Source organism: Nonomuraea sp. NPDC052129 (assembly GCF_040680095.1).
GTDB lineage: Bacteria > Actinomycetota > Actinomycetes > Streptosporangiales > Streptosporangiaceae > Nonomuraea.
Genome location: NZ_JBFAVX010000012.1, coordinates 228,501 through 284,267, shown reverse-complemented (window position 1 = coordinate 284,267; position 55,767 = coordinate 228,501). Strand labels below are relative to the sequence as shown.

The 55,767-nt window shown below is 70.2% G+C and carries 54 protein-coding genes, 1 tRNA gene and 1 riboswitch (1 of these 56 cut by a window edge); of the genes, 27 read left to right on the top strand and 28 right to left on the bottom strand.

All coding sequences use genetic code 11. The features are described 5' to 3' along the window. Positions 1-642: TetR/AcrR family transcriptional regulator (locus AB0L53_RS27050; protein WP_363999170.1), on the top strand; the 642-nt coding region annotated here is incomplete at its 5' end. Between the two features lie 69 nt (positions 643-711). Here the strand turns inward: AB0L53_RS27050 and AB0L53_RS27045 are convergent. The 8 genes from AB0L53_RS27045 to AB0L53_RS27010 all read right to left on the bottom strand — a co-directional run bounded on the left by AB0L53_RS27045 (position 712) and on the right by AB0L53_RS27010 (position 9,765). Continuing rightward, on the bottom strand, positions 712-1,464 hold the full coding sequence (locus AB0L53_RS27045; protein ID WP_363999167.1) for a hypothetical protein: 753 nt from the start codon (positions 1,462-1,464) through the stop codon (positions 712-714). Positions 1,465-1,472: 8 nt separating this feature from the next. Continuing rightward, positions 1,473-2,051, bottom strand: a complete 579-nt coding sequence (locus AB0L53_RS27040) for an ATP/GTP-binding protein (RefSeq protein ID WP_358537479.1) — start codon at positions 2,049-2,051, stop codon at positions 1,473-1,475. Then, positions 2,032-2,394 carry a DUF742 domain-containing protein gene (locus AB0L53_RS27035; protein ID WP_357942881.1) on the bottom strand — a complete coding sequence of 121 codons (363 nt, stop codon included), beginning with the start codon at positions 2,392-2,394 and terminating at the stop codon, positions 2,032-2,034. Before AB0L53_RS27035 ends, AB0L53_RS27040 begins: the two co-directional genes overlap by 20 nt. Positions 2,395-2,420: 26 nt before the next feature. Continuing rightward, positions 2,421-2,843, bottom strand: a complete 423-nt coding sequence (locus AB0L53_RS27030; RefSeq protein WP_214641598.1) for a roadblock/LC7 domain-containing protein — start codon at positions 2,841-2,843, stop codon at positions 2,421-2,423. 25 nt (positions 2,844-2,868) lie between these two features. Next, the gene (locus AB0L53_RS27025) at positions 2,869-5,766 is read right to left on the bottom strand and encodes a nitrate- and nitrite sensing domain-containing protein (protein ID WP_363999163.1); all 2,898 of its coding nucleotides are present in this window, start codon (positions 5,764-5,766) and stop codon (positions 2,869-2,871) included. A 131-nt stretch (positions 5,767-5,897) separates the two neighbouring features. Then, positions 5,898-8,123, bottom strand: coding sequence for a [protein-PII] uridylyltransferase (locus tag AB0L53_RS27020; protein ID WP_363999160.1), 2,226 nt, complete (start codon positions 8,121-8,123; stop codon positions 5,898-5,900). Then, positions 8,120-8,458 (bottom strand): P-II family nitrogen regulator, encoded by a 339-nt coding sequence (locus AB0L53_RS27015; protein ID WP_184756141.1) that lies wholly within the window; start codon positions 8,456-8,458, stop codon positions 8,120-8,122. Before AB0L53_RS27015 ends, AB0L53_RS27020 begins: the two co-directional genes overlap by 4 nt. Further along, the gene (locus tag AB0L53_RS27010; protein WP_363999157.1) at positions 8,455-9,765 is read right to left on the bottom strand and encodes an ammonium transporter; all 1,311 of its coding nucleotides are present in this window, start codon (positions 9,763-9,765) and stop codon (positions 8,455-8,457) included. Before AB0L53_RS27010 ends, AB0L53_RS27015 begins: the two co-directional genes overlap by 4 nt. 189 nt (positions 9,766-9,954) lie before the next feature. Here AB0L53_RS27010 and AB0L53_RS27005 point away from each other — a divergent pair, with 189 nt between their 5' ends. Continuing rightward, positions 9,955-10,869, top strand: a complete 915-nt coding sequence (locus AB0L53_RS27005; RefSeq protein ID WP_363999154.1) for an iron-siderophore ABC transporter substrate-binding protein — start codon at positions 9,955-9,957, stop codon at positions 10,867-10,869. On the opposite strand, the gene AB0L53_RS27000 is transcribed toward AB0L53_RS27005, so the two are convergent. Next, entirely contained in the window at positions 10,870-11,667 is a 798-nt protein-coding gene (locus AB0L53_RS27000; protein ID WP_363999151.1) for an alpha/beta hydrolase, read from the bottom strand. Between the two features lie 113 nt (positions 11,668-11,780). Between AB0L53_RS27000 and AB0L53_RS26995 the strand changes: the two genes are divergently transcribed. Beyond that, entirely contained in the window at positions 11,781-12,350 is a 570-nt protein-coding gene (locus AB0L53_RS26995; RefSeq protein WP_363999148.1) for a TetR/AcrR family transcriptional regulator, read from the top strand. Between the two features lie 146 nt (positions 12,351-12,496). Here the strand turns inward: AB0L53_RS26995 and AB0L53_RS26990 are convergent, their stop codons facing one another. The 5 genes from AB0L53_RS26990 to AB0L53_RS26970 form a co-directional block, all read right to left on the bottom strand. Then, positions 12,497-13,438 carry a sigma-70 family RNA polymerase sigma factor gene (locus AB0L53_RS26990; RefSeq protein WP_357942866.1) on the bottom strand — a complete coding sequence of 314 codons (942 nt, stop codon included), beginning with the start codon at positions 13,436-13,438 and terminating at the stop codon, positions 12,497-12,499. A 105-nt stretch (positions 13,439-13,543) separates the two neighbouring features. Next, positions 13,544-14,707, bottom strand: coding sequence for an imidazolonepropionase (gene hutI, locus AB0L53_RS26985; RefSeq protein ID WP_363999144.1), 1,164 nt, complete (start codon positions 14,705-14,707; stop codon positions 13,544-13,546). Continuing rightward, positions 14,704-16,050 carry a formimidoylglutamate deiminase gene (locus AB0L53_RS26980; RefSeq protein WP_363999141.1) on the bottom strand — a complete coding sequence of 449 codons (1,347 nt, stop codon included), beginning with the start codon at positions 16,048-16,050 and terminating at the stop codon, positions 14,704-14,706. Before AB0L53_RS26980 ends, hutI begins: the two co-directional genes overlap by 4 nt. Beyond that, positions 16,041-16,190 (bottom strand): hypothetical protein, encoded by a 150-nt coding sequence (locus tag AB0L53_RS26975; RefSeq protein ID WP_363999180.1) that lies wholly within the window; start codon positions 16,188-16,190, stop codon positions 16,041-16,043. Before AB0L53_RS26975 ends, AB0L53_RS26980 begins: the two co-directional genes overlap by 10 nt. Beyond that, positions 16,191-16,877 (bottom strand): SDR family oxidoreductase, encoded by a 687-nt coding sequence (locus tag AB0L53_RS26970; protein ID WP_363999138.1) that lies wholly within the window; start codon positions 16,875-16,877, stop codon positions 16,191-16,193. It lies immediately after the preceding gene. 53 nt (positions 16,878-16,930) lie between these two features. Here AB0L53_RS26970 and AB0L53_RS26965 point away from each other — a divergent pair, with 53 nt between their 5' ends. From AB0L53_RS26965 to AB0L53_RS26955, 3 genes are read left to right on the top strand one after another with little or no spacing between them, the layout of a single operon-like run. After that, positions 16,931-17,464, top strand: coding sequence for a PadR family transcriptional regulator (locus AB0L53_RS26965; RefSeq protein ID WP_363999135.1), 534 nt, complete (start codon positions 16,931-16,933; stop codon positions 17,462-17,464). A 10-nt stretch (positions 17,465-17,474) separates the two neighbouring features. Beyond that, complete coding sequence (locus tag AB0L53_RS26960) at positions 17,475-18,428, top strand: ATP-binding cassette domain-containing protein (RefSeq protein ID WP_363999132.1); 954 nt, start codon at positions 17,475-17,477, stop codon at positions 18,426-18,428. Next, a complete protein-coding gene (locus AB0L53_RS26955; RefSeq protein ID WP_363999129.1) occupies positions 18,425-19,171 on the top strand; it encodes an ABC transporter permease in 747 nt (248 codons plus the stop codon). Before AB0L53_RS26960 ends, AB0L53_RS26955 begins: the two co-directional genes overlap by 4 nt. A 6-nt stretch (positions 19,172-19,177) precedes the next feature. On the opposite strand, the gene AB0L53_RS26950 is transcribed toward AB0L53_RS26955, so the two are convergent. Together AB0L53_RS26950 and AB0L53_RS26945 are read right to left on the bottom strand one after the other, a co-directional pair. Further along, a complete protein-coding gene (locus tag AB0L53_RS26950) occupies positions 19,178-20,002 on the bottom strand; it encodes a MurR/RpiR family transcriptional regulator (RefSeq protein ID WP_363999126.1) in 825 nt (274 codons plus the stop codon). 184 nt (positions 20,003-20,186) lie between these two features. Continuing rightward, entirely contained in the window at positions 20,187-21,899 is a 1,713-nt protein-coding gene (locus AB0L53_RS26945; protein ID WP_363999123.1) for an ABC transporter ATP-binding protein, read from the bottom strand. A 220-nt stretch (positions 21,900-22,119) separates the two neighbouring features. Between AB0L53_RS26945 and AB0L53_RS26940 the strand changes: the two genes are divergently transcribed. The 3 genes from AB0L53_RS26940 (at position 22,120) to AB0L53_RS26930 (ending at position 26,321) form a co-directional block, all read left to right on the top strand. After that, positions 22,120-23,496 carry a DUF4331 domain-containing protein gene (locus AB0L53_RS26940; RefSeq protein WP_363999120.1) on the top strand — a complete coding sequence of 459 codons (1,377 nt, stop codon included), beginning with the start codon at positions 22,120-22,122 and terminating at the stop codon, positions 23,494-23,496. Between the two features lie 162 nt (positions 23,497-23,658). Then, positions 23,659-24,864, top strand: a complete 1,206-nt coding sequence (locus tag AB0L53_RS26935) for a tetratricopeptide repeat protein (RefSeq protein WP_363999117.1) — start codon at positions 23,659-23,661, stop codon at positions 24,862-24,864. Continuing rightward, positions 24,861-26,321, top strand: a complete 1,461-nt coding sequence (locus AB0L53_RS26930) for a High-affinity nickel-transporter (RefSeq protein WP_363999114.1) — start codon at positions 24,861-24,863, stop codon at positions 26,319-26,321. The genes AB0L53_RS26935 and AB0L53_RS26930 overlap by 4 nt, the downstream gene beginning before the upstream one ends. On the opposite strand, the gene AB0L53_RS26925 is transcribed toward AB0L53_RS26930, so the two are convergent. After that, complete coding sequence (locus AB0L53_RS26925; RefSeq protein WP_363999111.1) at positions 26,318-26,707, bottom strand: hypothetical protein; 390 nt, start codon at positions 26,705-26,707, stop codon at positions 26,318-26,320. The genes AB0L53_RS26930 and AB0L53_RS26925 overlap by 4 nt on opposite strands. A gap of 239 nt (positions 26,708-26,946) precedes the next feature. Between AB0L53_RS26925 and AB0L53_RS26920 the strand changes: the two genes are divergently transcribed. Next, on the top strand, positions 26,947-30,843 hold the full coding sequence (locus AB0L53_RS26920; RefSeq protein ID WP_363999108.1) for a helix-turn-helix domain-containing protein: 3,897 nt from the start codon (positions 26,947-26,949) through the stop codon (positions 30,841-30,843). Between the two features lie 43 nt (positions 30,844-30,886). Here AB0L53_RS26920 and AB0L53_RS26915 read toward each other — a convergent pair whose 3' ends face one another. Then, entirely contained in the window at positions 30,887-31,411 is a 525-nt protein-coding gene (locus AB0L53_RS26915) for a hypothetical protein (protein ID WP_363999105.1), read from the bottom strand. A 219-nt stretch (positions 31,412-31,630) separates the two neighbouring features. Continuing rightward, positions 31,631-32,476 carry an aminoglycoside phosphotransferase family protein gene (locus tag AB0L53_RS26910; protein WP_363999102.1) on the bottom strand — a complete coding sequence of 282 codons (846 nt, stop codon included), beginning with the start codon at positions 32,474-32,476 and terminating at the stop codon, positions 31,631-31,633. A gap of 324 nt (positions 32,477-32,800) precedes the next feature. Here AB0L53_RS26910 and AB0L53_RS26905 point away from each other — a divergent pair, with 324 nt between their 5' ends. Together AB0L53_RS26905 and AB0L53_RS26900 are read left to right on the top strand one after the other, a co-directional pair. Beyond that, positions 32,801-33,616 (top strand): thiopeptide-type bacteriocin biosynthesis protein, encoded by an 816-nt coding sequence (locus AB0L53_RS26905; protein ID WP_363999099.1) that lies wholly within the window; start codon positions 32,801-32,803, stop codon positions 33,614-33,616. Positions 33,617-33,879: 263 nt separating this feature from the next. Beyond that, the gene (locus tag AB0L53_RS26900; protein ID WP_363999096.1) at positions 33,880-34,776 is read left to right on the top strand and encodes a hypothetical protein; all 897 of its coding nucleotides are present in this window, start codon (positions 33,880-33,882) and stop codon (positions 34,774-34,776) included. Positions 34,777-34,941: 165 nt separating this feature from the next. Here AB0L53_RS26900 and AB0L53_RS26895 read toward each other — a convergent pair whose 3' ends face one another. Then, the gene (locus tag AB0L53_RS26895) at positions 34,942-35,682 is read right to left on the bottom strand and encodes a TetR/AcrR family transcriptional regulator (protein WP_363999093.1); all 741 of its coding nucleotides are present in this window, start codon (positions 35,680-35,682) and stop codon (positions 34,942-34,944) included. A gap of 114 nt (positions 35,683-35,796) precedes the next feature. Between AB0L53_RS26895 and AB0L53_RS26890 the strand changes: the two genes are divergently transcribed. Together AB0L53_RS26890 and AB0L53_RS26885 are read left to right on the top strand one after the other, a co-directional pair. Continuing rightward, positions 35,797-37,005 (top strand): FAD-dependent monooxygenase, encoded by a 1,209-nt coding sequence (locus tag AB0L53_RS26890; RefSeq protein WP_363999090.1) that lies wholly within the window; start codon positions 35,797-35,799, stop codon positions 37,003-37,005. Between the two features lie 14 nt (positions 37,006-37,019). Further along, complete coding sequence (locus AB0L53_RS26885; protein ID WP_363999087.1) at positions 37,020-37,295, top strand: hypothetical protein; 276 nt, start codon at positions 37,020-37,022, stop codon at positions 37,293-37,295. On the opposite strand, the gene AB0L53_RS26880 is transcribed toward AB0L53_RS26885, so the two are convergent. Then, positions 37,264-37,878, bottom strand: coding sequence for a DUF4232 domain-containing protein (locus AB0L53_RS26880; RefSeq protein WP_363999084.1), 615 nt, complete (start codon positions 37,876-37,878; stop codon positions 37,264-37,266). The two genes, AB0L53_RS26885 and AB0L53_RS26880, sit on opposite strands and share 32 nt — an antisense overlap. A gap of 439 nt (positions 37,879-38,317) precedes the next feature. Here AB0L53_RS26880 and AB0L53_RS26875 point away from each other — a divergent pair, with 439 nt between their 5' ends. Beyond that, entirely contained in the window at positions 38,318-39,748 is a 1,431-nt protein-coding gene (locus AB0L53_RS26875; RefSeq protein WP_363999081.1) for a WD40 repeat domain-containing protein, read from the top strand. A 9-nt stretch (positions 39,749-39,757) separates the two neighbouring features. Here the strand turns inward: AB0L53_RS26875 and AB0L53_RS26870 are convergent, their stop codons facing one another. From AB0L53_RS26870 to AB0L53_RS26860, 3 genes are all read right to left on the bottom strand, one after another. After that, a complete protein-coding gene (locus AB0L53_RS26870) occupies positions 39,758-40,066 on the bottom strand; it encodes a hypothetical protein (protein ID WP_363999078.1) in 309 nt (102 codons plus the stop codon). Positions 40,067-40,165: 99 nt separating this feature from the next. After that, positions 40,166-40,921 (bottom strand): hypothetical protein, encoded by a 756-nt coding sequence (locus AB0L53_RS26865; RefSeq protein ID WP_363999075.1) that lies wholly within the window; start codon positions 40,919-40,921, stop codon positions 40,166-40,168. Between the two features lie 64 nt (positions 40,922-40,985). Further along, positions 40,986-41,690: an FCD domain-containing protein gene (locus tag AB0L53_RS26860; protein ID WP_363999177.1), complete on the bottom strand. Its 705-nt coding sequence runs from the start codon at positions 41,688-41,690 to the stop codon at positions 40,986-40,988. Positions 41,691-41,798: 108 nt separating this feature from the next. On the opposite strand from AB0L53_RS26860, the gene AB0L53_RS26855 reads away from it, so the two are divergent. From AB0L53_RS26855 to AB0L53_RS26815, 9 genes are all read left to right on the top strand, one after another. Beyond that, a complete protein-coding gene (locus AB0L53_RS26855; protein WP_363999072.1) occupies positions 41,799-43,175 on the top strand; it encodes a glutamine synthetase family protein in 1,377 nt (458 codons plus the stop codon). 5 nt (positions 43,176-43,180) lie between these two features. Then, entirely contained in the window at positions 43,181-44,524 is a 1,344-nt protein-coding gene (locus AB0L53_RS26850) for an aldehyde dehydrogenase family protein (RefSeq protein ID WP_363999069.1), read from the top strand. Positions 44,525-44,529: 5 nt separating this feature from the next. Beyond that, the gene (locus tag AB0L53_RS26845; protein ID WP_363999066.1) at positions 44,530-45,294 is read left to right on the top strand and encodes a 3-oxoacyl-ACP reductase; all 765 of its coding nucleotides are present in this window, start codon (positions 44,530-44,532) and stop codon (positions 45,292-45,294) included. 11 nt (positions 45,295-45,305) lie between these two features. After that, on the top strand, positions 45,306-45,995 hold the full coding sequence (locus AB0L53_RS26840) for a gamma-glutamyl-gamma-aminobutyrate hydrolase family protein (RefSeq protein WP_363999063.1): 690 nt from the start codon (positions 45,306-45,308) through the stop codon (positions 45,993-45,995). Positions 45,996-46,088: 93 nt separating this feature from the next. Then, positions 46,089-46,186, top strand: a riboswitch (glycine riboswitch). A gap of 130 nt (positions 46,187-46,316) precedes the next feature. Continuing rightward, positions 46,317-47,402: a glycine cleavage system aminomethyltransferase GcvT gene (gcvT, locus tag AB0L53_RS26835; RefSeq protein WP_363999060.1), complete on the top strand. Its 1,086-nt coding sequence runs from the start codon at positions 46,317-46,319 to the stop codon at positions 47,400-47,402. Further along, positions 47,399-47,788: a glycine cleavage system protein GcvH gene (gene gcvH, locus AB0L53_RS26830; RefSeq protein ID WP_358537349.1), complete on the top strand. Its 390-nt coding sequence runs from the start codon at positions 47,399-47,401 to the stop codon at positions 47,786-47,788. The genes gcvT and gcvH overlap by 4 nt, the downstream gene beginning before the upstream one ends. A 52-nt stretch (positions 47,789-47,840) precedes the next feature. Next, entirely contained in the window at positions 47,841-49,217 is a 1,377-nt protein-coding gene (locus tag AB0L53_RS26825) for an L-serine ammonia-lyase (protein WP_363999057.1), read from the top strand. Between the two features lie 97 nt (positions 49,218-49,314). Beyond that, positions 49,315-50,181 (top strand): SDR family NAD(P)-dependent oxidoreductase, encoded by an 867-nt coding sequence (locus tag AB0L53_RS26820; protein ID WP_363999054.1) that lies wholly within the window; start codon positions 49,315-49,317, stop codon positions 50,179-50,181. A 10-nt stretch (positions 50,182-50,191) separates the two neighbouring features. Next, a complete protein-coding gene (locus AB0L53_RS26815; RefSeq protein ID WP_363999051.1) occupies positions 50,192-50,740 on the top strand; it encodes a MerR family transcriptional regulator in 549 nt (182 codons plus the stop codon). 42 nt (positions 50,741-50,782) lie between these two features. Here AB0L53_RS26815 and AB0L53_RS26810 read toward each other — a convergent pair whose 3' ends face one another. Next, positions 50,783-51,283 (bottom strand): hypothetical protein, encoded by a 501-nt coding sequence (locus AB0L53_RS26810; RefSeq protein WP_363999048.1) that lies wholly within the window; start codon positions 51,281-51,283, stop codon positions 50,783-50,785. Beyond that, on the bottom strand, positions 51,283-51,948 hold the full coding sequence (locus tag AB0L53_RS26805) for a DUF6286 domain-containing protein (protein WP_363999045.1): 666 nt from the start codon (positions 51,946-51,948) through the stop codon (positions 51,283-51,285). Before AB0L53_RS26805 ends, AB0L53_RS26810 begins: the two co-directional genes overlap by 1 nt. 68 nt (positions 51,949-52,016) lie before the next feature. Here AB0L53_RS26805 and AB0L53_RS26800 point away from each other — a divergent pair, with 68 nt between their 5' ends. Beyond that, positions 52,017-53,210, top strand: coding sequence for an amino acid deaminase/aldolase (locus AB0L53_RS26800; RefSeq protein ID WP_363999043.1), 1,194 nt, complete (start codon positions 52,017-52,019; stop codon positions 53,208-53,210). Between the two features lie 7 nt (positions 53,211-53,217). Here AB0L53_RS26800 and AB0L53_RS26795 read toward each other — a convergent pair whose 3' ends face one another. Beyond that, a complete protein-coding gene (locus AB0L53_RS26795) occupies positions 53,218-53,550 on the bottom strand; it encodes a DUF3618 domain-containing protein (protein ID WP_363999040.1) in 333 nt (110 codons plus the stop codon). A 143-nt stretch (positions 53,551-53,693) separates the two neighbouring features. Here AB0L53_RS26795 and bcp point away from each other — a divergent pair, with 143 nt between their 5' ends. Next, complete coding sequence (bcp, locus tag AB0L53_RS26790) at positions 53,694-54,167, top strand: thioredoxin-dependent thiol peroxidase (protein WP_363999037.1); 474 nt, start codon at positions 53,694-53,696, stop codon at positions 54,165-54,167. A gap of 90 nt (positions 54,168-54,257) precedes the next feature. Further along, a tRNA-Leu gene (locus tag AB0L53_RS26785) sits at positions 54,258-54,340 on the top strand. A 31-nt stretch (positions 54,341-54,371) separates the two neighbouring features. Here the strand turns inward: AB0L53_RS26785 and AB0L53_RS26780 are convergent. Continuing rightward, positions 54,372-55,767, bottom strand: the 3' end of a protein-coding gene (locus tag AB0L53_RS26780) for a S8 family serine peptidase (protein WP_363999034.1). Its footprint extends 2,402 nt past the window's final position; 1,396 of the gene's 3,798 nt are visible here — the last part of the coding sequence; its start codon lies off the right edge, out of view; it ends in the stop codon at positions 54,372-54,374.

The window sequence follows — 55,767 nt, the reverse complement described above, 5'->3', positions numbered from 1 at the left end:
GAGGGCCTCCAGGCGCTGTCGATGCGCCGCGTCGCCGAGCGGCTGGGCGTCGGCACGATGTCGCTCTACACGTACGTGCCAGGCAAGCCGGAACTGCTCGACGTCATGCTCGACACCGTGTACGGCGAGACGGGTTACGGCGAGACGGCCGGGCCGGAGGAATCGCCGGGCGACTGGCGGGCCAGGCTGACACTCATCGCCAAGGAGAACTGGGCGCTCTACCAGCGCCACCCCTGGCTCCTGCAGGTGGCGACCAACCGCCCGGTGCTGGGACCGAACACCACGGCCAAATACGACTACGAGCTGCGCGCCGTCGACGGCATCGGGCTGACGGACGTGGAGATGGACTCCGTGATCACCCTGGTGACCGGGTTCGTGCACGGCACGGCCCGGGGGGCGGTGGAGGCCGCGCAGGCGGAGAGCCAGACCGGGCTGACGGACGAGCAGTGGTGGGCGGCGCACGCCCCGTTCCTCAGCCGAATCACTGACGCGTCGCGCTGGCCCACGGCCTCCCGAGTCGGACAGGCCGCGGCGGAGGCCCTGGGCGGCGCCTACAGCGCGGAACACGCCTTCGAGTTCGGCCTCGAACGCGTCCTGGACGGCATCGACGCCCTGATCACCCGCCGGGCCGGATCGGCCTAGTCGGCCCCGCTCCGGAATGGTCGCCCCGCGGGTCGGATCGGCCTGACGAGCCCCGCTCGGCTGGTTCCGCTAGTGGTCGGCCGCTTCCTTGACCGTGGGTGCGGGCCGGCGATCAGGCAGCGCCGCGGTGGCGAGCGCGTTGCCGAGTTGCCGGTCCGTAGGCGGCATGGTCCAGGTCAGGCCAGGGCCGCCGTTGGCGATCGCGCTCGTCAGCACGCTCCGGAGCACCACCTCATCGGGCGCTCCCGGCTGCCGGGCCCGCGACTCTTCGTACTGGTCACGGATTCGGGCCAGGTCGAGCAGCAGCGTGGTGCCAGACCGCCCGTCGTCATCCGGCACGGCGACTCCCAGCACGCCCAGAGCGCTCCCACCCGGTACGGCGGCCTCGGAGCGGACGATCGCGCGTACCCTGGCGGCGAAGCCCTCGCCATCCGTCCAGCCTGGGCGCAGGTGCAGCACCCCCGGCTCCTCGGTGGCCAGGAAGCCGGCCAGCAACGCGCCGACCGTGGTCTGCGGGTCGTGCATGGCCTCCTGCCCCCGGGCGGCGAAGCGGCCGGCCAGCAGGTCGAGCGAGATGAGCCGCGGTGGCTCGAACACCGTCAGGACGCCGCACTCCCCGCCGATGTCCACCGCGTTCCCCGCGTCGGCATAGGCCCTCAGACCTTCCAGCAGCGCGGTCGCGGCCTCTTCGTCCAGCCGCGCCTCCCACCCCGCCCTGTTCCCAGCCGTAACCGAGCCGGATGAGCCAGGTATGTAGACACGACGGGCCCACCAGACGGCCACGCCGAGCACCACCGCAGCGGCGGCGAGCGCGATCCACATGATGCCCGCTAGGAGACGGGCGCCGCACGCAGGCGAACGACGTGCTCGACGAGCGAGATCAGCGTCCCCTTCACCGACTCGCGGTGCCGCGCGTCCGTACGCACGATCGGCACGTTCGACGACAGCGCCAGCGCCTCGCGCACCTCTTCTTCCGAGTGCGGGAACTGACCCTCCCAGCCGTTGACGCCGACCACGAACGGCAGCTTGGCCTCTTCGAAGTAGTCGATCGCCGGGAAGCTGTCGGCCAGACGCCGCGTGTCGAGCAGCACCACGGCGCCGATCGCGCCGCGCACGAGGTCGTCCCACATGAACCAGAACCGGTGCTGGCCGGGCGTGCCGAACAGGTAAAGGATCAGGTCACGGTCCAACGACACGCGCCCGAAGTCCATGGCGACGGTCGTCGTCTGCTTGTTCGGCGTCATGCCGAGGTCGTCGATGCCCGCGGACGCGTCGGTCATCACCGCTTCCGTGGTGAGCGGCAGGATCTCGGACACCGCCCCCACGAACGTCGTCTTGCCGACGCCGAACCCGCCCGCGACGACGATCTTCGTCGACGTCAGGCCGGGGCTAGAGCCTGCGTAGTCCACTGAGCACCCTTTCGAGCATGTTGAGGTCTGGCTGTCCCTCGCTGAGACGTGGCTGGTGCAGGCGGACAAGTCCTTCGTCGGACATGTCCGCCACGAGCACTCGAGCCACGCCCAGCGGGACGCGGAGCAGGGCCGAGATCTCGGCGACCGACCGGAACGAGCGGCAGAGCTGCATGATGGCCTCCTGCTCGGGAGTGAGCATGGACATCTCGTCATCCGGTATGGACATCGACGAGATCAGCGTCTCCATCGCCAGGTGGTAGCGCGGCTCTGAGCGGCCGCCGGTCACCGCGTACGGACGGAACAGGGGCTCATCGTCCCCGGTTCCGTCAATGCCGTACACGGCCCTCCCCCATCAGTTCCATTGCATCACCGCGTCCTGGCCGCCTGAAGCTCCGCGCGCAGGGCCGGCGTCAGCGCCTGGCCCGCCCTGTCGACGAGCAGCGTCATCTGGTACGCCACCAGTCCCATGTCGCAGTCGATCCCCGCCAACACGGTGAGGACGGAGCCGTCGCTGATCGCCATCACGACGAGCAGCCCGCGCTGCATCTCGACGACGGTCTGCGACACGGAGCCGCCCTCGAACACCCGGGACGCGCCCACGGTCAGGCTCAGCAGGCCCGCGGACACCGCGGCGAGCTGGTCGGCGCGGTCCGGCGGGAAGCCCTCGGAGCTGGCCAGGCAGAGGCCGTCGGCCGAGACGACGACGGCATGCGCGACTCCGGGCGTGTTCCGCACGAAGTCGGTGATCAGCCAGTCGAACCTGTGGGCCTCATGGCTAAGGGTGGTCACTCGCCCTCCCCGGCAGGACGCTCAATCACTGTTGTTCCTCCTGTCCACGTACTTCCGCACGACCCCGGCGTACTCCCTGCTGGAAGCTCGCCAACCTGCTGCGCGATCGCTCGGCGGAGACTGGTGGCATCGGGGCCTGCCGCTGCGACTGCTGCGGTTGGCCGGCCGTACCAGGAACCAGGTTCGCCTTGGGAGTGCGCTTGGGTAGCCCCGAGGACGTGGTGCCCCCAAGGCTGGGATCGCTCGCGGCGGCCGCCGCCTGCCAACCGGCGTCAGCGGGGTTTCGCCACGAATCCTCCACAGAGAGTATGGCTTGTGTGGGGGTCGACTCATCCCGGCTCGGCGAATCCGGTGCCCGCTCTTCCGACGGCCGGCGGAACCAGGCGGATTCCACGGCGGCGAAGATCGGCAGGAACTCCTCCTGACCGGGCTCCATGGGCGAGACGTCCACCGACGGCGGGGCGTCCTGCCTACGCGGCTCACCGGTGCTGTAGGGCGTCTGGAACGCACCATCAGAGCCGGGACCGGGGTAGGAGGGGAAGGCACCGGTACGTTCCTGGCTGGGGTACGACGGGGGCTGGGCCGGATACTGCGGCCCGGACGCCGGCGGCTGCACCGGATACGCGCGGCCGGGCGACCGCGACCCCTGGTCCGGAGTGGGATACGACGGCGACTGGCTCGGGTTGGGGTACGACGGGGACTGGCTCGGGTACGACGGGTAGTTGCCCGAGTCGAAGGACGGCCGGTGAGCCCCGCCGTCGGTGTCGGCCGTGAAGGGGGTACGCGATGCCCCGGAGCCGGTGTCGAAGGAGTCGAAGCTGGCGAACGACCGGAACGTGCCGTTGGGCGCGGGCACCCCGTTGGACGGCGTGGCCGGAGGCGCGCCGTTCGCGGGCGTAGCGGCGCCGAACGCGGGCCGCTGGGGCAGCGACGGCCGGGAGCCGTCGGGGATCAGCGACGGCGGCAGCAGCACCATGGCGATCAGCCCGGTGCCTTCGCCCTTGCGCAGCTGGACCCGGATGCCGTGGCGCAGCGCCAGCCGGCCGACCACGAACAGGCCCATGCGCCGCGACACCGACACGTCCACGACCGGCGGCTCGGCCAGGCGCCGGTTGGCCTCGGCGAGCTCGTCGTCGGTCATGCTGATGCCGACGTCGTTCACCGACAGCAGCGCGCCGCCGCCTTCGATGAGGCTGCTCGACACCACGACGTTGGAGTTGTTCGGGGAGAACTGGATGGCGTTCTCGACCAGCTCGGCCACCAGGTGGACGAGGTCGTTGGCCGCGCTGCCGAGCACCGAGGTGGCTCGGTGCACCTTGACCTGGACGCGCTCGTAGCCCTCGACCTCCGACAGCGCCGCGCGGACCACGTCGACCAGCTTGGCCGGCTGGCTGCGCCGGCGGGTGGCCTCGTGCCCGGCCAGGACCAGGAGGTTCTCCGAGTTGCGCCGCATGCGGGTGGCCAGGTGGTCGAGCTTGAACAGGTCGGCCAGGCGGGCGCCGTCCTGCTCGCCCTTCTCCAGGCCGTCGATCAGTGAGATCTGCCGCTCGACCAGCGTCTGGGTGCGGCGCGAAAGGTTGACGAACATCGAGCTGATGTTGCTGCGGAGGTCGGCCTCCTCGCCCGCCAGCCGTACGGCCTGGCGGTGCACCTGGTCGAAGGCCCTGGCCACGTCGCCGATCTCGTCGTCGCCCTCGATCTCGATCGGGCGGACGTCGGCGGGGGCGTCACCGGTGACGCGGAGCTTGCGCACCACGTCGGGTAGCCGGAACCCGGCGATCTCCAGGGCCTCGGTGCGCAGGCGGCGCAGCGGCGTGACCATCGAGCGGGCGATCGCGACGGTGAACAGCAGGACGAGCAGCAGCAGCGCCACGATGAGCACACCGGCGATGATCGCGTTGCGGGTCTCGGAGTCGCGTAGCTCCTGGCTGCGCAGCGCCACCTTCTGGCTCAGGTCGCCCTCGACGGAGTGCAGGATGTCGATGGCGGTGGCGTTGTCGTCGAACCACTGGTCCGGCGCCGGCTTCTTGCGGTCGGTCTGGGCGAGCAGGTCGTCCCTGATCCTGACGCCGGGCGCCTTTCCTGCGGCGAGCGTGATGGCGCGGGCCTTGGTCAGCTCGGTGTTGTAGTACTCGGGCGCCGTCAGCGCCTTCGACAGCGCGAGGCCGACGACCGGTCCGGCCTCCTGGCCGACGGAGGCGATCTCCGCGCGCTGCCTGGCGTTGGAGGCGATGAACCGCTCGACCTCCTTGGCGTCCACGCTCGCGGAGTTGTAGTAGCCCTTGAGCAGCTGGACGCGCTGCTTGGAGACCTCCTCCTTCGCGCGCGCCAGCGCGCTCAGCGCGCGGAACTGGCCGATGATCTGCGAGTCGTCGCTGAGCAGGCTCAGCTCGTCGTGCAGCTTGAGCAGCGTGTCGAGCAGCGAGTCGTAGCGGGTGGTGTCCTTCTGGCCCTCGCTGCGGGTCCTGTTCAGGACGTTGAAGTCGTAGCGGGCCCGCTTGACCGCGTTGAGCACGCGGTCGCCGTAGGACTCGTCCATGACCGCCATGTCGGCCTGCACGGTCTTGACCAGCGCGTCGACCTTCGCCTTGCGCTCTTTGTACGGCTCGGTGAGCTTCTTGCGCACCTTGCTGGAGGCGGCCAGCCAGCCGCCGGTGTCACGCTCCAGCCCGAGCGCTTGTACCAGGTCGCGGATGTGACCGGCCTGCTCCGCGGCGAGCGCCGTGCGGTCGTAATCGCCGATGCTCTGAACCGAGCCCACCACGCGCGCTCCCCCGAGCACGACTCCCGCCATGGTGGGAACGAGGACCAGCGCGGTGAGACGCCATCTCACGCGCCAGTTACGCAGCCCCAGCCGGGGCAGCAGCCGCTTTCCGCGGGCCTGCCTGGCGGTTTGGCCGCCTTCGGAGTTCCCCGTAGTCACTGCTTCCGCTACCCCTCAATCATCCCGTTCTGTCGGCGGGTTGAGCCCGTCCACTAGATAAAGCACCCGACTTTCCCGGCAAAACGGGCACGTCGCTGCAAAACATACCCGTAACTCGTGCGTGCTGTTGGTTATCGAAGTGCCGCAAGCACCTGATCGCGGACTTGGGTCCGCTGGGCGCCGTCGCTGAGGGGCCGTCCGGCACGATCGACCACGTAGAAGACGTCCACCGCCTCCGCGCCGAGAGTCTCCACGCGAGCGGCCCTCACGTCAAGACCACATTCGCCGAAAGCCCGTCCAATGCGCCACAGGAGTCCCGGTCTGTCATGGGCTCTGACTTCGACCACAGTGGCGGTCGCGGAGGCATCGTCTACCAAGGTGACACGGGGCGGTGCGACAGGAACACGAGGGGGTCTCATAGACCTCGTACGACGGGCAAGACGCTGCTCGATGTCAAGACGCCCAGCAAGGACCAGACGGAGATCGGCCTCCAGAGTGGCGGGGTCCGGCGGCGTGCCGTATTCGGGGACGACGGAGAACTCGATCACCGCGGTGGAGCCGGCGGCAGCGGACGAGGCGGAGCGGACGATCAAGCGATGCGCGGCCAGCACGCCGGCGGCGCTCCACAGGAGCCCGGCCCGGTCGGGGGCGACGACAGTGACGGCTCCCCCATGGACGCGGATGGCGGCGCCGCCGTGCCGGGCCAGCGCGGCCTGCTCGGCCGACAGGCTGGGCGCCTTGGGCGGCGGCGCGCCGGACAGCACGGAACGGACGCGGCGTACGAGGTCAGCGACGAGCCCGGCCTTCCAGGCGTTCCAGGCGGCCGGGCCGGTGGCGTGCCCGTCGGAGACGGCCAGCGCGGCGAGCAGGTCCAGCACCTCGCGCGAGCCGACCGTGCCGGCGACCTTCTCGATCGTGACGGGGTCGTCGAGGTCCCTGCGGGTGGCGGTCTCGGGCAGCAGCAGATGGTGGCGTACGACGGTGGCCAGCGTCTCGACGTCGGCGGCGGGCAGGCCGATGCGGGCCCCGATGTCGCGGACCACGACCTCGCCGGTCACCGAGTGGTCGCCGGGCCAGCCCTTGCCGATGTCGTGCAGCAGCGCCGAGATCAGCAGCAGGTCGGGGCGGGAGACCTCGCGCGTGTGGCTGGCGGCGTTGGCGGCGGCCTCGATCAGGTGCCGGTCGACGGTGAAACGGTGGATCGGGTGGCGCTGCGGGCGGTGTCGTACGCGCTCCCAGTCAGGAAGCAGCCTGACCAAAATGCCAGCTTGGTCAAGTTCCTCCCAGACCGGAACGGCGGCACGGCCCGCGCCCAGGATGGACACCAGCGCGTCACGGGCCTCCTCGGGCCACGGCACGGGCATGGGGGGCGACTGAGCGGCCAGAACGGACATGGTGGCGGGGGCGAGCGGCAGCCCCGAGTCGGCCGCCGCGGCGGCGGCACGCAGCACCAGGACCGGGTCCTTGCGCGGGTCGACGCCACGAGCGAGCACCACTTCACCACCGTGCTCGACCACGCCGTCGGCCAGCGGCCGGCGTCCCCGTGGAGCCGGTCCCGACACCAGCCTGTCAACCGTGCGCCAGGTGGTGTCGAAGGCGTGGGAGATCGTCCGGCCGGCCTCGGCGAGCCTGCGCATCAGCGCTTCGGCGTCGAGCAGCCCAAGTAGCCCGGCGACGGCTTCCTGCTCCTGGAGCACGAGCCTGTCGGCGCCCCGCGCGGTGACGATGTGCAGGGCGTGGCGTACGTCGAGGATGAACTCATAGGCCTCACGCGCCCGGGGACCGGGCGCGGAGGCGACCCAGGCCGCTGCCACGGCCTGCATGGCTTGGACGTCGCGAAGGCCGCCGCGGCCGTCCTTGAGGTCGGGTTCGAGAAGGAAGGCCAGCTCGCCGCTGACCTGTGCGCGCCGGTCCGCCGCCTCACGCAGCTCGCCGAGCCGGCGGCGGGAGTCGGCGCGCCATTCGGCGAGCACGGACTCCCTGGCCTTCTTCGTCAGCTCGGGATCGCCCGCTATGTGCCTGGCCTGGATGAGGCCCAGCACGGCTTTGAGATCGTCGCGGGCGACCGCCACGGCCTCGTCCACGGTTCGCACCGAGTGGTCGAGGCCGACGGCGGAGTCCCAGATCGGATACCAGACGCGGTCGGCGATCCGCGCCACGTCGTCCCTGCCGTTGTGCAGGAGGACGAGGTCGAGGTCGCTGCCGGGGGCCAGCTCGCCGCGCCCCAGGCTCCCTACGGCGACCAGTGCGACGTGCTCGCCGTCACTCGCCGTACGGAAGAGGTCTTTGAGCCAGCGGTCAGTGTCCGCGGCCCGCTCCTTGCGGGCCGCGGCGTAGGTACGAGCCTCACCCCTCACAGGGCCTCTGGACCCCGCTCTCCGGTGCGGACCCGGATCACCGTGTCGACCGGGACGGACCACACCTTGCCGTCACCGATCTTGCCTGTCTGGGCTGCCTTGACGATGACGTCGATCACGTCCTCGGCGTCTTCCTCTTCGGTCAGCACCTCGAGGCGCACCTTGGGGACAAGGTCCACCTGGTATTCGGCGCCGCGGTAGACCTCGGTGTGGCCGCGCTGGCGGCCGTAGCCGCTGGCCTCGCTGACCGTCATGCCCTTGACGCCGAACTGTTCGAGGGCGGCCTTCACGTCGTCCAGCTTGAACGGCTTGATGACGGCGGTGATGAGCCTCATGCTTCCACCTTCTTGGTTACCGGGGCCAGAGGGCCGTTCGGGGAGCTCACGCCCGAGGCGTGGACCGTGCCGAGGTCGTATCCCGTCTCGGCGTGGGTGGTGACGTCGATGCCGGTGACCTCGTCCTCGACCGGGATGCGGAAGCCCATCGTCTTGTCGATGATCTTACCGATGACCCAGGTCACGATGAAGGAGTAACCGCCGATCGCGATCGGGCCGAGCACCTGGAGGCCGAGCTGGGTGAAGCCGCCGCCGTAGAAGAGGCCCTTGTTCTGCTGGTCCAGGAAGGGGTACACGGCCAGGAAGCCGAGCGAGACGGCGCCGATCACGCCGCCGACCAGGTGCACGCCGACCACGTCGAGCGAGTCGTCGAAGTTGAAGCGGTACTTCAGGCCGACCGCGTAGGCGCACACCGCGCCGGCGATCAGGCCGAGCAGCATCGCGGCCCAGGGGTCGATGAACCCACAGGCGGGGGTGATGGCGACCAGACCGGCGACTGCGCCGGAGGCGACACCGAGGCTGGTGGCGTGGCCGTCACGCAGCTTCTCCACCACGATCCAGGCGCCGGCCGCGACGGCGGTGGCGATCTGGGTGTTCATGAACGCCAGGCCGGCCGTCCCGTCGACCGCCAGCTCGGAGCCCGCGTTGAAGCCGAACCAGCCGAACCACAGGAGGCCCACACCGAGCAGCACCAGTGTCAGGTTGTGCGGCCGCATCGGCTCCTTGCGCCAGCCCTTGCGCTTGCCCAGCACCAGGGCCAGCGCCAGCGCCGCGGCACCGGCGTTGATGTGGACGACCGTGCCGCCGGCGAAGTCCTCGATGCCCAGGGCGTTCAGCCAGCCGGTGCCCCACACCCAGTGGGCCACGGGGAAGTAGACGATGCTCGCCCAGACGAAGCTGAACAGCACCCAGGCGCCGAACTTGGCCCGGTCGGCGATGGCGCCGCTGATCAGCGCGACGGTGATGATGGCGAACGTCAGCTGGAAGGCCGAGAAGACCAGGCTGGGCATGCCGGTGCCGTCGGTCTTGGTAGCGGTCTCGACCAGGCTCTGCAGCCCGAGCGCGTCGAGACCACCGACGAAGTTGTTCAGCCACGACATGCTGTTGTCGGTGAACGCCAGCGAGTGTCCGTAGAGCACCCAGGCGATGGTGACGGTGATGATGCTGACGAACGACATCATCATCATGTTCAGGACACTCTTGGCCCTGGTCATGCCCCCGTAGAAAAACGCGAGCCCTGGTGTCATGAGCAGCACCAGCGCGGTGGCCGCTAGCATCCAGGCCGTCGTGCCGCTGTCGATCTTCACGACGCGACCCTCCTTACATGTGACGTGTGGCCACAGCGTGTTCGCCCGGCGTTTCGTGGCTCGACCGGGTGTGTTTCACATTCGTGAATCTCGTCCCACTGGTGTTTCGTCCATGTTTCGGACAGCGCGTGCCGAATATTCGGGCATAGACTTAGGCTTGCCTAACCTAATCGATCAAGGGATCCCCCAATGCGTCTGGCGTTCCTGCTGCCCCTTCTCGCGCTCGCCGCCTGCGGCACCTCCACCACCGCCCAGCAGGCGGGGCCGACCAGGACGGTCACCCACGCCATGGGCCAGACGAAGGTGCCACTGGAGCCTAAGCGGGTCGTGGTGCTCGACACCGACAAACTCGACACGATGGTCTCGCTGGGCCTGGCCCCCGTGGGCGCGGCCCAGGCCACCGAGAGCCAGGCGTGGCCGAAGTACCTCGGCTCGGCGCTGTCGGCGACCAAAGCGGTCGGCACCCTCCAGCAGCCGAACATCGAGGCCATCATGGCGCTCAAGCCGGACCTCATCCTCGGCACCAAGTTCCGGCAGGCGGCCTTCTACGACAAGCTCAGCAAGATCGCCCCGACCGTGTTCACGGAGAAGGTCGGCGTCACCTGGAAGCAGAACTTCCTGCTCGACGCCGAGGCCCTGGGCAAGAAGGACCAGGCGGCCGGGCTGCTGTCGGCCTACGAGACGCGGGCCAAGCAGGTCGGCGCCAAGTACGCGAAGCTGAAGGTGAGCATCGTCCGCTTCATGCCGACGGAGATCCGGATGTACGGCCCCGAGTCCTTCAGCGGCATCGTCGTCGGCGACGCCGGCATCCCCCGCCCGGAGACGCAGCAACTGGCCACGCAGCAGGACAAGCGCTTCGGCAAGCTGAGCCAGGAGAACATCGCCCAGGCCGACGCCGACGCCGTCTTCTACACCGCCTACGGCCAGGCGGCGGCCAAGAGCCAGGCGTCGGTGACCGGCGGTCCGCTCTGGAAGAACCTCGGAGCGGTCAAGTCGGGCAACGCCCACAACGTGGACGACGAGGTCTGGATGCTCGGCATCGGCGTCACGGCCGCCGGCGGGATCCTCGACGACCTGGACAAGTACCTGGCCCCGCTCGCCTGATCAGCCCCAGAACCGGCGCAGGTGCGGCACCAGCTCGCCGGCCCGCTCGTCAGGGAAGAACAACCGCCCGCCCTCGATCTCCACGATCTCCTTGACGCCCGGGATCGTGTCGCGCAGCCAGCGGGCCCAGCTCACGTCGAAGAAGACGTCGCCGGTCCCCCACACCACCAGCGTCGGCACGGCCAGCACGGTGAGCAGCGGCTCGATCGCGACCATGTCCTTGGCGTCGATCGAGGTCAGCAGCCGCTCGAAGGCGCGCGGGCCGTCGGGCTTGTCGAGGATCGGCCGCAGGTAGTGGTCGACCAGGTCCGCCGGATCGTCGATGTGCTCGTAGCCGTCGCCGAACGCCGTCTGGGCCAGCAGCTCCGGCTGGTCCAGCAGGGCTGCGGTCAGCGGCGCGAGCTCGCCCCGGGCGGCCAGGTCGACCGTGGGCTGGAACGACTCCGGCGGCGTGTTGGTGTGGACGTCGCAGTTGGTGAGCGTGAGTGAGCGCAGCCGCTCCGGGTGGCGTACGGCGAAGACCTGCGCCACCGCGCCGCCCGTGTCGTTGGCGACCAGGTCGACCTGGTCCAGCCCGAGCTCGGCGCAGAGCTCCTCCACCGCCTCGGCCATCGCGGGGATCGACAGGTCCGCGCGTGGCGCGCTGCCGCCGTGCAGGGGCAGGTCGATCGCCACGCACCGGCGCTCGTCGCGCAGCTCGGCGATGACGTTGCGCCACAGGTACGAGCTGGTGGCGACGCCGTGCACGAACAGGGCGACCGGTCCGTCGCCGACGTCCACGTAGTTGATGTCGTTCATGGTCTTGCTCTCCTCTGCCTGGATTACAAACCGACTGTCGGTATACGAAATTACAGACCGACTGTCGGTTTGTCCATGGCCGGTCGGCGGAGGTCCGCTCCTACAGTGGTTCCATGAACCTCAAGGCGGAACGCGGCGCGGCCACCCGCGACCAGCTCCTCACGATCGCCACGCGGCTGTTCGCCGAGCACGGCTACGAGGGCACCTCGATCGAGGCGGTCCTCCAGGAGTCAGGCCTGAGCCGAGGCGCCCTCTACCACCACTACGCGGGCAAGGACGCGCTGTTCGAGGCGGTGCTGGAGGCGACGGAGGCGGGGATCGGCGTCAAGATCGTCGAGGCGGTCGCGGGCATCACCGACCCCGCTGAGGCGCTGCGGGCCGGCGTTCTGGCCTGGATCAGGCTCGCGGGCGATCCGGTGATCCAGCGCATCGTGCTGATCGACGCGCCGTCGGTGCTGGGGTGGGAGCGGTGGCGGGCGATGGAGGAGCGCTACTCCTTCGGCATGCTGAAGGGCGCGCTACGCGCCACGGACGCCGTCCCCGACGGCTTCCTGGATCTGCACGCCCACATGCTGCTGGCCGCCATCAACGAGAGCGCCCTGCTGGTCGCCAGGGGCGGCGACCGCGAAACGGCGGAGGCGGCGGTGGAGGAATTCCTCCGGCGCATCCTGCAGCGCCCCTGAGGGGGGCTGGGATCCACGGACCGGGGCCAAGAATGCGCACGTCACGGCGCCCAGCCCGCTCCACCGGAGGAGCGTGCCCCTGGACAGAGGCCAGCAGAGCACGCTGGGAGGGGCCCACCGTGCTCTGCCGTAAAAGAAACTGGTTGTTAAGCCGCCGCAGTCGCCATCTTGCGGAGGCGGGCAAGCGCGTCGCGCTCGATGCGGCGGGCGCGGTCGCGACCGATGCCGTAGCGCTCGCCCACCTCGGTCAGGGTGTGCTCGCGACCGTCCACCAGCCCGTAGCGCCAGCGCAGCATGTCGCGGGTGTCGCCTTCAAGGTCGGTGAGCCACTGGTCGAGCCGCTCGCGCTCCAGGATGTCGATCGCCTGCTGCTCCGGATCGGCCCAGGTCTCGTCGGCGATCATGTCGCCCAGCTCGGTCTCGTCCTCGTCGCCCACGCCGAGCTGCAGCGACACCGGGTCCGACGCCCAGCGGCGCAGCTCCCGGACCCGCTCGATCGGCAGCTCCAGGATCCCGGCGAGGTCCTCGTCGGTCGGCTCGACGTCGAACTCCGCCAGCATGTCCCGGCGCACCCGCATCAGCCTGGTCATCTGCTCACCCGCGTGGGTGGGCAGCCGCACCGGCCGCGCCTGCTCGTGGATGGCCCGGCCCACGGACTGCCTGATCCACCACGTGGCGTACGTCGAGAACTTGTACCCCCGCTTGTAGTCGAACTTCTCCACTGCCCGGACCAGCCCCAGGTTCCCTTCCTGGACCAGGTCGATCAGCGGCATCCCGCGGCCCGAGTATTTGCGGGCCACCGCCACCACCAGGCGAAGGTTCGCCTGGATGAACTCGTCTTTCGCCCGCCGGCCGGAGACCGCGACGCGCTCCAGCTCCTCATCGGCCGCGTCACCGATGCGCGGCTCCGCACCCCCGCTGTCGAGCAGCTGCTCGGCGAAGAGGCCCGCCTCGATGCGCTTGGCGAGCTCCACCTCTTCCTCCGCCGTGAGCAGCGGGACCCGCCCGATCTCCGCCAGGTAGGTCCCCAGCAGATCGCGATCAGCGACGTGCTGCTCCTGCGTGCGACTCCCCGTAGGCCTTGCCATCCCCAGGCACCTCGTTCCGCAGCTACGTTCTTATCCGGCCAACGTCCGGCCAGATGCAAAGATTCCCTAAAGGGCTACGACCAGGGGACGGTTCTGGATGTCCTCCTAAAGGAGGAGACCACCGAGAAACACCTGGTGAACGAGGGGAACACCCGGCCGATAGGCGAGATGGACGTAGGAAGGAGCGTCGAGCACGACGAGGTCCGCGCGGGCTCCCGGTAGCAACCAGCCTACGTCCGTACGCCGCAGCGCGCGGGCCCCGCCACGGGTCGCGGCCCTGATCGCCTCCAGCGGCGTCATGCCCATCTCCCGTACGGCCAGCGCCACGCAGAACGCCATCGACGAGGTGTAGGAGGAGCCGGGATTGCAGTCGGTGGCCAGCGCGACGACCGCCCCCGCGTCGAGCAGCCTCCTGGCGTCGGGGTAGGGCGAGCGGGTGGAGAACTCGGCGCCGGGCAGCAGTGTCGCCACGGTGCCAGGGGCGTCCTTCGGGGCGCAGGCGGCCAGCGCGTCGACGTCGGCGGCGCTCAGGTGGGTGCAGTGGTCGGCCGAGGCGGCGCCCAACTCGCAGGCAATCTGCACGCCGGGCCCCTCGCCGAGCTGGTTGGCGTGCACTCTGGCCTGCAGCCCCGCCTTGATCCCGGCCTCCAGCACCGCTCTGGTCTGGTCACCGTCGAAGGCGCCGCGCTCGCAGAAGGCGTCCACCCACTTGGCGTACGGCGCGCACGCCCGCAGCATCTCGCCGGTGACCAGCCGCACGTAGTCGTCGGCCGCGATGCCCGAGGGCACCACGTGCGCCCCGAGGTAGGTGGTCTCGTCGGTCAGCCCGGTGGCGATCTCCAGCGAGCGCCGTTCGTCCTCGACGGTCAGCCCGTAACCGCTCTTGATCTCCACGGTCGTGGTGCCCTGCGCCCGCATCTCGCCGACCAGGGCGGCGGCTCTCGTCGCCAGCTCCGCGTCGGAGGCCGCGCGCGTGGCGGCGACCGTGGTCCTGATGCCGCCACCGGTGTAGGGCACGCCGGACATGCGCGCCTGGAACTCGTGCGTCCGGTCACCGGCGAACACCAGGTGCGCGTGGCTGTCCACGAACCCCGGGATGACGGCGCGGCCCCCGGCGTCCACCCGCTCGTCGGCGTCCGGCGCCCGCTCCGCCGGGCCCACCCAGGTGACCAGGCCGTCCTCGGCGACCAGCGCCGCGTCCTCGATCTCCTCCCGCTCCGGGTCCCCGGTGTAGAGCAGCTTGATCCCGTCGAACAGCACAGAGGTCATCGAACCCATCCAATCGCCTCGGTCAGCATGGCGCCCACGTTCCCCAGCGTGTGCCGCCCGTCCGACACGACGTGCCGGCCACCTGAGATCACCGAGTGCACGTCGGCCGCCGTCGCCGCGAACACCACCGCCTCCACCCCGCCGGCACCCGCCGTACGGACCGAGTCGAGGCGTACGGAGACCAGGTCCGCCCACGCGCCCGGCACCAGCAGCCCGGCGTCGGGGAAGCCCAGCGAGGTGTGGCCCGCGGCCGTGGCGGCGGTCAGGAGCTCCTCGGCGCGCCAGTGGCCGCGCTCGCCGGTGGCCAGCCGTTCGTCCAGCTCGACCGCCCTGGCCTCCTCGAACAGGTCGACGACGGCATGGCTGTCGGAGCCGAGCGTGATGGGCGCGCCCCGGTCGAACAGCGTCCTGGCGGGCCCGATGCCGTCGGCCAGGTCGCGTTCGGTGGTGGGGCACATGCAGATGTGCGTGCCCGACTGGGCGAGCAGCTCGATGTCGACGTCGCTCAGGTGGGTGGCGTGGACGGCGGTGGAGCGCGGTCCGAGCACGCCCCGCTCGTGCAGCACCTGCACCGGGCTGGCCGCGTACATCTCCACGCACGCGGCGTTCTCGGCCCGCTGCTCGGAGACGTGCGCGTGCAGCGGCGCCGCGTGGTGGCGGGAGAACTCGGCGACCACCGGCATCTGCTCCGCCGGTACGGCCCGCACCGAGTGGACGGCCGCGCCGATCTCCACGTCGGGCTGCCCCTTGTAGACGGCGGCCAGCTCGTCGGCCCGGCTCGCCCACCGGTCGGCGTCCCCGTCCCCGAAGCGCACCTGCGCCCCCACCAGTCCCGTGCCGCCACCGGCCGCCGCGCCCGTGCCGATGCCGCCCGTCAGGTAGCAGGTGTCGAGCAGCGCGATGCGCAGGCCCGCGTCCCGGGCGGCCTGGATGAGCGCGTGACCCATCGCGTTCGCGTCGTCGTACGGCCGGCCGTCCGGCGTGTGGTGCAGGTAGTGGAACTCGCCCACGCAGGTCACCCCCGCCAGCGCCATCTCCGCGTAGGCGGCCCTGGCCAGCGCGAGATAACGGTCCGGGTCGAGCGCCGCGGCCACCTCGTACATCCGCTCACGCCACGTCCAGAAGTCGCCCGCGCCCGCCTGCGTGATGCCGCGCAGCGCCCGGTGGAAGGCGTGGGAGTGGGCGTTGGCCAGGCCGGGCATCGTCAGGCCCGCCAGGCGTTCGGCGCCGTCAGGGTCGCCCTGCGTCACGTCGGCGATTCGGGTCCCGTCGACCCTGATGAGCACGCTTTCGTGGACGCCGTCGGGCAGCCAGGCGTGCTCGCACCAGTAGGTCACCGACACAGGTCCTCCAGAACGTTCGCGAGAGCGACGACCCCCGCCTCGCAGTCTGCCTGCTCGGCATGCTCGTCCGGGGAGTGGGACACGCCGGTGGGACCGCGTACGCCCCAGCGGGTCGAGGACGCGGTAGTGAATGAATCCATTCAGTTGACCGGGCCCGCGCTGGGCCGCAGCGTGAGCTCGGTCAGGTGCGCGTCGGGCCCGGCGTTGACGGCGGCCAGCACCGCGCGGGCCACGGACTCGGGCTTGAGGTATTTGTCGGGCTGGTAGTCGCCGCCCTCCTGCTCACGGACACCGCGCTGCATGTCGGTGTCCACCCGGCCCGGGAAAATGGTGGTCACCCTGAGCTCGGCCTCCTCCTGGCGCAGCGCGTCGGCGAAGGCCCGCAGCGCGAACTTGCTCGCCGCGTAGGCGCCCCAGCCGGGGTTCGCCCGGAGCCCGGCGCCGGAGTTGACGCAGATCACGTGACCGCCGGCGCCTCTGAGCGCGGGCAGCAGCAGCCGGGTGAGCTCGGCGACGGCGATCACGTTGAGCTCCATCGTCCTGCGCCACACGTCGGTCTTCAGTTCCGCGACCTTGCCGAGCAGGCCGATCCCGGCGCTGTGCACCAGCAGGTCGAGCCGCTCGACGCCGACCACGTCGGCCTCGGCGACCTCGGTCAGCTCGACCGGCCACGCCCTGGCGTCGGGCAGTTCGGCCGCCAGGGCGGCCAGCGCGTCGCGGTCGCGGCCGCCGAGGATGACGTGGTGCGTGGGCCCCAGTGCCCTGGCAATCGCTTCGCCGACACCACGGGAGGCGCCGGTGACCAGCGCGATCGGTCGTTCAGTCATGCGGCTCAGTTTATGACCTTGACAGGGGTTCAAATTTGACTACAAACTTGAATATGTCTTCTTCGACCCGTGTGCTCATCCTCGGTTGCCTCCTCGACAAGCCGCTCAACGGATATCAGGTCCGCCGGCACCTGGAGGTGATGGGCGCGGAGCACTGGGCCAACGTGGCGTTCGGCTCGATCTATCACGGGCTGAGCAAGATGGCCGAAGAGGGCCTGCTTGAGGTGGTCGAGAGCGGCAAGGGCGGCAAGACGGTCTACGAGATCACCGAGGCGGGCCGCAGGGAGTTCCACCGCCAACTGCTCGAGACCTGGTACGACGTCAGGCCGATCATCGACCCCTTCCAGGTGGCGCTCACGTTCATGGACCGCCTGCCCAAGCAGGAGATCCTCGACGCGCTCGACGGCAGGATCCGGCAGCTCAGGATGTCGATCGAGACGATGGAGAGCATCTACGGCGTCAAGCAGCGCTACGGCGCACCCCGGCATGTCGACGAGAACCTTCGCCTGACCGTCGCCATGCTCACCGCGCACCTCGACTGGGCGGAGAAGGCGGTCATCAGAGTCGAGAACGACGAACTACCGTAAGGAACCGCAAATGATCATTGACGCGCACGGCTTACGCAAGACATTCACCACCAGGGGCAGAAAGGGCACCCAGACCGTGGAAGCGGTCCGTGGTGTCGACCTCGAAGTGGGCAAGGGCGAGATCTTCGGCGTCCTCGGCCCGAACGGCGCCGGCAAGACGACCACGATCAGAATGCTCGCCACGCTGATCGCACCCGACGCCGGCACCGCCACCGTCGCCGGGCACGACCTGCTCAAGGCACCCAGCGCCGTCCGGCGCAACCTGGGCTACATCAGCCAGGCCGGCGGGGTCGAGGAGAGCACCACGCCACGGGCACAGATCATCATGGCCGCGAAGATCCACAGTGTGCCCGACCCGGCCGGGGCCACGGCCGACGTGCTCGCCAGGTTCGACCTGACGGAGATCGCCGACCGGCCCGGCCGTACACTCTCCGGCGGCCAGAAGCGGCGGGTGGCCATCGCGCTCGGGCTGGTGCACAGCCCGCCGCTGCTCTTCCTCGACGAGCCCACCACCGGGCTCGACCCCCAGAACCGGGCCAACCTCTGGGACCGCATCAGGCAACTGCGCGAGGTCGGCACCAGTGTGCTGCTCAGCACCCACTACCTCGACGAGGCCGACGCGCTGTGCGACCGGCTGGTGATCGTCGACCACGGCCTGGTGGTGGCCGAGGGCACACCGGGCGGGCTCAAGCGCGAGGTCGCCGACGACGTCGTCACGCTCAGGCTGGACGAGCCGGACCGGGCCGCCGAGACGCTCAAGCCGTACGCCCGCGAGACGCGCGTCGACGACGACGTGCTGCGCGTGTACGTCGACGACGGCGAGCACACCCTGCCCACACTGCTGCGGGCGCTGCAGGAGCAGCGCCTCGCCCTGTCCTCGATCGCGCTCGACCGCGCCACCCTCGACGACGTCTTCCTGGCCAAGACCGGCCGATCCCTGCGCGACACCGGAGCCGCCGCATGATCCGCCACACGCTGCTTTTTCTGGTGTACGAGCTGCGCAACACGTTCAGGAACCCGATCTGGCCGCTGTTCGGCATCGTCCAGCCGGTGGTGTACCTGCTGCTGTTCGGCCCGCTGGTGGCGGGTGCCGCCGGACAGCCCATCTCCGCGCAGCTCACGAGCTTCGCGCCGGGCATGCTGGTGATCACCGCGCTGTTCGGGGCGATCGGCGTCGGCTACGGCATGATCTACGAGCTGCGCAGCGGCGTCCTGGAGCGCATCGCGGTCAGCCCCGCCTGGCGCCCGTCGATCGTGCTCGGCCGCACACTCCGCGACGGGGTCGTGCTCATGCTCCAGTCGGTCGTGGTGATCGTGATCGCGCTGGTCATGGGCATGCGCGCCAGCCTGCCCGGACTCGCCGTCATGGTGCTGCTCATCGCGGTGACCGGCCTGTTCTCCTCCGGCATCGCGTACGGCCTGGCGCTGTCGCTGCGGGACGAGAACGGCATGGCGCAGATCATGCAGTTCTTCGCCCTGCCCGTCATGCTGCTGTCGGGGGCGCTGCTGCCGATGACGCTGGCGCCGGAGTGGATGCAGAAGGTGGCCGTGTTCAATCCGATGTACCACCCGGTGGTGGCGGGCCGGGCGCTGTTCGCGGGAAATCTGACCGACGGGTCGATCCCGATCGCGTTCGCGGTCATGCTGGTGCTGGCCGCGCTGACCGTGACCTGGTCGGTGCGCTCACTGCGCCGGATCGCCGGTTAGCCCCGGTCAGGGGAGATCGCCGGTCACGAATGCGCCGGTCTCGTCGGTCATCCGCTCGTACTCCTCCAGCCGGGCCTGGGTACGCAGCGGCGCGGCGTCGGCCATGGCATCGATCAGGGCCATGGCCAGCGTGAGCGGCGCCGCGTGGGAGTCGAACACCAGCCGGTCCCCCACCGGCGCGTCAAGCACCACCTCGGCGGGGAAGTCAGCTTTGTCGCAGATGACGGCGATCCGCAGCCCCAGCTTCTCGGCGTACTCCAGGGCGTGGATCACCTCGGCCGGATAGCGCGGCAGCACCACGGCGAGCAGCCATTCGGCGCCCGCGCGCCGCGCGGCGTGCAGCCCCTCGATCAGCTCGGAGCCGCCGTGGGTCAACAGCCGCACTTCCGGATGGATCCGCCGCGCGTAGTAGGCGAAGGTGGTGGCCAGCCCGCAGGAGACCCGCAGCCCCAGCACCGGGAGCGGCTCGGTGGCGGCCAGCGACTCCCCCAACTCCTTCAGGGGCAGGCCCGCCAGCCGCTCCCTGACGGCGGCCAGGTTACGGATCTCATTGTCGATGGCGCCCTGGAGCAGGCTCTCCTCCGGCGGCCCGCCCAGTACCAGCGGACGCAGCGCCTGCCGCAGCTCCGGATAGCCGGCGAAGCCGAGCACCATGGCGAACCTCGTCACGGACGGCTGGCTCACCCCTGACCGCTCGGCCAGCTCGACGCTGGACAGGAAGATCGCCTCGTCGAGATGCTCGGACAGGTAGTGGGCGATCCGCCGCTGCACCGGAGAGAGCCGTCGCCCGTCGAGAAGCCCGGCCAGACCACTGTGGTATCCACCTGTCACAGCAGCTCCAACACCATCTGTCCGACTTCTCATCCCTCCCGCGCCAGACGGATCCACCTGGTCGGCGGCTCGTTGTCGGGGAACAGCTCCAGGACGGCCCGGTCGTCGCGCCTTGTGGCGCGCGCACGGTGCGGTTCGTGCGACCTACTGAATGAACAGATTCACCACTGTCACTGTCAGAGCACTAGCTCACCAGGAACTGGGTCGCGGCCAGTTCGCGGTAGAGGTCGTCCTGGCCCACGAGCTCGTCATGGGTGCCGACCGCGCGTACCCCGCCCGCCTCCATGACCACGATCCGGTCCGCGTTGGTCACCGTGGACAGGCGGTGCGCGATGACGAGGACGGTCGTCTCGGCGGCCACCTCGGCGATGACCTCGCGCAGCCGGAGTTCGTTGACCGCGTCGAGCTGCGAGGTGGCCTCGTCGAGCAGGAGCAGCCTGGGCTTGCGCAGCAGCGCCCTGGCGATCGCCACCCGCTGCCGCTCGCCGCCCGACAACAGCACGCCCCGATGTCCGACGGCCGTGTCGAGTCCCTCCGGCAGCCTGGCGACCAGGTCGTCCAGGCGGGTGCGAGTGATCGCGCGCCGCAGCTCCTCCTCGGTGGCGTTCTGGGCGGCGAAGAGCAGGTTCTCCTTGAGAGTGCCCGCCAGTACGGGCGCGTCCTGCTCGACATAGCCCAGCGTGGCCCGCAGCTCGGCGAGCGGCCAGTCGCGGATGTCCCGGCCGTCGACCGTGATCAATCCGTCCTGGTGCTCGTAGAACCGCTCCAGCAGGGCGAACACCGTCGACTTGCCCGCGCCCGACGGCCCGACGAGCGCGGTCAGCCCGCCGGGCGGCACCTCGAAGCTGACCCCGTCGTGCACGATCGGCCGGTCGTCCCCGTAGCGGAACACCACGTCCTCGAACCGCACCCCCGCCGGCCGCGCCGCGAGGAGTGCCGGAATCGTGGCGCCGACGGGCTCGGCGGGCAGGTCCTCGATCTCCTTGATCCGCTTCATCGCCGCCAGGCCCTGCTGCAACTGCACCATGCCCTCGACGATCTGCCCGATGGGCGCCACCAGGTAGAACAGGTACAGCAGGAACGCGATCAGCGACGAGACCTCCAGCACGCCCGAGGCGACCCGCGCCCCGCCGACGGCCAGCACGCACAGGAAGGCGATCTGCACCGTCATCCAGGTCGCCACCCCGGCCAGCGAGGTCCATCCGGCCACCTGCAGCCCCCGGTCGCGAGCGCGCGTGGCGGCGCCGCCGACGACCGCGATCTCGCGCTCCTCCGCGCCACTGGCCTTGACCGTCCGGTACGCCTGCAGCGCCCGGTCGAGCACGGCGCCCATCTCGCCGACGGCCTCCTGGGCCTGCTTCTGCGCCCGCTGGATCCTGGGCATCACCAGCCCGGTCAGCCCGCCGATCACCACCACCACGAGCAGCGTGACCAGCAGCAGCACGCCGTCCATGGTCGCCATCATGATGATCGCGCCGGCCAGCATGAACACCGCGCCGATCGAGTTCACGACCCCGTTGGTCAGTACGGCCCGCAACAGCGTCGTGTCACCGGTCACCCGCGACAGCAGGTCGCCGGGCTTGAGCCGGTCCACGTCGGCGACCTTCAGCCGGAACATCCGGTCGATGAGCCGGCGCCGCGCGCCCAGCACGATGCCCTCGCCGGTGCGCTCCATCAGGTACGTGCCCAGGGCCGACACCACCGCTCCGACCAGCACCGCCACGGTCAGCCCGACCAACGGCCCGGCCATCGACCGGTCCTGGCCGAAGGCGTCCACCACGTACTTGGCCAGCAACGGCATCGCCAGGCCCGCCGCCGAGCCGACCAGGCCGAGTAACCCCCCGAGCACCAGGATCTTCCTGTGCGGGCGCATGTAGGCGAGCAGCTCTCTGATCACCGTGTCTCCTCTCGCGATATATCCCGAAAAACCCAACGAACGGCGGATCGCGATCCGCACCCGTCAACCTAAATTGACGACCAAAGTATGTCAACCTTCGTTGACGTCTCATTCTCGAGGAGGAGAAGACACATCCGTTCGCGGAGTTGCGACGAATACGCCGTCGAGGAACCCGGCCGGAACCTCTCGATCTCGATCAGCACTCTCGAAAGGACCGAACATGGAGCTCCGGATCAACCGGCGCGCTCTAGTCGGACTGGGCGTCGCGGCGGCGTTGACCGCCTCCTCGTTCGCCCTGCTCCGTACCGACTCCGGCGACGCTTCCTCGCACCGCGAGGCGCCGATGATCGCGGGGGACCCGCGTAACGACAACACCGACGTGTACGCGTTCGTCAGCCCCGACAAGGCCGACACGGTGACGCTGCTGGCCAACTGGATCCCGTTCCAGGAGCCGCAGGGCGGCCCGAACTTCTACACGTTCGACACCAAGTCCCGCTACAACATCAAGATCGACAACGACGGCGACGCCAAGCCCGACATCGTCTACCAGTGGACGTTCCGCGATGAGGACCGGCGCGGCAACGCCACGTTCCTGTACAACAACGGGCCCGTCACCTCGCTCCACGACGAGAACCTGCTCTTCCGCCAGCACTACACGCTCAAGCGGATCACCGAGGACGGCAGCAGGACGCTCATCTCGGACGGCATCGTCGCGCCGAGCAACGTCGGCCCCGCCTCGATGCCCGACTACGGCACGCTGCGCGCCCAGTCCCTCAAGAGCCTCCCGAACGGCGGCAAGGCCTACGCCGGCCAGTCCGACGAGGCGTTCTTCCTGGACCTGCGCGTCTTCGACCTGCTCTACGGCGGCAATCTGTCCGAGGTCGGCCAGGACACCACCAAGGGCTACAACGTGAGCACCCTGGCCGTCCAGGTGCCCGCCCACGACCTGGCACTCCGGGGCGACGCCCGGCGCAACCCGGTGGTCGGCATCTGGTCCACCACGGACAAATGGCGCCCGAACGGCTACGTCCAGGTCTCGCGCCTGGGCAACCCGCTGGTCAACGAGGTCGTGATGCCGGCCGGTCTGAAGGACGCGTTCAACTCGCTGCCCCCGGTCAAGGACGCCGGCATCCCGGACGTGGTCAAGCGCGTCACCGACCCCGAGGTGGCCAGGCTGCTGGAGGGCATCTACGGCATCAAGGCGCCGGCGACCCCGCGCGGCGACCTGGTCGAGATCTTCCTGACCGGCATCGCCAAGGGCAACGGGCCGATCAAGGCCGACCTGAACTCGCAGACCCTCAACAAGGACGCCGGCAAGCTGCGGCCCGCCGAGATGCTGCGGCTCAACATGGCGGTCCCGCCGTCCAAGGACCCCAACCGGCTCGGCGTACTGGCCGGTGACCTGGCGGGCTTCCCGAACGGCCGCCGCCTGTCCGACGACGTCGTGGACATCTCGCTGCAGGCCGTGGCCGGCGCCGCGCTGTCCGGCAAGCTCGTCCCTGGCCTGACGGACAAGGTCGACAAGAACGACAAGCCCATCCTGGACTCGTTCCCGTACATCCCGCTGCCCAGCAACGTGGCTGTGAACCAGCGGTGAGCCCCGACCGGCCGGCCTCCTCTCCGGGCCGGCCGGTCCCCCCGCGGCGGGCCCGTCTCCCAAACTCCCGCCGCGACCCCGGCCGGCCGGCCTTGTCCCCCGTCAGGGCCGGCCGGCCCTCGACCCGTCTGCGCCGACCTCTTCCGATCTCCGGAGCCTTGGATGCGATCCCTCGCCCTTGCCGGTGGCCTCGTCGTGGCCGGCGCGCTGGCCGTCACGGCCTACGCTGTCTACGCCCCGCCGGCGACCTCTACTGGAACCACGCAGGCCGCGACCTTCACGGAGACGCTGCAGGCCCGTCTGAAGCGCCTGCCCGGCGACTACCGCGGCTGGGCCCAGCTCGGCCTGGAGTACGTCGACCAGGCCAGGGTCACCGGCGACCCGTCGTACTACACCAAGGCCCAGGGCGCCCTGGCCACCGCCACCCGGCTGAATCCGGCCGATGACGCGGTCCTGACCGGCCAGGCGGCGCTCGCCGCCGGCCGCCACGAGTTCTCCGACGCGGTACGGCTGGCGCAGCGGGCCATCGGCGCCAATCCCTACAGCGCGGCGGCGCACGGGGTGCTGGCCGACGCGAAGACGCAGCTCGGCGACCTGAGCGGGGCCTCGAAGGCCGTGGACGCGATGATGGGGCTGCGTCCCGGCGTGGCGTCGTTCGCCCGCGCCTCCTACGCGGCCGAGCTGCGGGGCGACCGGACGGGGGCGCGCAAGTTCCTGGAGTACGCCCAGAACGACGCCTACGCCCCGGCGGACGTCGCCTACACCCGCTACTACCTGGGCGAACTGGCCCTGCATTCGGGCGACCTGGCCGCGGCCGGCGACTGGTACGCCAAGGCGCTCCAGGCCTACCCGGCCTACACCCCCGCACTCGCCGGACAGGCCAGGGTCGCGGCGCTCGGCGGGCGGACGGCCGAGGCCCTCGACCTCTACCAGCGGGTGGTCGAGCGGCTGCCGCTGTCCCAGTACCTGATCGAGCAGGGCGAGACCCGGATCAAGGCGGGGCTGAAACCGGACTGGACCCTGCTGGAGGCCCAGCGGAAGCTGCTGCGGGCCGCCGGGGTGCGGGACGACCTCACCTGGGCCGAGTTCGAGGCCGATCACGGCGACCCGGCGCTGGCCGTACGGCATGCCAGGAGCGAGTACGCGCGCAATCCCAACCTCGTCGCCGCCGACGCGCTCGGCTGGGCCCTGTTCAAGGCGGGCAAGCCGCGCGAGGCCCTGCCGTACGCGAAGAAGGCCACCTCGACCGGCTGGCGCAACCCGCTGCTCGGCTACCACCGCGCCCGGATCGAGCGCGCGCTCGGCAAGCCCGCGCGCGTGCCCTCGGGCTTCGATCCGTCCCTGCCCGCACTGGCGAGGTTCTCATGAGGGTGCTCCGGCTCGGCCTGCTCGTGGGCCTGCTGTTGTCGATGGGCGTGTCGGTCCTGTTCACGACAGCGGCGCGGGCGGAGACGGTGGCCAGGCATCCGCTCGGCAACTTCACCGTCAACCACTACAACGGGCTGCGTCTGCGGCCCGACCGGGTGGAGAACAAGGCGGTCGTGGACGCCGCAGAACTGCCGACACTCCAGGCCAAACCGGGCGTGGACGCCTCCTACGCGGCCAGGACCTGCGCCACGCTGGCCGCCGCCCAGCGACTCACCATCTCTGGTACGGCGGTGCCGTGGCGGGTGTCGGGTTCGGAGTTCGCGTACGCGCCCGGGCAGGGCGGCCTGCAGACCAGCCGCCTGACCTGCCGCCTCGTCGCCGAGGCCCGTGTGTCGGGCACGGTGTCGTTCGCCGACGCGTTCGAGCAGGACCGGATCGGCTGGCGCGAGATCACCGCCGTCGGTGACGGGATACGGCTGACCCAGTCGTCCGTGTCGTCGGCCAGCGTGAGCGACGAGCTGCGCAAGTACCCCGAGGACCTGCTGACCAACCCGCTCGACCAGCGCACGGCCACCATCACGGTCGGCGGCGCCGCCTCCGCCCTGTCCGGCGGCGGCTCCCCCGGCTCCGGCGGGACGCCTTCCGGGCTCGGCACGATCAGCGTCGGCGGGCCGATCGGGGACGCGCTGGCGGCGCTGGACCGGACGTTCACCAGCCTGATCGGCGCCGACTCGCTCACGGTGCCGCTCGGGCTGCTGGCGGTGGCCCTGGCGATGCTCCTCGGGGCCGGGCACGCGCTGATCCCCGGACACGGCAAGACGATCATGGCCGCGTACCTGGCCGGCCGGCGCGGACGACCGCGTGACGCCCTGGTCGTGGGAGCCACGGTGACGGCTACGCACACGGTCGGGGTGCTGGTGGTGGGCCTGCTGCTGAGCGCGTTCACGGCGCTGGCCGGGGAGGCGGTGCTGGGGTGGCTGGGGGTGGCCAGCGGCGTGCTGATCGCCTTCATCGGCCTGCGCCTGCTCCTGTCCACCCGCCGCGCCACCGGACACGGGCACGAGCACGGTCACGGGCATGGGCACGGCCATGGCCATGGCCACGGGCACGGCCATGGCCATGGGCACGAGGGCTCGACGCGGGCCGGGCTGCTGGGGATGGGGGTAGCGGGCGGGCTGGTGCCGAGCCCGTCGGCGCTCATCGTGCTGCTGGGGGCGATCGCGCTGGGGCGTACCTGGTTCGGGGTGGCGCTGGTCACCGCGTACGGCCTCGGCATGGCGGCGACGCTCACCGTCACGGGCCTGCTGCTGGTCAAGCTAGTCGACCGCCTCGAACGGCGTGCCTCGCGGGGGCGGGGCCTCGCCGCCCGGCTGTCCACCCTGGCGCCGCTGGGCACGGCCGGCATGGTGATGCTGCTGGGCGCGGGCCTGGCCCTCCGCTCGGCCATCGCCCTCTAGCCGAGGAAGACCACCTGGAAGCTGGTGTTCGACAGCGCCGCGAAGCCGCAGGGCTGGGTGCCGAACACGTGCTGGCAGGGCCCGGGCCCCCAGGAAGTGATGTCTCCGTCGGGGGTCAATCGCACGGTTGATCCGACGGGCACCATGTACTGGCAGTTCGAGACGGAGCAGGTGCCGGTCGGTGATCCGTTGACGCGGATGCTCACAGAGCCGTAGGCGCCGCGCAGTTGCAGGTTCACGGCGACATCCGCGAAGGCGCGGGCCGCGTCGGCAGGGAGAACGGCCGCGACGATCAGCGCGGATGCGATGAACGATGCCGCTCGCCGCCGTATCCGCCGCATTCGCCGCACGTCGAGCCGGCCGTGAGCGGAAGTCGATGCTGTCATTGGCGTGGACCCTCCGTGAATGTTCGACTGACTTGTCCGTGATCAGGGGTGAGGGTGGTCGGCTCCGGATACCGGCCGCCGATACGCCGACCGTGAGGCGTCATGCCCCCGCTCCGCAACGGCCGCCGAATCATCCGTACAAGCCCGTACAGGGCGGCTGTAACCAGTTGTGATCAGCCAGCGACATAAAGGTGGCGCCGGCCGATGGCGCGTAGCCGCATGACTGCAGAGGAGGCCGTGTGTCCGAGTCCGCCGACGCCGATCCGGGCCGTTCTGATCCGGGCAGGATCGCCACCCGCCAGGAGTTCGCGCGCGAGCTCTCGTCGCTGCGCGAGCGGGCGGGTCTGACCGTACGGCAAGTGGCGGCCAAGGCCGGCGCGTACGGCGCGCACAGCACCCTCGGCGACTGGTTCGCGGGCCGCGGACTGCCGTCCACGTCGTCGCGTGACCTGCTGGTACGGGTGCTGGAGGTGTGCGGGGTGGCCGATCCGGCGGAGGCCGGCGCGTGGCTGGCCGCCTGGCGGCGGGTACGGCGGGCTCCCGGCCGCCGCGTCGCCGGTCCCGAGCCGTATCGGGGGCTGGCCGCCTTCCAGCCGGAGGACGCGGGCTGGTTCTTCGGACGGCGCGCACTGACCGGCCGGCTGCTCGAGCAGGTGGCCGGGATGAGGGCGGCGGGCGGAGGCGTGCGGCTGGTAGTGGGGCCCTCCGGGTCGGGCAAGTCCTCCCTGCTGCGGGCCGGCGTGGTCGCGGCCCTCCGCGATGGCGCCCTGCCCGATTCCGCGCACTGGCCGGTGATCGTGACCGTCCCCGGTGCGCGGCCGGTGGCCGAGTTGGCCGCCCGGCTGGCGGCCCTGGCCGACGTGCCGGCGGGCGAGATCGCTGCGGTCGTCCGCGAGGATCCCGGGGCCGCCGCCCGGTACGTCGGCCGGGCCGGGGTCGGCGACCGGCCGCTGGTGCTGGTGGTGGACCAGTTCGAGGAGGTGTTCACCGAGTGCGGGGACGAGGCGGAGCGGCGCGGTTTCATCGCCGCCGTGCGTGCCGCGGCCGCGCCGCCCGGCGGCGCGCTCGTGCTGCTGGGGCTGCGTGCCGACTTCTACGCGGCGGCGTTGCGGCATTCGGAGTTGGTCGCGCTCGCGCAGGACGGCCAGCTCGCCGTCGGCCCGATGGAGGAGGCCGAACTGCGCGAGGCCATCGTGGAGCCGGCCAGGCGCGCCGGCGTCGAGATCGAGGACGGCCTGGTCGAGCTGCTGCTGCGGCAGGTCGCCCCGTCCGGGGGCGTCGCCGCGGGCGGCGGGGCGCACGAGGTCGGCGTACTCCCGCTGCTGTCGCACGCCCTGTACACCACCTGGCGCCAGGGTCAGGGCCGGAGCCTGACCGTGGCCGCCTACCACGCGGTGGGCGGCATCGAGGGCGCGGTGGCGGCCAGCGCGGACGCCGTCCACGACGGGCTCATCGGCCGCCGCCGCGAACTGGCCCGCCGCCTCTTCCTGCACCTGGTGCACGTCGCGCCCGATGCCGCCGACACCCGGCGCAGGGCCACCGTGGCCGAGCTGCTCGACGGCGGCGACGGCGAGGAGGCGGCCGAGATGGAGGAGGTCCTCGACCGGTTCGTCGCGCGGCGGCTCATCACCGCGGGCGCGGACACTGTCGAGATCAGCCATGAGGCCCTGCTTCGCGCCTGGCCGCTACTGCGGTCCTGGGTGGACGCCGACCGTGCCGGGCTGGTCGTCGCGCGCCGGCTCACCGCCGACGCCGCGGCCTGGATACGCCTCCATCGCGACCCCGACGCGCTGTATCGTGGCGGGCGCCTGGTCGCGGCGCAGGAGTGGGCCGCCGGCTATGGCGAGCGGCTCCCTGCGGACGCGCGGGAGTTCCTGGAGGCGAGCGTTCGCCAGTCCCGGCGGCGGACCCGCCGGTTGCACCAGGCCGTCGCCACGCTCGCGGCCCTGCTGGTGGTGGCCCTGGTCGCGTCCGGTGTGGCGGTACGCGCGCAGCGTGCCGCCGCCGACGCGGAGCGCACCGCCACGTACCAGCGCGACCAGGCGCTCTCGCGGAAGACGGCGACGGACAGCGGCGCACTGCGCGTCACCGACCCGGGCCTGGCCGCGCAGCTCGCCCTGGCCGCCTACCGGCTGTTCCCCACCGCCGAGGCCAGGGGAGGCCTGCTCAGCGCGGTGGCCGGAATGCCGGCGACCCTGCTGACCGGTCACGAGAACGCCGTCTACGGGGCCGCGTTCCAGCCCGGCGGGCGCCTGCTGGCCACGGCGAGCACCGACCAGACAACGCGCCTGTGGGACGTGCGCCGTCCGCATCGTCCGCAGACTCTGGCGGTGCTCCGCGGCCACCTTGGGGCGGTGCTGGCGGTGGCGTTCGCCCCCGGCGGCCGCGTCCTGGCCACGGCCGGTGACGATCGCACAGCCCGGCTGTGGGACGTGGCCGACCCGCGCGCGCCGCACCCGCTGGCCGTGCTGACCGGCCACTCCCAGGGCATCCGGCACGTGTCGTTCAGCCCGAGCGGCCGCACCCTGGCGACGGCGGGCCATGACGGCGTCCCGAGGTTGTGGGACGTGTCCGACCCCTCGCGTCCGCACCTGGCCGCCGAACTGCCCGTCGAGCCCGGCACCATGACCACGGCGGTCTTCGCCCCCGCCGCGGACGTCCTGGCCACCGCCGGGCCCGGGAACACCGCGCGTCTGTGGGACGTCGCCGATCCGCGCCGTCCCCGGCGCCTGGCCGACCTCGAAGGCCACACCGCCGCGATCCTGGCCGCGCGGTTCAGCCCGGACGGCCGCACGCTCGCCACCGCCGGCTTCGACAACACGGTACGGCTGTGGGACGTCGCCCACCCGCGGGAGCCGAAGCCGATCGGCACCCTCACCGGACACACCAACGGCGTCGCGGCGCTGGCGTTCAGCCCGGACGGCCGGCGGCTCGCCAGCGGCGGCTACGACATGACCGTACGGCTGTGGGACCTCCAGCGGCCCGCGAGCATTCCCCTGACCCTGACCGGACACGCCGACACGGTCCTCACCGCAGAGTTCCAGCCCACCGGTGAAACGCTCGCCACCACCTCCAGAGACGGAAGCATCCGGCTGTGGGACCTGCGGGCACCGCTGATCGGGGGGCAAGACGGCACCGTCTACACGGTCGCCATCAGCCCCGACGCCCGCACCCTGGTCACGGGGGCCGACCGGACAGCGCGACTGTGGAGCCTGGCCCCCGGGCGCCCGCCCACGCCGCGGGCCGTCCTGGTCGGCCACACCGATGGCATCGTCCGGGCGGTGTGGCGACCGGACGGCAAGGTGCTCGCCACCGCCAGCCTCGACTTCACCGTCCGGCTCTGGCAGGCCCGCGACGGCGGGCGCGCCGGTCCGCTCTCCACCATCAAGGCCCACACCGACAACGTGTACTCGGCCGCCTTCGATCCGTCCGGGCGGACCCTGGCCACCGTGGGCGCCGACCGCACCCTGCGCACGTGGGACGTCGCCGATCCGCGCCACCCGCGGCTGCTGGCGACGGTCACCGGGCACGGCGACACGATCCTCGCGGTGGCCTTCTCGCCCGACGGCCGCACCCTGGCCACCGGAAGCGCCGACCGCACCATACGGCTGTGGGACGTCACCGACACCCGCCACCCGGCCGTCACCGCCACTCTGACCGGCCACCGCAACGCCGTCAACGACGTGGCGTTCAGCCCGGACGGCCGCCGGCTGTCCTCGGCGGGCGCCGACGGCCTGGTCCTGCTCCACGACATCGCCGCCCGGCCCGCCCGGCGGCCGCCCGTGCCGTTGACCGGCCACACCAGCGCCGTCGCCGCCGTGACCTTCCACCCGGGGGGCCGACTGCTGGCCTCCGCCGGCTTCGACGGCACAGTGCGCCTGTGGGACCTCACACGCGCCGGCCAGCCGGACGCCACGGTCACGCTGAGCGGCCACACTGACCGGGTGTACGCCGCCGCGTTCAGCCCGGACGGCCGCACGCTGGCCACCGGCGGCGTCGACGCGACCGTCCGGCTCTGGGAGACCGACGTCGGCCGCGCCGCCCGGCAGGCATGCGCGCTCGCCTACCCTGTGATCAGCCCGGCGGAATGGGCCCGCCGCATGCCCGGCCTGCCCTACCGTCCCCCCTGCCCGTGACCGGGGCGAACGGGGTCATGTCCCGGAAGCTTCCCAGCCCGCCTCAGGGCTCGACGAGACCGACCGTGAACGCGTAGTCGTCCAGGATGAACTGACTGATGCCCGAGATGCGCAGGGCCTGCACCCGGACCGTGTAGGTGCCGGGGCCCAGGGAGGGGGAGAAACGCTCGAGGGCGTGCGCCTCCTCGGCGCCGTCGGGGCTGTCGAACTTGTAGTCCGTGCCCGCGACCGGCTGCAGCTCGGTGGTCGTCCCGGCGGAGTTGACCACGACGATGCGCGCGGAACACCATGCGCCGGCGGTGCCGGCGCAGACGGACTCGGCGGTGAAGCGGGCGTCGACGAACCGCGTCGTCCCCGTGGGCACGGTGATGTTGACGGACGCCGTCGGGATGTTCCCCCAGGCGCCGATGGTCTGGGCGGTCCAGGGGCCGCTCTCGCCGGTGAAATACTGCGCGCTGGTCTGTGTGCCCGTTTGGGAGCTGGCCACGGCCTGCGCCGCCGTGACCGTCAGCGCGAGAACTCCGGACAGCGCCACCGCGGCGGACGCGACCTTGACGAGTCTGGACAACGGGGTTCCCCTCTCTGCTCGCGCGAAGCCCCATGCGCTCCGCGACAGGTGGTTGCCGGAACCACGCTGACGAGAACGCGGTGGCCGGTGAAGCCCTGGCCGAATCATCCGTACAAGCCCGTACAGGCACCGGGGCGTCCTGGGCCGCGCGGCGGCCGGTCTGCCCTACCGATGGCCGGTGACGGGAGGAAGGCCGCTGCCCGCCTCTCTCAGGGGCTCTCATGATCCCTTCGGAGGCGACGACCACCGGGCTGCCGTGTCGCCCGCTTGCAGCGAGTCCACGCGGTGAGCAAGCTCCTTACGGGAGAACTCTTTCGCCGATGCTGTGCGGATGTACGGGCTGAGGCCGTTGAGCTCGCGGATGGCGATCAGGAGGTCCAGGCCGGGCCATTCGCGGATGTCCCAGCCGTACGCGTCCGCGAACTCGTCGAGTTGCCCGGCCGAGACGTGACCGAACCGCCTATGCATGTAGTGGATCTGCATGAGATCCCACTCGGGCGGTCCGGCAGCAACATGATCCCAATCCCCCAGAACCACTCGACCCGACGAGTCCCGCAGCTGGTTGTTCGGGTGAGCGTCGCCGTGGATCAGGCCCGGCGGATGTGGAAACTCCACTTCGGCCCATGCCCGGCGAAGCTGAGCGATCCGGTTCGCGAGCCAATCACGGTGATTCTGAGATACCTCATCAGGGGCGGCTTCAACGGCCTGGGTGACGCTGCCCAACGGGTCTGCGAACCGGCCGACACCGACAGACAGCGGCTGCGCATGAAGGCGGCGCAGAATGTCACCCAGTTCCTTGCTACTCGGAGCTGGCGCGGGCACCGCTTCCACGTAACGCCAGAAAGACACGACGTGGTCGCGGATAACGTAAGGTTGACCTTCGACTTCAGCCGGGACAACGCACGGAAAGTCGCGTTCTGCGAGCCAGTGGGTCACCTTCACGGAAGATCTGATTTGGCCAAGCGCATCAGGATTGGTCGCGATCCTGATCAGCACATCCAGGCCCGGGATGACGAAGAGAGCGTTGCTATGCCGGCGCAGCAGCCTGGCCTCGTCCATCGGCATGCGGAGACTTGTCTCTGCCGCCATGGCCCGACCTCACCGGGGACGATGCTCGCGACGCTGCCGAATGGATCTGCGAGGTCTGGCCGACGCCGGGGGTAGGCGACGCCGTCACGATCGCCAGCCCTGATCTGGCTAGCGTGCTCACCGCGTTGTGCGAGAACTCGAACGCCTTCCGGCCTCGTCAGATCCGCCGCGCGATGACCGAGGGCGCGCACCTGGCGCTGCTGCGCCGCCACCTGGACCGCACCGGCAAAGCGCGGCAGCGCCCGCACCGAGACTCTCGCCGACGCAGTCGACGCCTACCAGGCCGCCGGATACCAGGCGTTGGAAGCCCGCACGGCTGATCACGGCTGGTACAGCATCCGCGTCCAGTTCGCCGAGTGGGAGAGCGCCGAGCAGGCCGCCGTGACCCACCTCAGCCCGCGCCTGGATCGCCTGTGCGAGCGCAAGCTGATCAGCGAGTGGTGGTTCATCCGCAAGCATCCATGCTGGCGGCTCCGGCTACGCCCGCTCGGCGGCCTCGTCCCCGAAGTGAAGGCCGCCGTCAACGCCGCGCTGAACGACCTGACCGTGTCCGGGGTGCTCACCCGCTGGTGGCCGACCATCTACGAGCCGGAGACCGCCTCGTTCGGCGGCCCGGTCGGAACCGAGATCGCCCACGCCCTGTTCAGCGCCGACAGCAGCCACATCCTCGCCTACCTGCGGCAGCGCCCGCCGGACGTCGGCCGCAAAGAGGTGTCGATGCTTCTGAGCGCCACCCTGTTGAGCGCGACCGGACTGGATCGGTTCGAGCGCGGAGACGCGTGGAACCGCATCGCGGAACTTCGCCCCCTTCCCGCCGACGCTCCCTCCACCAGCTTGAAGGACCTGGCCGAGCGGATCCGCCCCCTCGTCGCCTCCCCCACCGGCTCGATCGCCCCGGATGGGCCGGGCGCCTTCGCCGCGCCCTGGGCAGCCGTCTTCCGCAATGCGGGGCGGTCCCTCCGTGAAGCCGCGTCCGCCGACCATCTGGACCGGGGCGTCCGCCACGTCCTCACCCACCTGGTGATCTTCCATTGGAATCGTCTCGGCTTGCCCGCCACCACGCAAGGCATTCTCAGTCGTGCCGCACGTGAAGCCCTCCTCCCTTCAGGGAAGTGATCACCCTTTTCGAGGGGCTGAACGTAGCTACCACCCCTCCCGCCGGAGCACAGAGCTTGATGAAGGGCCCGTTTTCGAAGGCGGCCCAAACCGCGTCGGCGCCTCCTTGCCCCTCCGCTTTGCCCCCGCGTCCACCGGTTCCTTAGGGTTGGTGGGTGTCAGAGCCGACATCGCCCCCGCCGCGGATCGGGTCCCCCGAGTGGGATCGGGAACTCGCGAGCATTGGGCTGGATCGGCGAGGGGTCGACGCTGATGTGAATGCCGTGCTGGCGACCACGGACGCCCCTAGCGAGTTCGACCCGCACGGGCTGAATCTCTTCGGGACCGATGCCGAGATCGCCGCCGACTGGGTCCTGTTGCATCAGAGGTTCCCTTCCTATGGGATTTTGATGTACCTGCGAATGTGCTGGTCGCAAGGTGACCACGCGCTGCAGGACTGGATCGTGCGCCAATTCGCCGCGATGCTGATGTACGGTCCGGGCCCGGTGGCCGATTCGGCCGAGTACGGGCTGTGGGTCGACTACTTCGAATCGCCTGAGGCATCGCAGGTCTTCACGGCGCTGACCCTTCAGTTGCCGCGGTCCCACTGGGATCGCCTGATCAGCGGCGCCGGTCCGGTGCCCTGGGACGCCAAGCATCAGGTGTTCCAGGAGGCGGCCGAGGTCCCGGCGCTGCATCCTGCGCTCGCAAGGGGCATCGCGGGTTCGTTCTATGACGTGTACGGCGACGTCGACGCCGTGGACGCGGCCCTGCTGCTCGGTCGGCTCACGGTGGCGGACGAATCTTTGCTGGCGGCGCTGACCGAGGCCACCACACAGCCGCTGCGACTGCGGTCCGGATCGGCTGTGATCGCGGACGAGTCCGATGCGGGGTGGCCGCACCCGGGGAGCTTCCTGCTTCGCGCGGCGGTGGGCAGCTCGCGAATCCGGTGGGTGCGGCAGTCCGAGCTGGTGGCCGACGGCCGGGTGTACGGTCGCCTGGCGCACTGGGACTTCCCGTTCGACCCGACGAAGATCGCGCACCGCGTTGTGGCCGCACCCGAGCCGGAGGGGCGGATCGTGCTGTTCCGGGTCGAAGGGCCGCCTGAGCACGCTGAGCTGCTGGTGGGCCGGGAACTCGAGGCATGGCCGCCGGGTCTCAGGGAGCATCTCGCACCCTGAGGGCCCCGGGTGTCAAGTGTCCCAATTCCCCCCTTACGGGAATCGAAGACACCCTCTGAGGGATGGCACCCGGCGGGACGCTCCGACAGGCTTCAGCACCGTCGTCGCACTGGTGGTGGGGCTGCTGCCGAGCGCGGGCCTGGCCCTCCGCTCGACGATCGCTCTCTAGCCTCGCGCTCGTCTCTGGATCAGGGTCTCCACGCCGTCCAGGATCCGGGCGAGGCCGAAGGAGTAGTCGAAGCCCCGCTTCTCCTCGGCGGTGTCCGGTGGATAGTCGTAGGCACCCGCGTCGACCGCCGCACGCAGGGCGGGAAAACGCCGCGCGTCGACGAGATCGCCGAGTAGCGTGCTGTATGCGGCAATCGACTCCCCCGAGGCGGCCGGCCCGATCTCGGCGCCCATCCGCGCGGTGGTGAGCATGTAGCTGGCGACCAGCAGGACCACACCGGCCTTTTCCGCTTCGCTCAGCCCGGTATCGCGCAACGCGGCCAGGGCGCGATCGGTCCACGCCAGCTGGTTGGGGGTGATCGGTGGCCCGGTGATGGGCACGTGCACGATCCAGGTATGGGCGCGCAGCATCACCCACTGCGCCGCGCACCAGCGCTCCAGGCCGACCCGCCAGTCGTCGCAGGGCTCGTCGAGCTCGGCGGGCACGGCCGTGACCGCGTCCAGCATCAGCAGCAGCACCTCGCTCTTGCTCTTGACGTGCCGGTAGAGCGACATCGTGGTGAAGCCCAGCCGCTCGGCGACCCTGGCCATCGACACGGCGTCGAGGCCGCCGGCGTCGGCCAACTCGACCGCCGCGCGGGCGATGCGCGGCGGGCTGAGCCCCTGCCTGGGTTCAGGCGCCGGCTCGTCGAGTCTTCCCCAGAGCAGGTCGAGCCCCGGCGGCAGCTTGTCGTTCATGGTCCTCACCTTCGCGCATCGCCCTCGCCTTTCGCGACGTCCGTCCGACGCCGACGCCGACGAGCTGGGCCGCACGCTTGCGCTCCCGCCAAGTGTATGTCATACACTCGGTGTATGACATACACAGCATTGATCATCGGCGGTGGGATAGCGGGCTCGTTATGCGCGGTCGCCCTGCGCAAGGTGGGGATCACGCCGGTCGTCTATGAGGCGTACGACCGGACCGCGGACCACACGGGTGCCTTCCTGACGCTCGCGGTGAACGCGCTCGACGCCTTGCGCGCCCTCGACGTCGACCTCGGCGACGTCGGCTTCGACACGCCGCGCATCGTGTTCACCAACGGCTCCGGCAGGCGACTCGGCGAGCTGCCGTACGGCACCGCCCTGCTGGACGGCATGGTGAGCCGGACCGTCAAGCGGGCCGACCTCTACCGCGCCTTCCGCGAGCGGGCCGTCCGGTCCGGCGTACACATCGAGTACGGCAAGCGGCTCCTCGACGCCGAGAGCGCCGGCGACGGGGTGCTGGCGAGGTTCGCCGACGGCACCTCGGTCCGCGGCGACCTGCTCATCGGCGCGGACGGCCTGCGGTCACGTACCCGCGAGATCATCGACCCGCACGCGCCGGACGCACGCTACGGCGGGCTGCTCAACACGGGCGGCTACGCCCGCGGCGTCTCCACCGGCGGCGAGACGGGCACAATGAACGCGATCTTCGGCAAGCGCTGCTTCTTCACCCACACGACGCATCCGAGCGGCGAGGTGTGGTGGGCGGCGAATCCGGCCCAGGCCGCCGAGCCCACCCCCGCAGAACTGGCCGCGATCACCCCCGAACAGTGGCGGTCCCGGCTGATCGACATGTTCCGGCACGATCGCGGGCCCGCCGCGGACATCATCGCGGCGACCGGCGAGATCTTCGCGGGCTGGAGCACCTACGACGTGCCGACCGTACCGAAGTGGCACGGCGACCGGATGGTCATCATCGGCGACGCGGCCCACGCGACCGCTCCCTCGATCGGGCAGGGCGCGGCCATGGCCATCGAGGACACCGTCGTGCTGGCCAAGTGCCTGCGGGACAGCCCGGACATCGCCACCGCGTTCGCCGCCTACGAACGGCTACGGCGCGAGCGCGTGGAACGCGTCGTCGCGCAGGGCAATCGCACCGGCGGCTGGAAGACGCTCGGTCCCGTCGCCCGGGTGCCGCGTGACCTGATCATGAGCCTGGCCATGAAACAGATGGCCCGCACCGGCAACGACCCCAGCCGATGGATCTACGAACACCACATCGACTGGGACGAACCACTCCAAGAGGTGCCGCGCAGCTGAGCGCGGCCGAACAGGTGCTGTCCCGGCTGCGCATCACCCGCGACACGATCCTGGAAATGACCGGCGACCTGCCCGAATCCAGCCCCGAGGCGACCTCGCTCCCGCCCGCCTACCAGCAGATCCTGGCGATCGTAGAGCAAGCACCGGACGGGCTGCGCGCCAAGGACATCTGCCGGATGCTGAACACAGGGCTGGAACCCAAGCACACCGTGAACATGCGCGCCAAGCAGCTCCTCGGTCATGGTCGACGTCGGAGCGTCACCTCGCGGTTGGCCAGGGAACGTCGATGATGCGCCCCCCTTCAGGGGTTCGGGGGCTACTCGCCGGTTCCCAAGCGGTAACGCCCAGGCGGCCGGTCGAGCCGAGGTCGAAGTTGCCGGGGACGCGGTGGCCGCCGACCACGAGGGTGGTGCCGAGCGCGGGTGGGTGATTGGTGCCACCGTACGTGTTGCGCCACACCAGGGTGAAGCGGGCGGAGCGGCCCGGGCGGAGGGACAGGATTCTGGAGCCGGGGTCCTTGACCGCGGTCGTGACCTGTCGTGCACCTCTGTCGATCTCGATGTCGAGTGGCTCGCCGGCCTTGTCCAAGAGGCGGACGCGGGGGTAGCCGTGGACGCTGCGTATCTTGTTGCCGCAGTTGGTGAGGGTCACGGTCTGGACGCGGAGCCCCATGGCGGCGTTCGGCTCCTCGGCGGTCAACGACGTCCCCGAGCCGGGGCAGGACGGCGTGGGGGAAGGGGACCACGACGTCGGCCGCGGTGCAGTCGTGGGGTGGTGCGGGCCGACCGGCGCGGCGCCTGGCCCGTCTACGCCGCAGCCGGCGAGGCAGAGCGCAATAAGGGAGAACGCCCGGACGGCGGACATGACGGTCATCGGCCCCATCTTGCCGGACCGCCGAGGAAAGGACCGCCGGGTGGGATGGCAATCGTTGCCGTTCGACGCCAACCACCTTGGCGATGCCCTCTCTGTCAGATTCCCCGGTTCTCCATCTTCAGGCTCCGTCAGCGGTGTTCCAGTCCAGGATTCCGGGTCCGCGGAAAAACTGCCGCACCTCGCCGGCCCGGCCGCCACTCAGCCGCAGGGCGAGGGCAAGACTCGTGACGACAGCAAGCGGCCCGCGGGTTCGCTTCCGCTAGAGACACCGCGCGAGGTGGTGGACGAGCCGGCCACGAAAGGGCTGAACACTCCGCCGCCGCTGACATGGGAATCCTCCCCGACTGTCACTGGATCAGCACAAGCGGCGAACGACAGCCGGCTCGCTGGTATTCGCGCGGTCTCTCATGAAGCCCCCTAGGGAGATAGCTTTGATCTGATGGAGACTTTCAGCGAACACCCGTCGAGTCCAAGTACTGGCAACGAACCATCTCCATGGGAAGGGCGAGGCCGCTCGCTGTGGCTTCGCGTCGTCATCGGTTTGGTATGTGTTGCGCTGGTGGCGGCCGTGCCCATATATGTGCACCAGCAAGATTTGCTGGTCTCCCAAGCACGGGCGATTGCCCTCGACGGCATCGAACAACGCGATCACGATTGGTATGCCGCAAAGCTATTAGGCTACGTTGCCGTGGGGATCCACTCGGATGATTACACTACATCTGCACTTGCGGATACGCTCGCCATAGAGCGTCGTGGCCTATTTCCGGGCAGTGCGACCATTGTCGATGTCGCGTTGGCTGCCGACGGCAGAACGGCGCTTATCTCTAACGCCCAGGAGGGCTACGGAATTTGGCAACTCCAGGGAAAGGGTCCTGAGTCAGGCAGAGAGAATCTTCAGGCCACCAGAACGGGCACCCTTGGTGCTGGGTCTGGGCCGATAGCCCTGTCCTCGGATGGGCGGAGGGCGGTAACAGGCGAAGACGTGAGCGGCGGCATCGATGTGTGGGATCTGGGCGATCCTGATAGGCCGTCCAGGACGCCCGTGCGTAAAGGTGACTACCGCGAACAGCTTCTCGAGTTGTCGTTGACCGCTGACGGCACGACCCTGTTCGCAGGGTTCGAGGACGGTTCCATTGAGATCTGGAATCTGGGTGCCGGACGGAAGCCAAGGCAGCTGGCGCGCAGGCAAGAACATGCGTCTGGAGTTCGCATTTTATCCGGGACATCCGATGGTAAAACGCTGCTTACTGTCAGCGATGATTCTGCAATTTTCTGGTCCATGACTGATCCGAGCCGGCCCACCAAGCTTGCGGAGCTCAAAAGCGCGACACTCGAGCCGGAGGTGCGCGAATGGAGCAGTGGCGCGCTTAGCGCAGATGGCAAGAGGGCGATAATCGGACGAGGAGTGTGGGATACGACCAATCCGCAGTCGCCAACTCATCTGGGTGATTTGTCTATTATCCCCGAATGGGCGACTCCGGTGGCAATCTCCTATGACGGATCTATTGCTGTCACAGTGGATGATGAGCCAAGCGGTCCGGCGAGTTCTGACCCAGTTATCGTGTGGGGGCTGAAGGACGGCTACCGCCCGGTCAGCTTGGCAACGCTCAGAACGCCCGAGTCCGAGAGCTGGCTGGTGGCCATGAGCAAGGACGGAAGAACATTAGCCGTGGGGACGAGAACGGGAGGTGCCTATTCGTGGCTACTGCCCAACCTGCGCAAGGGTTTCATGGAGGACGCTTGTAGAGAGTCTCCGCCCCTTCCGCCCGTGCCGGGTTTTTGGGAGTCCGTAAGTACCGAGTCACCTCCCGACGTACTGGGCAAGAGGCCGTTTGCCATATGTCCTCTTGGCGGCAGGTCAGGGAAGTGAGCCTGTCGCTCAGTAAAGCGGCAGAACCGGGAGATGAATGAGCCGGTAAAAGGCCAGCTTGCGGTAGTTGAGCCTGTTGTGCCCTTCGGGAAGTTGCCGACCGCCGTCGCCTTTGTCCGGCTTGCCGTTGCCCGCATCAGCGGTGATCGCGTGTTTGCGGATCGCGGTGCGGGTTACCTTGAGCCACGGTTCCCACTGGCTGGGGGTTTGCGGCTCGCTACGGCGCGAACGGGTGGAACGCGTCGTCGCGCAGGGCAATCGCACCGGCGGCTGGAAGACACTCGGTCCCGTCGCCCGCGTGCCCCGCGACCTGATCATGAGCCTCGCCATGAGACGCATGGCCCGCACCGGCGACAACCCGAGCCGGTGGATCTACGAACACCACGTCGGCTGGGACGAACCCGTCTACAGCGCGGGCTAGTTCTGCCGGCGTCCGCGCCGGGTGGAGGGCAGGTCGTGGCGCCCCGAGACGAACTCCTGGACCGCGATCTTGGCCCTGATCACCGGCCGGCGCCACCGTTCCTCCCGGTGCGCGGCCGTGGCCAGCTTCCGCGGCCGCCGCTTCTGGTAGAACAGGTGGGCCCACGGAGACCCGGGCCTGGCCAGCCGCACCGCGCTCACCAGCAGCAGCACGGGCACGAACAGGCCCACTATCCCGGTCCAGATCTTGCCCTTCAACAGGGTGATCACGGCGAGCGCCATGTTCGCCACAAGCAGCGCACCCGGGTTGACCGGGGTCCCGTAGTCGAACGACAGCGGCCGGAGCCCGGTGAGCAGCAGCCCCGTCATCGCGACCGCGATGAACACCGCGTCGACCGAGGTGCGGCCCTCTTCCTCCCAGTACACGTCGTGCAGGTGCAGGATCAGCGCGAACTCGTCCAGCACCAGCGCCGACCCGATCCCGAAGACGGCGGCCGCAGCGGAGTAGGCCACCTGCGACGCCGAGGACACGATCAGCCCGCTGACCCCGCCGACCAGCATGAGCACGACCCCGAACACCACGTGGTGGATGTGCATCTCGCCCACGTTGACGTTGCGGAACCAGCCGACCTTCGCCCTGATCAGCCGCACGTTGACGCGGGTGGCCACGAAGGCCCCGATGAGCGCGACGAAGAAACAGAACAGCGGCAGCCGTCCTGTGTCGACAATGCTCAGCTCGAACCAGTTCCCCATGACCTTGAAAACGATGCTACGAGGCCAATCGTCATCCCTTGACCATTTGGACCGGGAAACGAACTCAAGACAGGAACGCGCGCAGCAGCGCCGCCGTGCCCTCCAGGTGTTCCGCCACCGCTCGGCGGGCCCCTTCCGGGTCGCCCGCCAGGATGGCCGCCACGATCGCCTCGTGCTGGCGGGCGGAGTGGTCGAGGTTCACCTGGAGCATCGGGATGGCGTTGAGGAGGTCACTGACCCGCAGGCGCGCGTCGGCGCAGGCGGTGGCGAGCAGGGCGGAGCCGGTCAGCTCGGCGATGGAGAGGTGGAAGGCCGTGTCCAGCCGCCGGTAGTCCCCGATGCCCGCCTTGTTGAGTGCCGTGAGCCGGCCGCGCAGGAGGGAGCGCTGGTCGTCGGTCAGCGGGGCTGCCGCCAGCACCGCCGCGGCACCGCATTCGACCGCCATGCGGAAGGTCAGCGCGTCGGTGAGGTCGGCCGTGCCCATGTCGGCCACGACCCTGCGCAGGTCGCCGCTCTCCGGCGGGGGCGGGGCGTAGGTGACGAACGCGCCGCCGTAACGGCCGCGCCGTACGTCGAGGTAACCGGCATCTTGGAGCGCCCGGATCGCCTCCCGCAGCGTCACCCGGCTGATGCCGAGCTGGACGGCCAGCTCACGCTCCGGGGGCAGTTTCCGGCCCGGCGCGACCACGCCGAGCTTGATCGCCTGGAGCAGCCGTTCTACCGTCTCCTCGAAGGCGTTTCCTGCCCTGACCGGCCGTAACACCGTCATCAACCGCGCCGAGTCGTCCAACGTGTCCTCAGGTCTTGACAAGCGATCCCCATATGCACATCAATGGTCTAAGAGTAGCCCAATTAGCGGGAAAGCGAGCGAACTTCTGTGAGCGAGCGAGGTCTTCCACAGCCCGGACCACTGTCCGTCGACGAGTTGCGTGACGAGGTGGCCGCCGGGCGGGTCGACACCGTGCTGCTCGCCATCGCCGACATGCAGGGCAGGCTGCAGGGCAAGCGGCTGTCGGCGCGCTATTTCCTGAACGAGGTGCTGGGCCACGGCTCCGAAGGCTGCAACTACCTGCTCGCCGTGGACGTGGACATGAACACGGTCGACGGCTACGCGATGTCGTCCTGGGAGCGCGGCTACGGCGATTTCGTGATGAAGCCCGATATTTCCACGTTGCGGTGGGTGCCGTGGCAGGAGGGCACCGTCATGCTCATGGCGGACCTGACCTGGGAGAGCGGCGACGACGTGACCGCCTCGCCGCGGCAGATCCTGCGCGCGCAGCTCGCCCGCCTCGCCGACCGCGGCCTGGCCGCCTTCGTGGGCACCGAGCTGGAGTTCATCGTGTACGAGGACAGCTACGAGGACGCGTGGAAGCGCGCGTACCGCGACATGTCCCCCGCGAACCTCTACAACGTCGACTACTCCCTCCTCGGTACGGCCCGCATCGAACCCCTCCTTCGCCGGATAAGGCGGGACATGGAGGGAGCTGGGCTGTACGTCGAGTCCGCCAAGGGCGAGTGCAACCTGGGCCAGCACGAGATCGCCTTCCGCTACGACGAGGCGCTGAAGACCTGCGACAACCATTCCATCTACAAGAACGGCGCCAAGGAGATCGCGGCTCAGGAGGGCAAGTCGATCACTTTCATGGCCAAGCCGAACCAGCGCGAGGGCAACTCCTGCCACATCCACATCTCGTTGCGGAGCGTGGACGGCGATCCGGTGATGGCGGGCGACGGCCCCCACGGGCTGTCCGAGCTCGGCGCCCGCTTCATCGCCGGGCAGCTGGCCCACATGCGCGAGCTCACCCTCTTCTACGCCCCGAACATCAACTCCTACAAACGCTACGTCCCCGGCAGCTTCGCCCCCACGGCCGTCAAGTGGGGAGTGGACAACCGCACCTGCTCGCTCAGGCTCGTCGGCCACGGGGAGTCGCTGCGCATCGAGAACCGGGTGCCGGGTGGCGACGTGAACCCCTACCTCGCGGTGTCGGCGCTGATCGCGGCCGGGCTGCGCGGCATCGACGAGGAGTTGCCGCTGGAGGACGCGTTCGGGGGCAATGCCTACGACTCCGGCGCCGAGACCGTGCCCCACACCTTGCGGGACGCGCTGGCGCTGTTCGAGGGGTCGAAGCTGGCGCGTGAGACGTTCGGCGACGACGTGGTGGCGCACTATGCGAACAACGCCCGGATCGAGCTGGCCGCCTTCGACGCGGCTGTCACGGACTGGGAGCTGTTCCGGGGTTTCGAGCGGATGTGAGCACGATGCAGATCGTCAATCCGGCGACGGAGGAAATCCTCGCCGACGTGGAGCTGGCCGACGCGGCCGAGGTCGACCGGGCCGTGGAGCGTGCCAGGCGGGCCTATCAGGGCTGGCGCGACGTGGCGCCCGGCGACCGGGCGCGGCTGCTGCGCCGCTTCGCCGACCTGGTGGACGAGCACCGGGAGGAGCTGGCTCTGCTGGAGCTCACGAACTCCGGCCACCCGATCGGCAACGCCCGCTGGGAGGCGGGCGCGGTACGCGACGTGCTGCACTTCTACGCCGGCGCCCCCGAACGCAACCACGGCAAGCAGATCCCGGTGCCCGGCGGTGTGGACATCACCTTCCAGGAGCCGCTGGGCGTGGTGGGCGTGATCGTGCCCTGGAACTTCCCGATGCTCATCATGAGCTGGGGCGTCGCCCCGGCACTGGCCGCGGGCAACACGGTGATCGTCAAGCCCGCCGAATGGACCCCGCTGACCGCGCTGAGGCTGGCCGAGCTGGCCCTCGCCGCGGGCCTCCCCGAGGGGGTGCTCCAGGTGCTGCCTGGGGCAGGGGAGGTCGCGGGGGCCCGCCTGGTCGAGCATCCGCAGGTGGCCAAGATCGTGTTCACCGGCTCGACCGAGGTGGGCAAGGAGATCGCCGCCAAGGCGGCAACCCAGGTAAAGCGGATAACCCTCGAACTAGGCGGCAAATCCGCAAATATCGTGTTTGCGGACTCGGATCTGGAAAAAGCGGCGAAGACGGCGCCGTATGCCGTCTTCGATAACTCCGGCCAGGACTGCTGCGCCCGATCCAGGATCCTGGTGCAGGCGGAGGTCTACGACGCGTTCCTGGAGCTGCTGCTGCCGGCCGTACAGAACATCAGAGTCGGCGACCCGCTCGACGAGAGCACCGAGATGGGCCCTCTGATCAGCGCTGAGCATCTGGAGCGGGTGCGCGGCTTCATCGACGGCCCGCCGTACCTGCAGGGCGGCTGCCCGCAGGGCAAGGGGTTCTGGTTCCCGCCGACGGTCCTGACGCCGGCGCTCACCGACCGTGCGTTCACCGAGGAGATCTTCGGGCCGGTGGTGTCGGTGGTGCCGTTCGCGGACGAGGCGGAGGCGGTGCGGATCGCCAACGACACGCCGTACGGCCTGAGCGGCTCCATCTGGACCCGTGACGTCGGCCGGGCGCTGCGCGTCGCGCGGGCCGTGGAGGCGGGCGCGCTGTCGGTGAACTCGCACTCCTCGGTCCGCCACTGGACGCCGTTCGGCGGCTTCAAGGAGTCCGGCCTCGGCCGGGAGCTGGGCCCGGACGCCCTCATGGCGTTCACCGAGACCAAGAACGTCTTCATCTCAACGGAGTGACACACATGCAGCGTTTGCACAACCGCGTCGCGGTGATCACCGGCGCGGGCGGCGGCATCGGCCTGGCCACCGCGCGGCGGTTCGCCGAAGAGGGCGCCAAGGTGGTCTGCGCCGACGTCGACGAGGAGGCGGGCACCAAGGCCGCCTCCGAGGTGGGCGGGCTCTTCGTCAAGGTCGACGTGACCAGCGAGGACGACGTCGTCCGGATGTTCCGGACGGCGTTCGACACCTATGGCTCCGTCGACATCGCCTTCAACAACGCGGGCATCTCGCCGCCCGAGGACGACTCGATCCTGGAGACCGGCATCGAGGCGTGGCGGCGGGTGCAGGAGGTGAACCTGACGAGCGTCTACCTGTGCTGCAAGCACGCGATCCCGTATATGCAACGGCAGGGCAAGGGCTCGATCATCAACACCGCGTCGTTCGTGGCGGTGATGGGGTCGGCGACGTCGCAGATCTCCTACACGGCCTCGAAAGGCGGGGTACTCGCGATGTCGCGCGAGCTCGGCGTCCAGTTCGCGCGCGAGGGGATCCGGGTGAACGCGCTGTGCCCGGGGCCGGTCAACACGCCGCTGCTGAAGGAGCTGTTCGCGAAGGACCCCGAGCGGGCCGCGCGGCGCCTGGTGCACGTGCCGGTGGGGCGCTTCGCCGAGGCGTCGGAGATCGCGGCGGCGGTGGCGTTCCTGGCCAGCGACGACGCCTCTTTCATCACGGGCTCGGAGTTCCTCGTCGACGGCGGCATCTCGGGCGCCTACGTCACGCCTCTATAGGAAGGGAAGTTGTGGAGCGACCCGTCATCGGGATCACGTCCTATGTCGAGCCTGCCCGCTACACCGTGTGGGACATGCCGGTCGCCCTGCTGCCGTACATGTACGTGGAGCAGGTGGTCCGGGCCGGCGGGCAGCCGGTGATCCTGCCGCCCGCCGGGTCGCCCGCCCGGCTGGTGGCGCGGTTGGACGGGTTGATCCTGGCCGGTGGTGGTGACGTCTCGCCCGAGCGGTACGGCCAGGAGCCACACGACCAGACCGGCTACATCCGGAAATTTCGGGACACGGCGGAGTTCGCGGTGATCGAGGCGGCTCTTGAGGCCGACCTGCCCTATCTCGGGATATGTCGGGGCATGCAGGTGCTCAACGTCGCGCTCGGCGGGACCCTGCACCAGCATCTGCCCGATGTGGTGGGACACACCGGGCACTCCCCCGCACCCGGCGAGTTCGGCCACCTGCCCGTCCGGCCCGTGGCGGGGACTCTCGTCGGCAAGGCGCTCGGAGCCGAGCCGGTGACCGTGCCGCACTACCACCACCAGGCGATCGACCGGCTCGCACCTGGCCTGACCGTATCCGCCGTGGCCGACGACGGCACGATCGAGGCGGTGGAGCTGGACTCCCGGACGTTCGCCATGGCCGTGCAGTGGCATCCGGAGGCGGCGAAGGACTGCGCGCTGTTCGAGGCGCTCGTCGCCGCCTGCTGAGCCGCACCCCGGCGCAGTCCTTCTGACCTCAAGCGGCCGGATCCGCAGGCGACAACTCCCCCATATCAGCACTAGGCTTACGGACATCACCGTCGAAACCGTGCGGGAGAGCGTCCTGGCATCCGGCCAGGTCCCCTGAAGGAGCAAGCCCTCCCCGCGAACCTCTCAAGGCAAAGGACCGCACGGACGAGGTGTCCTCTGGAAAGCAGGCCTGGCGGCCTCGCCGAAGGTGAAAGTCCGGCAAATTACGGGCGAAGCTCTCAGGCACCCATGACAGAGGGGGAGGATGTCTGGCATCCGATCCTGCCCTGAGGTGCGCATATGTCACGTCCTACACCGCTCCGAGAGGTCCACGAGAGCCTCGGCGCGACATTGACCGATTTCGCCGGGTGGCTGATGCCGCTCCGCTACGGCAGCGAGTCCGCCGAGCACAACGCCGTGCGCCAGGCGGCCGGGCTGTTCGATCTCTCCCACATGGGCGAGATCTTCGTGACCGGGCCTCAGGCGGGCCAGGCGCTCGACTACGCGCTGGTGGGACACCTGTCGGCGCTCGCGCCCGGCCGGGCCCGCTACACCATGATCGTGAACGAGCGTGGCGGGGTGCTGGACGACCTGATCGTCTACCGGCTCGGGGACGAGGAGTTCATGGTGGTGGCTAACGCCTCCAACTATGAAAAAGTCGGGGAAGAGCTGAAAAATCGTGCCAAGTCGTACAACGCGGTGGTCGATGATCGCTCGGAGCAGTACGCGCTGATCGCCATTCAGGGGCCGCGCGCGCAGGAGATCCTCGCCACGCTCACCGACGCCGACCTCGCCGGGCTGAAGTACTACGCGGGCCTGCCCGGTCTGGTCGACGGGCGGCAGGCGCTCATCGCGCGCACCGGCTACACGGGTGAGGACGGGTTCGAGCTGTTCGTGGCCAACCAGGACGCCGTCCCGCTCTGGCACGCGCTGACCGAGGCCGGCCGGCCGTACGGGCTGCGGGCGGCGGGTCTGTCCAGCCGTGACACGCTCAGGCTCGAAGCGGGCATGCCGCTGTACGGCAACGAGCTCGGCGTCGAGCTGACCCCGTTCGACGCGGGGCTGGGCAGAGTGGTGAAATTCGACAAGCCGGGCGACTTCGTCGGCAGGTCGGCGCTGGAGGCGGTCAAGGACACGCCGCCGCGGCGCCGGCTCGTCGGACTGGTCGCGCGGGGTCGCCGGGTGCCGCGCCACGGATACCCGGTGACCAAGGACGGCGCCGTCGTCGGCGAGGTCACCAGCGGGGCACCCTCCCAGACCCTGGGTAAGCCCATCGCCATGGCCTACGTCGACAATGGGGCCGACGCAGGTCTGGCCGTGGACATCCGGGGCAGCCATGAACCTATGGACCTCATTGAGCTGCCCTTTTACAGGAGGAACAAGTGAGCAACATCCCAGACGAGCTGAGCTACACCAAGGAGCACGAGTGGGTGGCCGGGCTCGACGACGGCATCACCGTGACCATCGGCATCACGGCCTACGCGGCCGAGGCGCTGGGTGATGTCGTCTTCGTGCAGCTTCCAGAGGTCGGCTCGACCGTCGAGGCGGGCGACTCCATCGGTGAGGTCGAGTCGACCAAGTCGGTGAGCGAGATCTACACCCCCGTCGGCGGCGAGATCGTCGAGGTCAACCAGGCCGTCGTGGACGATCCGTCGCTGGCCAACAGCGACTCCTACGGCGATGGCTGGATGTTCCGCGTGCGCGTGGAAGGCGACCCCGAGGACCTGCTCACCGCCGAGGAGTATTCGGCGCTCACCTCAGGCGAGTCCTGACCCACCCGCCGGGGTCCTGACGGGCCCCGGCCCTTCTGAAGGGCGCCCATCAATGGCGATCAGCGTCTTCGACCTGTTCAAGATCGGCATCGGCCCGTCGAGCTCGCACACCGGCGGTCCCATGGCCGCCGCGCACCGGTTCGCCCGCGGTCTGCACGACGACGACCTGCTCGCGCGTACGGCCCGCGTCGAGGCGATCCTGTACGGCTCGCTCGGCCTGACCGGCAAGGGCCACGGCAGCGACAAGGCCGTCCTGCTGGGGCTGTCGGGCGAGAAGCCCGAGCTGGTCGACGTGGACTCCATCGACGCGCGCCTGGCCGCGATGCGCGAGTCCGGCACGGTCCGGCTCTACGGCACGCACGAGATCCCCTTCGTCGTGGGCGAGGACCTCGTCTTCGAGCGCAAGATCTCCCTGCCCGAGCACCCGAACGGCATGCGCTTCACCGCCTTCTCCGAATCGGGCGAGAAAGTGCGCGAGAAGGTCTACTTCTCGGTCGGCGGCGGCTTCGTGGTGGACGAGCAGGCCACCGGCGCCGACCGCATCAAACCCGACGACACCGTTCTGCCCTACCCCTTCACGACCGGGGACGAGCTGCTCAAGCACTGCTCCAACACGGGGCTGTCCATCTCCGCGCTGATGCTGGAGAACGAGCAGGCGTTCGGCCGCTCCGCCGCCGAGATCCGCGCGCGGATCCTGCACCTGTGGCAGGTCATGTGCGAGTGCGTCGAACGCGGCATCGCCAAGGAGGGCGTGCTGCCGGGCGGCCTCAAGGTCAAGCGCCGCGCGAACCGCCTGCACCGCCGCCTGCAGACCGAGTCGCCGAAGACCGACCCGCTGCACGCCATGGACTGGGTGTCGCTGTTCGCGCTGGCGGTCAACGAGGAGAACGCCGCGGGCGGCCGCATCGTCACCGCCCCCACGAACGGCGCCGCGGGCATCATCCCCGCCGTCCTGACCTATTACTCCCGCTTCATCCCGCATGCCGACGACGACGGCATCGTCCGCTTCTTCCTCACCGCGGCGGCCATCGGCGTCCTGTTCAAGGAGAACGCCTCGATCTCGGGCGCCGAGGTCGGCTGCCAGGGCGAGGTCGGCTCAGCCTGCTCCATGGCCGCCGCGGGACTCACGGAGGTCCTGGGCGGCACGCCCGAGCAGGTGGAGAACGCGGCGGAGATCGGCATCGAACACAACCTGGGCCTGACCTGCGACCCGGTCGGCGGCCTGGTCCAGATCCCGTGCATCGAACGCAACGCGGTGGCCTCCATCAAGGCCATCGCCGCGGCCCGCATCGCCCTGCGCGGCGACGGCCAGCACTTCGTCGCCCTGGACCGGGCGATCAAGACGATGCGTGATACGGGACGGGACATGCTGGACAAGTACAAGGAGACCTCGCGCGGCGGCCTCGCGGTCAACGTCATCGAGTGCTGACCCGGGGCGCGCTCTGGTTCGAGCGCGCTCGCGTTCGCGTGCTCGCGTTCAAAGCGGGTTTGCGTTCGAGCGCGCTCAAAGCCATAGCGTCGCCGACATGACGACACAGACACAGACCTGGATCATCACCGGCGCGTCCCGCGGACTCGGGCGCGCACTCGCGGAGGCGGCGCTCGCGGCGGGCGACCACGTGGTGGCGGCGGTACGCCGGCCCGAGAGCGTGGCCGACCTGAAGGCCGCGTACCCGGACGCCTGCCTGATCGCCACGTTCGACGTCCGGGACACCACCGCCGCCGCGGACCTCGTACAGAAGACCCTCGACCACTTCGGGCAGCTCGACGTGCTCGTCAACAACGCGGGCCGGGGCATGGTCGGCGCGGTCGAGGAGATCGGCGATGCGCAACTGCGTGAGCTGATGGACCTGCACCTGTTCGGCCCGGCCGCGCTCGTTCGCGCGGCGCTGCCCGCGATGCACGCGCGGGGCACCGGCACGATCGTGCAGATGAGCAGCCAGGGTGGGCGGATGTCCTTCCCCGGCGTGTCGGCGTACTCCGCGTCGAAGTTCGCCCTCGAAGGCTGGTCCGAGGCCCTGGCCGGGGAGGTCGCGCCGCTCGGGATCCGCGTGATGATCGTCGAGCCCAGCCGGTTCAGGACCGACTTCCACGCCAACGACGTGCTGGAGTTCGTCGAGGAGTCCGAGACCTACCGTGACCTGCTCGCCAACGTCCGGGCGGACATGGCCGCAGCCGACGGCCTCCAGGAGGGCGACCCGGCGCGGGCGGCGGAGATCATCGTGTCCCTCGCGCACAGTGCCGAGGTGCCGCTGCGGCTACCGCTCGGGCGCGAGGCGGTCGAACGCATCTCGGGCGCGTACCGGCGCGGCCTGGACGAGGTCGAGCGGTGGGCCGAGACCTCCCGCAGCGCCGACTTCGAGGGTGTCCCAGCTGCGGTACGCCCGATTTAAGCTGGTTGTCGTGGCCACCGACGAACTGATGACCAGGGCGCTCGAAACGCTCGGGGACGACGGCCCGCTGTCGGTCGAGGCGATCCACCGCCTCACCGACCTGGCCGACGTGCCCGAGTCGATGACGATCGCCGAGCTCGCCGACCTGCTCGACATCTCGCCCCACACGCTGCGCTACTACGAGCGGGCCGGGCTGGTCGAGGTGGCCCGCGACGGCAACGGTCATCGGGTCTACGACGCCCAGGCGGTGCGGCGCCTGGTGTTCCTCACGCGGATGCGGCTGTCCGGCATGCCGATGCGCGACCTGCAGCACTACATCTCGCTCGTCGACGCCGGGCAGCACACCACACCCGAGCGGCTCGACCTGCTGATCGAGCACCGCGACACCATCCGCCGCCGGATCCGTGAGCTGACCCTCTCCCTCACGGCCGTCGAGTACAAGATCACCACATATGGGGGCTCGACCGGGCCGGACGTCCACGCCCTCGACGCCATCGCCGGTGCGGACCGCACCGCGCTGCCGCACGAGCCGCCGCGACGGGCACTACCGGCGGACTGAGCGACACCGGCGCTCGCCTGCGGCTTCACGGTGGCAGCGTCGTCAGCGGCGGACGTGGACCCGCACCACGGTGCCGACCTCGTCGTCGCGGACCTCTCGGCGGATCCGGCTGACGATCTCCCTGTCCAGTTTGTGGACCACCGCGCCGACGTCGGCCGAGGCGGGGCAGCAGAGGGAGATGCGCAGGCGGGCGGCGTCCCCGACCACGCGGGCGCTGACCCGGGTGAGACCCTCCACGTCCTTCAGGCCGATGCAGAGCATGGCCGTGCCCGTACCGCTACGGAGACCGCGGCGCCCCCACCCCAGGCAGAGCAGCAGCCAGCGGACCGTCACCAACGCCAGCACCAGCATGACGAGCGCCACCAGCCACAAGGCCCAGGTCTGGTCGGCGATGGTCTGGGCGGTCTGGTCCGACAGCACCTTGGCGCGCGGTGAAAGGCCCGGCAGCTTGTCCTTACCGCGCAGCCAGGCGTAGCCGCCCAGGAGCAGCAGCAACCCGCCGACCACGGCCAGACCGATCCGGTTACCCGCGTACTGCCGCATCACAGCCCCCTCCGGCGCAGCCGTACGACGACCTCGCCCGCGGCCAGGGTGCCCACGCCCGCCAACCGGTCACCGACCGCGGTGCCGACCTGCTTGAGCATCGAACCGGAGCTCTCCGGGCCGGTGATGACCACGACCTCGATCGTGCGCCTGCGCAGCCGTACCCGCGCTCGTTGCACGCCGTCGACCTCCTGGGCGACGGCCCGCAGCGTACGGCGGAGGCCGGCCCGGGTGATGCCGATGACGATCAGCGGGTCGGACGTCTCGACGGGCACGAGCCTGCACCGGCCGGGTACGGCGGCCAGCAGCAACATCACGACCCCCACGGCCATGGTCGCCAGGGCGGGCAGGGACAACTGCCCCCAGGCGCGATGCGCCGCGAGGTCGAGGAGGTCGGACACCGGCAGCCAGCCGAGCGGCCGGCCCAGCAGGGCGGAGACCACCTCGGCGGCGCCGAGCCACAGCCCGGCGGTCAGCGTGAGTGCCACGACGATCCCGGCGGGCGTACGCGCCGGTCTGAGCACCCGGCCCGACCTGCGCAGCGGACTCTCCTGCGCGACGATCCCGGCGCCGGACAGTATCTGCTGGAGGGTGGTCACAACGCCACAGGTACACGGATCGGGCATGGTCCGGACCATGCCCTCGCCGCCGGTTTGCAGGATCATTACGAGGGCCGTAATTAAGATGAACTGCCCTCATATTCATTCGCCCGATATGTCGTTAAACTGCCTTTATGAACGATCTCCGCCGCTATGACAGCGCTACCAGAGCGCTCGAGCCGCCGTTGGCGATCCTCGATCTCGCGGCCATGCGCGCCAACGCGGCCGATCTCGTACGGCGCGCGGCCGGCAAGCCGATCCGGGTGGCGAGCAAGTCGATCCGCTGCCGCTCGGTCATGGAACGCATCCTGGCCATGGACGGCTTCCACGGCATCATGGCCTTCACGCTGCCCGAGGCGCTCTGGCTGGTCGAGCGGGGGTTCACCGACGTACTCGTGGCCTACCCGACGGCCGACAGGCAGGCGCTCACGACGCTGGCCGGGGACGCGCGGGCGGCCGGTGAGATCACGCTGACCATCGACGCCGCCGAGCATCTCGACTACGTCGACGACGCGGTGGCGGCGGTCCGTTCACGGGCGGAGATCCGGTTATCGATGGACCTCGACGCGGGATATGTCGCTCTGGGCGGCAGATTCCGGGCGGGGACTCTGCGCTCCACGATCCGCGAGCCCGAGCAGGCCGCCGACCTGGCCGCCGAGATCGCCAAGCGGCCCGGCTTCCGTCTGGCAGGTCTGATGGCGTACGAGGGGCAGATCGCGGGGGTCGGCGATGATCAGCCGGGCAACGCCGCATATGTCCGGGCCATCCGGATCATGCAGAGCCTGTCGGCCCGCGAGCTGGTCCTGCGCCGCGGCCGCCTCGTGAACGCCGTCCGGCAGGTCTGCGACCTGGAGTTCGTCAACGGCGGCGGCACCGGCTCCATCGAGCGGACCGTGCGGGAGAAGGCGATCACCGAAGTGGCGGCGGGCTCCGGGTTCTTCCATCCGCGGCTCTTCGACTTCTACCGCGCCTTCACCGGCCGGCCGGCCGCGCTGTTCGCGCTCCCGGTCGTGCGGCGGCCGGGGCCGGACGCGGTGACGGTGCTCGGGGGCGGCTATCTGGCCTCGGGGCGGCCGGGGACTAGCCTGCTGCCGCAGCCGTACCTGCCCGCCGGGCTTCGTTACACGCGGGACGAGGGCGCGGGTGAGGTGCAGACGCCGCTGCTCGGTCAGGCGGCCCGGGACCTGCGGGTGGGCGACCGGGTCTGGTTCAGGCACGCCAAGGCGGGTGAGATGTGCGAGCGCTTCAGCGAGCTGCACCTCGTGGACGGCGACACCGTCGTGGAGACCGCCCCGACGTACCGGGGAGAGGGCCGGACGTTCCTCTGACGCCGCGTTAGAAGCGGCGGCGACGGCGGCGCCAGAGGGTGATGGCGGCGCCGACCACCAGCACAACCCCCACGCCGATCAGCACCGGCGCCAGGCTGGGCCGCTCCTCGGCCCACAGCTGGTCGGGGTCGTCGGCGTACTCGACGGGACGCTGCGTCACCCCGAGCGCGTCGCCGACCGAGGTCACCAGATGGGTCGCCCGCGTCTTCACGTCGGCCACCGTGCGCTCGGCGACCCGCTTGGGGCTCACCCGGTCGGCGATGGCGTCGACCGTGTCCGCCAACTCCGCGCGCGTCCGCGCGATCCGCCGCTCCAGCTCGTCGGGATCGGTGTCAGCCATGGCTCTCCTTTCGGCCGCGCTCCGTGCGAGCTCCGCCCGGTGATCGATGAAGCGCTCTTCGCTGATCAGTCTGTCAGGTCGGCGACCCGCCCGGCACTCCGGGCAGGCCGGTAGGTTTTGCACGACGAACTCTGGAGGGCCCCATGACCGAAACCAAGCTCGCGCCCGGCGACGCCGCGCCCGAGTTCACGCTTCCCGCCGCCGACGGCGAGACCGTCTCCCTCGAGACCTACCGCGGCCGGCGGGTGATCCTCTATTTCTACCCCGCCGCGATGACACCGGGCTGCACCAAGCAGGCGTGCGACTTCCGCGACAACCTCGGCCAGCTGACCGCCGAGGGTTTCGTGGTGCTCGGCGTGTCGAAGGACAAGCCGGCCAAGCTGGTCAAGTTCGCCGAGCGTGACTCGCTCACCTTCCCGCTCCTGTCGGATCCCGAGCTTGCCGTGCACAAGGCGTACGGGGCTTACGGCACCAAGAAGCTGTACGGCAAGGAGGTCGTCGGCGTGATCCGCTCGACCTTCGTCATCGACGCCGACGGCAAGATCGAGCAAGCTCTCTACAACGTGAAGGCGACCGGCCACGTGGCGAGCCTGAAGAAGAAGCTCGGCCTGGCTTGAAAGGCCAGGGGCCCGTCCGGTCATGCGACGGGCCCCCAGCGCACTGCCGGGACGCTAAACTCGGCTCAGGCCCGCTCTGGCAGGGGCTGCGCGGGCGTGGCGAAATGGCATACGCGGCAGGTTTAGGTCCTGTTGGTGGCGACACTGTGGGGGTTCGAGTCCCCCCGCCCGCACCTCCTCCTCGGCTACCTCAGCCTCCTCGGGCTACCTCAGCGCGTACGCCCTGATCACCTCCTGTGACAGGCTCGCCCCGCGCGTGTCGGTGGCCTTGAGGCGCAACGAGACGACTGCGGCGGACCGCGGCCGGTCCAGCGTGGCCTCGTAGGCGCCGTTGCCCTTCGAGGTGAGCCGCCGGACCGCGCGCCACGAGGCGCCGTCGTCGTACGACACCTCCAGCGACACGTCCTTGATCGGGGCGGCCGCCGAGCCGTCCTGATGGCGCAGGGTCAGGCCGAGCCGTGGCGAGGTGGCCTGGTTCTTCAGGTCCGTCGCCACGTCATAGTCGGCGAGCAGCAGCGGGATCGTCGTGCCCGACCCGGCGTCGTGCTGCGACGGGAACGTCCATGCCGTCTTCGTCCTGGTCGACAGCCGGGCCCAGGTGGCGCGGTTCTCGACGTCGTACTCCATCCGATACGTGGCGGCGGCGGCCGGCAGGAGCAGTATCCCCTGGGGGCGCCGCTCGGTCTGCGCCAGCAGCGTGTCTCCCTGGTACAACCGCCAGCCGGTCTTCATGCCGGTCTCGAAGTTGTCGGTCTGGGCGACGCCGGTGTTCCGTCCCGCGTCGATGAGCCCCCACATGTCGACCTGGAGCAGGTCGCCCTCCCTGCGCAGCGGCCGGACCTTACCGGGGCCGGGCAGCAGCGGCTGCTTGAACCAGGTGCGGCCGATCCGCTCCCCGGCTCGGAAAGGCGCATCGTCGGGGCCCGCGACGCCGATGTGGGCCTGGTCGTGCTCCCACGTGTAGTTGTACGGCCGCTCCGGCGTCTCCATGCTGCTGCTCCAGCGCACCTCGGAGCCGGCGGTGAGGTAGTCGACCCGGTCGCGCGGCGTACGCGGGACGGGCCGGCCGGTGTCCCAGGAGGTGGTCTCCCAAGGCTGCCAGCCGAAGCGGTTCTCGGAGAGCGTCACGTCGTCGGCGAGCTGGCTGAAGAAGTCCGAGTCCACCCGGGCCAGGGACTTCGCCCGCAGGGTGTGGTCGGGCCGGTCCCTGATCCCGCCCTCCTCGCTGAGGTACAGGTCGTACACGTACGGACTGGCCACGACGCCCTTGGCCAGGACCGGCACCGGCAGCCTGCGCAGCCGTTCGGCCAGCCGGGCGCCCTCCTTGCCGGTGAGCGCGATGGTCGGGACCTTCAGCTTCACCCCGCTCTCGGACACGGGCAGGTCTCCGTAGACCGCGACCATCCGGGCCCCGGCCGCCGCGGCGGCGTTGGACTGGGCGGCGACCGTCAGGTCGGCCGTGCGGCGGATCAGCGCGAGCCGGCCGCGCAGGTCGCGGCCCTTGAGGTCCGCGGGCGTACCGGTCCCGGCGTCCACGGCCAGGAGCAGCGCGGAGCCGTCGAGGCGCGGGAAGTCGGCCGACACGTCGCTGAACCAGACG

Coding starts and splice junctions, on each gene's coding strand:
- AB0L53_RS27045 (WP_363999167.1), bottom strand. CDS start 1,464: ATGTGGATCGCGCTCGCCGCCGCTGCGGTGGTGCTCGGCGTGGCCGTC.
- AB0L53_RS27015 (WP_184756141.1), bottom strand. CDS start 8,458: ATGAGGCTCATCACCGCCGTCATCAAGCCGTTCAAGCTGGACGACGTG.
- AB0L53_RS27005 (WP_363999154.1), top strand. CDS start 9,955: ATGCGTCTGGCGTTCCTGCTGCCCCTTCTCGCGCTCGCCGCCTGCGGC.
- AB0L53_RS27000 (WP_363999151.1), bottom strand. CDS start 11,667: ATGAACGACATCAACTACGTGGACGTCGGCGACGGACCGGTCGCCCTG.
- AB0L53_RS26995 (WP_363999148.1), top strand. CDS start 11,781: ATGAACCTCAAGGCGGAACGCGGCGCGGCCACCCGCGACCAGCTCCTC.
- AB0L53_RS26990 (WP_357942866.1), bottom strand. CDS start 13,438: ATGGCAAGGCCTACGGGGAGTCGCACGCAGGAGCAGCACGTCGCTGAT.
- hutI (WP_363999144.1), bottom strand. CDS start 14,707: ATGACCTCTGTGCTGTTCGACGGGATCAAGCTGCTCTACACCGGGGAC.
- AB0L53_RS26975 (WP_363999180.1), bottom strand. CDS start 16,190: ATGGATTCATTCACTACCGCGTCCTCGACCCGCTGGGGCGTACGCGGT.
- AB0L53_RS26970 (WP_363999138.1), bottom strand. CDS start 16,877: ATGACTGAACGACCGATCGCGCTGGTCACCGGCGCCTCCCGTGGTGTC.
- AB0L53_RS26965 (WP_363999135.1), top strand. CDS start 16,931: ATGTCTTCTTCGACCCGTGTGCTCATCCTCGGTTGCCTCCTCGACAAG.
- AB0L53_RS26960 (WP_363999132.1), top strand. CDS start 17,475: ATGATCATTGACGCGCACGGCTTACGCAAGACATTCACCACCAGGGGC.
- AB0L53_RS26955 (WP_363999129.1), top strand. CDS start 18,425: ATGATCCGCCACACGCTGCTTTTTCTGGTGTACGAGCTGCGCAACACG.
- AB0L53_RS26940 (WP_363999120.1), top strand. CDS start 22,120: ATGGAGCTCCGGATCAACCGGCGCGCTCTAGTCGGACTGGGCGTCGCG.
- AB0L53_RS26935 (WP_363999117.1), top strand. CDS start 23,659: ATGCGATCCCTCGCCCTTGCCGGTGGCCTCGTCGTGGCCGGCGCGCTG.
- AB0L53_RS26930 (WP_363999114.1), top strand. CDS start 24,861: ATGAGGGTGCTCCGGCTCGGCCTGCTCGTGGGCCTGCTGTTGTCGATG.
- AB0L53_RS26925 (WP_363999111.1), bottom strand. CDS start 26,707: ATGACAGCATCGACTTCCGCTCACGGCCGGCTCGACGTGCGGCGAATG.
- AB0L53_RS26910 (WP_363999102.1), bottom strand. CDS start 32,476: ATGCCGATGGACGAGGCCAGGCTGCTGCGCCGGCATAGCAACGCTCTC.
- AB0L53_RS26895 (WP_363999093.1), bottom strand. CDS start 35,682: ATGAACGACAAGCTGCCGCCGGGGCTCGACCTGCTCTGGGGAAGACTC.
- AB0L53_RS26890 (WP_363999090.1), top strand. CDS start 35,797: ATGACATACACAGCATTGATCATCGGCGGTGGGATAGCGGGCTCGTTA.
- AB0L53_RS26880 (WP_363999084.1), bottom strand. CDS start 37,878: ATGACCGTCATGTCCGCCGTCCGGGCGTTCTCCCTTATTGCGCTCTGC.
- AB0L53_RS26875 (WP_363999081.1), top strand. CDS start 38,318: ATGGAGACTTTCAGCGAACACCCGTCGAGTCCAAGTACTGGCAACGAA.
- AB0L53_RS26870 (WP_363999078.1), bottom strand. CDS start 40,066: ATGATCAGGTCGCGGGGCACGCGGGCGACGGGACCGAGTGTCTTCCAG.
- AB0L53_RS26865 (WP_363999075.1), bottom strand. CDS start 40,921: ATGGGGAACTGGTTCGAGCTGAGCATTGTCGACACAGGACGGCTGCCG.
- AB0L53_RS26860 (WP_363999177.1), bottom strand. CDS start 41,690: ATGACGGTGTTACGGCCGGTCAGGGCAGGAAACGCCTTCGAGGAGACG.
- AB0L53_RS26850 (WP_363999069.1), top strand. CDS start 43,181: ATGCAGATCGTCAATCCGGCGACGGAGGAAATCCTCGCCGACGTGGAG.
- AB0L53_RS26845 (WP_363999066.1), top strand. CDS start 44,530: ATGCAGCGTTTGCACAACCGCGTCGCGGTGATCACCGGCGCGGGCGGC.
- gcvT (WP_363999060.1), top strand. CDS start 46,317: ATGTCACGTCCTACACCGCTCCGAGAGGTCCACGAGAGCCTCGGCGCG.
- AB0L53_RS26825 (WP_363999057.1), top strand. CDS start 47,841: ATGGCGATCAGCGTCTTCGACCTGTTCAAGATCGGCATCGGCCCGTCG.
- AB0L53_RS26820 (WP_363999054.1), top strand. CDS start 49,315: ATGACGACACAGACACAGACCTGGATCATCACCGGCGCGTCCCGCGGA.
- AB0L53_RS26810 (WP_363999048.1), bottom strand. CDS start 51,283: ATGCGGCAGTACGCGGGTAACCGGATCGGTCTGGCCGTGGTCGGCGGG.
- AB0L53_RS26805 (WP_363999045.1), bottom strand. CDS start 51,948: ATGATCCTGCAAACCGGCGGCGAGGGCATGGTCCGGACCATGCCCGAT.
- AB0L53_RS26800 (WP_363999043.1), top strand. CDS start 52,017: ATGAACGATCTCCGCCGCTATGACAGCGCTACCAGAGCGCTCGAGCCG.
- AB0L53_RS26795 (WP_363999040.1), bottom strand. CDS start 53,550: ATGGCTGACACCGATCCCGACGAGCTGGAGCGGCGGATCGCGCGGACG.
- bcp (WP_363999037.1), top strand. CDS start 53,694: ATGACCGAAACCAAGCTCGCGCCCGGCGACGCCGCGCCCGAGTTCACG.